Consider the following 57,671-nt stretch of genomic DNA (forward strand, 5'->3'; position numbering starts at 1 on the left):
CTACCGGATATGGAAAGACCAAAGAGGACCTGCTTTTTATCATCAGGAACTTAAATAAAGAAATAAAGTAAAACGAATAACCATAATAAAAAGAATAACATGAAAACCAATAAAATCAGGAGATACTCCATTCTTTTTTTCTTGCTACCAGCTCTGTGTATTTCATATGCAAGTGTCCCCGCATCTCAAAAAAACACATATGATATCCGTAAATATGGGGCAAAAGGCGACGGAAAAACAATTAATACAAAAGCTATAAATGCAGCTATCGAAGATTGTTCCAGTAAAGGAGGGGGTACTGTATTAATTCCAAAAGGAAAATTTTTAAGTGGAACCATCCGTTTAAAAAGTAATATTACCCTTTACCTTGACGATGAAGCAGTATTGAAAGGAACCGATGTAGTCAGTGAATACGAGTCTTATATACCGTCCAAAGACTTGAGTAAGTACGACAGCGGCGAAGGTGGTGACAATGCAAACAGCTCTAAAGACGCTAACTGGAATAAAGTATTAATATTGGCATCAGGAATAAGTAACTTCTCGATAGAAGGTAACGGAACAGTTGATGGTAGCCATGTGTATGATCCCAATGGTGAAGAGAAAATGAGAGGTCCTCATACTATTATCATAGGCGAATCGAAGAACTTTTCAATAAATAATATCACCGTTAACTGTGCTGCAAACTATGCCCTTATGGCATACGAAATACAAAATGCAGTATTCCACAACCTCGAGATGAATGAAGGTTGGGACGGTATCCATATACGGGGTGGCAAAAATATAATTATACGTAATTGTAAGTTTCAGACAGGAGATGATGCCATTGCCGGAGGATTTTGGGAGAATATGGTTATTACCGACTGTTATTTAAATACTTCCTGCAATGGAATTCGTATGATTATGCCAGCTACAGGCCTTACTATATCCAATTGTACATTTCAGGGACCCGGAAAATATCCACACCGCACATCAAAAGAGTTAAGGCGTACAAATATGCTTTCAGCTATTCTGCTACAACCCGGAGGATGGGGAAAAGCAAGCGGCAAAATAGAGGATGTACATATCCACGATATAACGATCGACAATGTAAACAATCCTTTTATGTTTATACTGAACGAAGGTAATGATGCAAACAATATCATTACTGAACGGGTAAAAGCGACCAGAATAAACAAATACGCTTCTTCTATCGAAAGCTGGAGAGGTGGAATCTTCGACAATGTGACCTTTCGCGATATATCGATAGACTATGTAGGCAGCGACAATCCGGCATTAAAAAACATTGAAATCCAACAGCCTGAAGTTGATGCACGGGCATTGCCTTGCTGGGGATGGTTTATTAATAATGTACGTAACATCACATTTGAGAATGTAAATTTAACGTATCAGGGAAATGAGATTCGTCCGGCTTTCTGGTTCGACAATGTGGCCAATCCAACATTCATAAATGTAACATATAAGGAAGAACCAAATAACAATTCTATCGTATCAATAAGGAGCGGAGCGATAACAAAGAAATAAAAATCCATACAGAGTCTATAATCTTATAACAGGGTAATAATGAAACAAAACAGCCTTGCATTTTTATTCTTAATGTTTACAGTCAATTTATTGGCTCAAACTTCTGATATAAAAATTAATATTGTTTTCATAGGAAACAGTATTACTTACGGAGCCAACCTGATAAACCCCGGATCAGAAGCTCCTCCAGTAAAGACTGTAAATAAATTGCAGATTGACGGCTACAAAGTCGGCTATGCAAATTGTGCCTGCAGTGGAAAAACAACCGTTGATTTTCTTCCTGAGTCAAAAACATTGTATCAAACGGTAATTCAGGCAGCCGATACATTATATAGAGAAGATAGAAATCTGCTTATATTCTCTATTATGCTCGGGACAAATGATAGTGCGATAAAAGGAACTAATGGCGCACCAGTCTCCCCAGAAAAATACAAGGAAAATCTGAGAGTAATCATAGATAGTCTACATAATCGTTACCCGGGAAGCTACTTCGTACTGCATCGTCCATTGTGGTATAGTCCCAATACGCATAATGCTGCAACTTATCTCGAAGAAGGCCTCAACCGTTTACAAACCTATACTCCGGTCCTCGATGCCCTGGCAAAAGAAAAAGCATATATACTGACAGGAGACCGCGATGGTTACAACCTTTTTAAAAGAAAGGCAACGAAGTATTTTGTTGCCGAGAATGGCAACTCCGGTACGTTCTATCTCCATCCAAATGCTGTAGGAGCTAAAATATTAGGAGAATTATGGGCTAAAAATATTAGTAGACATTTGAAGAAGGAGTTACCAAAGAAGATTAAACTCTAAATCAAACAGGAAAATTTATTATTCATACAAAAAATTAATACGAATATTAATATGAAAAAATTCGTTTTATTCAGTTTATTACTGGTTTTTCCCGCATCTTTTTGTCTGGCACAAAATTATTACGAAAACACTCGTAATCAATGGCTTCAAAAAGCAGAACAATATAAACCAAAACTTATAATCACAGAAAAAAGGCCTTTGAAAGTAGTTAATATCATTCCCGACAATCATTCGTTTCAGAAATGGAAAGTATTGAATGTTAATCCGATCGACTCCTTATACAACACACCTTTCAGAGAAAAGAAAGAAGTTATTATTGATTTCGGAGAACACATGACCGGAAACTTCAGCTTCTCCGTCAGGTCCACAGGACTGGCTGCCGACGGGCCTCTGAAATTTAAATTAACATTCGGAGAGGTTCCGGCAGAAGTATCCGTCCCTTTCGATCCTTATCCCGGAATATTGAGCAGGGGATGGCTTCAGGATGAAATCGTTCCGGTAATGTACGTTCCTGAAACGGTAAATATTTCACGCCGGCTTTCTTTCCGGTATGTAAAAATAGAATTATTAGGCAGTTCTCCTTACTATGATTTCAATATTTACGATATAAAATGTCTTGCCCGGACTTCAGCAAAGAACAAACCGGAAAGCCTACCTCTCTCTGTAGATCCAATGATAAGAAAAATAGATGAAGTTAGTTTAAATACACTAAAAGAATGTATGCAAACGGTTTATGAAGATGGTCCCAAAAGAGATCAACGCCTTTGGATCGGCGATTTATATCTGGAGGCGTTGGGAAATAACTATTCGTTCAAACAACATGATTTGACCAAACGGTGTCTATATCTATTAGCCGGATTAAGTGATATGAATGGATACCTATTAGCTACAATAATCGAAAATCCTGTACCACGGGCACAGGACAAACAGTTTCTTTACGAATATGCCTTACTCTATAATGCAAGCTTAAAAGACTATCTGGAAGCAACAAATGATAAAGAAACAGCCGAGGATTTATGGCCAGTGGCCAAAAGACAATTAGATATTGTCCGCACATATGTCAAATCAGATGGTTTAATGGACTTTGAAAAGCTAAATGAAGAGTGGTGGGTATTCTTCGACTGGAAAGAAGATTTATACAAGGAAGTGGCAACACAAGGCATAGCTGTATTTGCACTCAGAGAGTCTTACAAACTGGCACAATTACTCGGCAAGGAAAAAGAAGTAGCAGATATTCCGGCTTTAGCCGATAAAATGACAAAAGCTGCACGTAAAAACCTGTACGACAAAAAGGCAGGAGTGTTTGTGGGTCTTGGAGACAAACAGATTTCTTATGCCTCACAGATATGGATGATATTAAGCGGAATTGCCACAAAAGCAGAAGGTAAAAAAGCACTTGCAGCCCTGAATACCATACCTGGAGTTTGTTATCCGGGAACTCCTTATATGTATCATTATTACATTCAATCACTAATCAATTGCGGCATGAACAATGAAGCAAAAGACGCTTTGATCAAATACTGGGGAGGAATGATAAACAAAGGTGCAGACACATTCTGGGAAGCATACGATCCGGATAATGATTTTATTTCACCTTACGATTTTTACCCTCTTAATAGCTATTGCCATGCATGGAGTTGTACTCCGGTTTATTTTATAAGAAAGTACCCGGAAATATTTCAGAAATAAGATACCGCTTTAATGAATTATTGATAATAGGCTATAAAGTACCACTTTGTGAGTAATTCTAAAGCTTTATCATTTTCCAGGAAAAAGCCATCCTCAAATATGGGAATGGCTTTTTTAGTGAATTACTGAAAAAACAATCAAAAATATTCTTTTTAGCTTTCTCGTATAAACTTCCATTCATTAGGAATATTCAGTAAATAACCCTCTTTTGATAAATAGAATCTTCGTATACTCCTCTACTAAAATCAACTATTTATAAAGAATATATATCTAATAAAGATTCCATTTCCGACTTCATTTTCTATTTTCATAACATTTGATAATTGTTTCCGTTTATCATATTGATACCAATTGTTGTATTTTATAAATATTCAGTTTATTCCTCGGTGAGAAACGCCTCGTTTCTCGTAGAGTTTCGACCCAATCTCCGTAGAGAAACGAAGCGATTCTCGTAGAGGAAAAAACAACTCGTATAACATCTTGATTTACAGCAAATTAAAAATCTGCAAAAATGTTATATATTTTCAATACCCAAACAATCTGTTTATCTGTTTATTTAGTATTTATATGTATCCGAAATCACAACACACCTCAGGTCTTTTTGTATATACTCCCTGTCATAAAGTTATTGTTTGTGAATCAAACAGTAACTCAAACGCAATAATTCAATATAATTTTCGCCCGAACGTGCACACATGAAAAACAGTGTTTTCAAATAATGGTAAGGTTTACAGTAGTATTTATTAAGAATATTATGTATAAACTACAGATACTATTCATACCAAAGATCCATACGCCCTAAGCTGGAAGCCCTAATGTATATAATAACTCCCATAAGAAGTATAATCGCGATAACTCCACTTACAGCTAAAACGATTTTTCTTAGATCTACTTCCTTTAAATTCATATTTCTCTCCGCAACCTTTGTTCCAGTGATACGATCACCTATGCGTAGTCCCGAAGAAGTAAACAGTACAAAAAAGACTTCTAACAAATGTAGTGCATAAAAGTAATTACGTAAAACACATTTAACAGGGCTGGCTACTTTCATTGTTTTACTATCAAATACCTGAATATTAGCAATTCTTCTACCTATACTAAGACCATTATAGCAGTCTTTACATAATATTAAAACATATACTATAGATGATACAATGTAAGAAGTAATCCGAACATTACATAATCTTAAATCCCATAAATTAGATAAGTATTCAAATTTTATATAGAACTCACATTATTCAAAAGTTTTGGTCAAACTAAAACACAAACTTATTGAGTTAATTATTAATCATCTCTTTTCTAAACATTGATTTTATCTTTCCGACTTTATCAAACACAAATAAATATATATAACTTGTACTAAATGCTGCTATACGCATGTATTCATTTTCATTATTTTTATTTAGGTTACTTCTATATTCAAACAGTTCTGCGCATAAAATTGAATCATTTATAATTGGAGAAAAAAACAATATATTCTTTGAACATTTTACACTTTTATCGTTTAAAAATGTCAATTTAGAACAGAAATCAACATTTTGATATATTCCATATAACCGGGTCATTAAAGAGCGCTCATCTTCATCTTTTAGTTTTAGTTCCTTAAAAAACACAGCAACATTTATCCTAACAAGTGAATCTGAAATTATCAAACCTTTCCCCTTTATTTATAGAATCATTTATAATGTAATTGTAAGCTATTAAAAATTTAGTAGAATCCCGATCACAACTTGATTGCCCATTAATTACAGTACAAAAATAAAAACAACATAATATAAAAAAGAATATATTTTCATAGTGAACCTTTTATTTAAATCTTATGCATTTATCGCTAAATATCGTTCCAAATCTTGCATTCATCAAGCCTTGAGCTCCTCTAAATTTATGGAAGATAGTTTATATACCTACCCTTGAAAATCCACTTCTTTCACGATTCCAATATATCATTTTACTCTGCTCATCATATGATAGCTTTTTTAGTACAAGTACAATATCACTATTGAATTTTTTAGGAGGATCAATCACCAAATCAGAATAAATTACCAATGAGTCTCCTTGCGGTTTATAAAATAACTCTTCGGTAGTAAATTTATAATCCATGTCAGAATTGTACTTCCAACCTTTCTCTTGAGGATTATTTGTAGTTATCACTATAGCAGAATGTTGCCCTAATAAGCCCCATGTTTCGACAATAAAATATAATCTCATATTTAATGAAGAAAAATATATTTCAGAATATTTATACTTAGGATCTAATGAAGTAGACATGTCTTCAATTTTAGACCAATAATACCCACTATAAAAAACAATAATGGCTAATATTACACTTGCACAAATCTTTATAATTTTTGTTTTCATATTCATTTTATTGATTTTGCTCTTTCCCAACCAATTCTACTCATTCTGAAGTGATAATATTGCTCACCATAAATCGAAAATTTCCACCCCATAGAACAAACACAGCTTGAACACCAATCAATCATCATATATATAAACAGATATACTATTTGATTTTTCATTTTGTAAAATAACTGTGTTTTGTATATTTTTCACCTTTAATCCAACAATCTTTTTTACTCCATCTGAAGTTGATACAATCTTGTTATTATGTATATATACTATACTTGATTTGTCTATATCTAAATTCAAAGCATCAACTTTATCCATAATCATCTTATTTACAAAAAGATATCCGTTTTGTGCTTTCTTAGTATAGACATGTATTATTCTCTTTTGATGAACAGTATCAATAATCTGTGTATCTATATAAAACTCCGATTCTTTAATTTTAGCATAATATATACTATTAAAAATCTCAGGAACAAGTTTTTGATCTAAACAATCTATGTAAATATGTTGCTCATAACAATTGTATTTTTCATATTCCGTGAAACAATTTTGAGCATCAATATTACAAAAAAGTTTCAAAAAAAACAATATTAAGTAAATGCGTATTTTCATTAAATAATAGTTTTTGTTTTCATATCTAATTACTCAGTTTCCAAGTATCACCATTCCATTTATAAACTCCCTGTTCTAAATTTCGAAAGTCATTCAAAAAGAAATCTATTTGTTGTTTTTGAACATTTTGATAATCATTCCACCATTCTGTCATAACATCAATCTTACTATTTTTTCTCATAACTGTATATCCTAAATTATATTTACTATTCATCAACGATGAACTTTACTCCATTTACATTATAAATTTAAACTATTCTGTATAAAACGGATTAAAATTAGTCCATACCCCAAACTTAGACTGAGTACGAAAAGGAGTCATTTTGCTAAATACACCTGGAAAAACTTCTATTATCGAATTATACTCTACCAAAGCTTCTTCCCCCATACCTAATGTGTCTGCCCTAAAAAATTCAATATGGACGTATTGATTAGGAAAAAGAAAAACTTTATTTTCCTGATCAATATCCGCTTTTTTAGATGATATATTAATTTTATGAAACCCATATCTTAATTTCTCATTGAGCATAGTAGGGAAAAAAGGAGAACTATGCAAAGAATCATCGAGAACTAATTTATCATCAATTTTCAGTTGAACATCAATAACCATAGGAGAATAAGAATAATCTCCTACATAAATATTGGTACTAACTTTTATAGAAAAGAAAGATATGACTAAAAGAATCCCAAACAATATTATTACAATATTTTTCTTCATAAAAATTACCTCCTTCCATAAATATCTACCACCCTTCATGAACTATAGTTTAGAATAAAGAGTTATCTTTCTTCCTACACCTTATTCATATTGCAGAGCAAAATAAGTTATTGAGTATAAAATGGGTTAAATTTACTTTCTATTAAAAACTCAGGCTGACGATAACCTGGCATTTTCTTTATAAGTAATTTTTGTGAAACATCTACTGAATCATTCCCTTCTTTGAAAACTTTCTTTTTCAAGGTTAATATATCGGTTCCAGAAAATCCAACAAAAATGTACTGGTTAGGAAAAAGTAAAATTTTACTTTTTTGATTAATATCTGCTTTCTTAGACAACACATCAATTTTATGTACCCCATATCTTAACTTCTTACAGATTATGGTAGGGAAAAATGAAGAGCTACGCAAAGAGTCCTTAAAAATTAGCTTATCATCAATTTTTAGTTGAATATCAATGGGTGTGGAAGAACCAGAGTAGTTCCAAACATAAATATTGGTATTAACTCTCATAAAAAGGAGAACAAAAAAAGACACAATGAAAAGCCCCCCAAATAGTTTTATTACAATATTTTTCTTCATAAAATTACCTCTTCCTATATTTTGTATTCCAATTCAGTAAACTTGTTATAGTATATACAACACCTGTTTCAGAATCATGTACATAAGGATATGGCTCCTTCGCATATCTCTTCAAATAGTTTGGTCCACTATTTATTTTACTTCGCATATTCATCATTGTAGACCTTTGCCCTAATGTTACATTCATTCCACTTCTAATTGGTACCATTAAATTATTTAAACCTGTAGCGGTACCATGAGTTAGTCCTGCAGCATGTCCAAATTCATGTAGGGCAGTCTGAATATTATTTGAAAAAACGTATTAGAGAACCAATTATCATTTGTATAGTCGCTTGATGCTAAGTTTATAACTTTTCCCCCTAGCATGTTAACTGCTCTCTTGCACTCTGTCCATCAGCATCACGGAGAACAAATAAATGATCTGAATCCATAACATCATCCATTGAACTAACTGCATCTAATTGGACATCTGTTTGCAAAGTATAAGTTTGTCCTTCAAATTTAAATACTCCACTAAATACATCTGAAATACCAGAAGCAATATCCGAAGCAGCTCGATTTACGTTAATACCATCACTTGAACTATCAATAATCTTGCCTGTCACATACATTATAACTACATCTTTATCAATAGTATAAGATGCTATCTCCATTTAAATCAATCGCATTTATCGGATTATTCGCACAATACGCATAGGGAGAAATTGAATAAATGCGTATTTTCATCTGTAGTTAGTTCTTCTTTCATGTAAAATTTCCCTTTTCTTCTTTTATGTATATGTATTGCAAAACACTATTTTATTAAGCGATAAAAAGCATTGGAGATTTGTGAACACCTATATAAAAGTACTTTCTATATTTATCAGTGCTATCCAAGATATCTCCATAATACTCTACAGACACAAAAGTAACTAAAAATGTATTTAACTTTATCTCTTCAATAAACTCCCCATCTATTTTAACAGTTATTACATGATTACCTAATGTTGTTTTAACAGAATACTGTTTTACCAACTGAAATACACTTCTTATTTTATCATCTACAACTTTTATTCCATCTATAAAAATCTCTAATCGGGCAGGATCTGCCGGAGATTCATTAGTTATATAAAATACTAAATTTCCTTCATATTTAACTCTATAATACAATTGCTGTAAAATGCCACACACAAGTAATACTGAAAAAATAATCAAAAATATTCTCTTTAGCTTTCTCATATAAATTTAAATTATTCTGTATAAAACGGATTAAAATTAGTCCATACCCCAAAACTGGACCGAGTACGAGAAGGAATTCTTTTGCTAAATACACCCGGAAAAGTTTCTATTATCGAATTATACTCTGCCAAAGCTTCTTCCCCCATACCTAATGTGTCTGCCCTAAAAAATTCAATATGGACGTATTGATTAGGAAAAAGAAAAACTTTATTTTCCTGATCAATATCCGCTTTTTTAGATGATATATTAATTTTATGAAACCCATATCTTAATTTCTCATTGAGTATAGTAGGGAAAAAAGGAGAACTATGCAAAGAATCATCGAGAACTAATTTATCATCAATTTTCAGTTGAACATCAATAACCATAGGAGAATAAGAATAATCTCCTACATAAATATTGGTACTAACTTTTATAGAAAAGAAAAATATGACTAAAAGAACCCCAAACAATATTATTACAATATTTTTCTTCATAAAATTATCTCTTCCTATATTTTGTATTCCAATTCAGTAAACTTTTTACAGTATATACAACCCCTGTTTCAGAATCATGTACATAAGGATATGGCTCCTTCGCATATCTCTTCAAATAGTTTGGTCCATTATTTATTTTACTTCGCATATATATCATTGTAGACCTTTGCCCTGATGTTATGTTTCTTCCACTACCTTGTTTCATTAAATTATTTAAACCTGTAGCAGTATCATGAGTTAGTCCTGCAGCATGTCCAAATTCATGTAGGGCAGTCTGAATATTATTTGAAAAAAACGTATTAGAGAACCAATTATCATTTGTATAGTCGCTTGATGCTAAGTTTATAACTTTTCCCCCTATCATGTTAACTGCTCCTCTTGCACTCTGTCCATCAGCATCACGGAGAACAAATAAATGATCTGAATCCATAACATCATCCATTGAGCTAACTGCATCCAACTGGACATCTGTTTGCAAAGTATAAGTTTGTCCTTCAAATTTAAATACTCCACTAAATACATCTGAAATACCAGAAGCAATATCCGAAGCAGCTCGATTTACGTTAATACCATCACTTGAACTATCAATAATCTTGCCTGTCACATGCATTGTAACTATATCTTTATCAATAGTATACCAGATACTATCTCCATTTAAATCAATCGCATTTATCGGATTATTCGCACAATACGCATAGGGAGAAATTGAATAATACTTTTCACAAAGCGGATCAACACTCACAAAACTTAACCTATAATTGGGATCATAAAACCGTTTCCCATAATCATACCAACCCAAACTATGCATCGTTTCTTCTTTTTTTCCAGTATATGTATACGGATCTTTGAAGGGAACAACCCACGATATCCAATTATTCATTGCCTTTCCAAAAGGATAATAACTAAGCGCCTTCCGACATCCTTCAGAAGGTCTATTATCTAAATATTCCTCAGCGATATTTATTCTGGCACTTCCCTGGTGATCTTTTATGGTGTAATAATAATCATAGAAAGCAACCAAACGTCCCCTTATCGTTCTATATGTAACCTGCACATACCCATCCGGAAGGAGAATCTTATCTAACTTCCCATTGACATAAATACTATTATCACAATAGACAGTGCTATCTGAATAAATAATATCATTATCTACATTTGTATTTAATACACCAATCGGAGATAAAATATTATTAGTACCCGTTGCGTAAAGAGTCTTTAACTTCGTACCATCAGTAGCATATGTATAAGAGATCACTTTTCCGACATCTTGTTTACCATAATAAATTTGTTGAGGCAAATTTAAATAATTATAATCTATATTTTGCAAATTACGGTTATTATCTCTAACCAAATTCCCATTTAAATCATAAAAGCATTCTTCCGCATCATGTACTTCATCTTCGAAATTATTTATATACTGTGCATTCTCTGTCGCTTCTATCGACATCAATTGATTTCCATTATATTGGTATGTCAAGTCATCCAAAGAACGTACGTTATACTCACGAGTATATCCCAAACGTTGTAGATGAGTTATATTACCATGTTTGTCATATTCATATTGCACATCATACAGAGGTTTTCCATCATACTTTTGATAATCAACTATCTGACTTGCTATTTCATCATTCGCGGTATGTTTTGCGCTCACAAGTCGGTCTAACTTGTCATAGGTATATGTATAAGTATGACGAAAATCAATATTGTCACAATACCAATCAGTACGCTCAATATTACCTCCATTAGTCAAAACGTAAGTTTGATTATATAAATCATCAAACTGAATGTTTGTCAACTGATTACGCATATTATAATCATACGTCGTTTTACATTTTTCCGTATACGATTTTTCTATTACTCTGCCATATTCATCATAAGAATTACGACATAATAAACGTTCTTGCTCTGACCTCAACTTGTGTTTACACTCAATTAAACGTTTGGCCGCATCATAACTATATGTATACAATTCTTCATAACCAAATACTGTATTAGTAGGATCATTATGGCTATGTATTTTACGCAACACATTGCCTACATAATCATATTGATAATAATAACAATCATATCCGCCCATGTAATTATTCGTACGACTTTGAACAAGACGCTTCTTATTATCATAATACAATGCGCTTACAAACAACTTGTCATCATCATCAATAACTTTCTTTAAGTGTCCTGTTTGCAGACCGTTGGAAGACAAATGCACCGCTTCCCCGTTGACATACTTCACGCCATAGCCTTCTTTTGGTTTATAAGACAGGGAATCGATACGGTCTCCAAACAGGTTCAGAAAGCTGTAATCATCATAATAATAGACTTCATGTATATTTTCCGGCTTTATATTCAAACCCGTGCTGTTTGAATATCCATAACAACGGGTATTACCGGTATAGCTCTCGCAGGTACCGTGGTAGCGGGTGGACACCCAAACAGAACCCGAGGAGGGGATCACTCCCCTCATGACAATTCGGTCATATTTATCATATCGGTAAAACTCCATCAACCTTTTTTTCCGTAATTCCCCGTTATCTGTAAAGATCAAATTCCCACGGACATCATAAGCCATATTAATCCCTGCGCATCCCGGAAACTTTTTATAATTACACCTATTCCTTGAATCATACTTATAAACATAAGCATATTTCCCCAATACATTGTCGTTTTCCACCTCGAAAAGGCCATCTGCTGTTGAGGCCAATGCATCTGCCGCCAGAGGGGGAAGTACAAAACGAAGGTTGCCGCGTTCGTCATATACATAATAAGTATCCACATACTCACTTCCGTCAACCCGTCTCTCCAGGATCAGATTTCCGGACTTGTCTTTAAAGACATATATTTCACGTTCGTCCTCGTCATTGGTATATTCAACATATAATTCATTATTTTTGTATTTCCCCTTTTTCTTCAGTCTGTCATTCTCGACTTCAAAACAGACGGCAGACAACAAATCGGAATTGTCATTAACCAGATATTTATTCTCAATACCTTTACGCCGGTGCCATTCCGCACCGACTCCCCAAGTATTCAATACACGGCCCAGGGAAGAAGGCTCATAAATGATCTTTGTATAAGGTTCGTCCGCACCTCTATCCGTCCATGTGTTGCTTTGTATAAAATCACCGTTATTATTGGAAAACGGCAGAGGCATCCATTCCCTGCAAACACGCCCCATTGCATCGTAATCCTTGCAACTGACCAAATCACCTTGGGTACATGTTACATTTTTCTGAACAGTCTGCGTCTCTCTTCCAAGTCCGTCATAATAGCTTACAATATCTAATTTCCGGGTACCTGTCTCATCCAAGAAAGTGGTAGACACTATATGGTTCTGCGAGTCATTTTGTGAAAGTACCTCCCGGGTAAATACACTGAATATGCAAAATATAATAAGTTCATACTTTTTCATAAGTCCATAGTCATTAATCGGTTATTCTTCTATGATGGTATTCATAAGCATTCACTTTGTTCCGGTTTTCATCAGACGTCGAGATTAAACGTCCTAACGTATCATACTCATAATATATAGTATGACCGGCTGCATCCGTCTCTGTTAAAACCCCGACACAAGGTTTATATGTGTAACTCGTTATTCGGGAATTCTTCAGTTCCTTACGCAACAATGCGATCTTCGATAGATCCGGTGAGGATTGGACCGCATAATTTTCAAATGTTTCCCCGAGGACTGTTTCCACTTCTTCCAATGTTGCATTTTCTATTATTGCAACCAGATATTTATAATTATACCCCCATAAATATACAGTCTGAAGGCCATTGGCCAATATCGAACAAAGAGTATTTCCTCTTGAATCGCACTTCGTATTACATACGTCCGCTTGAAAATTATCAGAAACAGGATCATAACTTTTTACCGATGAATATAGATAGGGGACTTCATTGTCAAAACGATACTCCGACCGGGTTTTCTCAACCAGTGAAGAGTTTCGGTTTTTTGTCTCCTCTATCACGGGAGCAATAATATGTTTATCAAACATTTTTATACAGATATCGTTTTTATCAGACGAATTTACATCGATATAATCATGCGGATATGTATACCGGGTTATCAAATGATTTCCATCGCTACTTTCCACATCCTTCTCTATCATTTGATTGTACTTATTGTATTTATATTGTATACATTGATCAACAGATTTCATAGTTGGCGTAAGCGCATAATCTGACCTTTGTTCCTTCACCAATAAATTGGATACCGAATATTTGTTACAAACAAAAAAAGAACCGAACAAGTTTGTGACAATGTTGTTTTTCACAGCGGGAACTTCTGTCGTTTTTAAGGCTATTACAGTATCGGCATTCATGCATTTATAATAATAGTCCACACTTTGGGCCAGTCTGTCGTCATTGGCATGGATCTCTTTACGTATCAGCTTCCCCCTTTTATGTGCCTGGCTATCACGTGTCCCCGTATCTCCGGCTACATTTGTAAAGCCGAACATCGGCCTGAGATCCGGATAATCATCAAAATTCGAATAAAAATAAGTGGTATACCCCTGTTGTATTCCTTGCCCATCCGAAATGATCTCTGTTACTTCCGAATACCCTACCGGACTGCCGTCTGTCAATTGGGCTGTAGTAACAGGGATCGACCATAAAGTCTTACCCCCTTCTTTGGCAAACGCATACTCAAAGATGGGTTTGCAGCCCAATACCCCGCTTGACTGTTCTGTAGCCACATCAGCCCCGTTCCTATATCCTATGGTATATACATAGTCGGCTCTTTTTACAATTTTATCTTCATTTTCCTTATAGACGACACTTTTTATGCGCAATCCCCCGCACTTTTCATTCATTGAATCGCTTAAACCTTTGTAGGAAATATAAAACCGGTATGACTCCATAACATCAGACGGAAGCTGAAGTCCGACCTTTTCAAAGAAAAACCTTTTGTTATATTTACCTTTAGTTAATATTGTGGAATAGGAATAATCCTGTGTCAACCCTTCATCCACGAAGTATACATCCGCTTCAACAGTTCCTATAACTTCAAAGATCTCACCGTTTTCTAACTGTGTGGTTTTTAGTTCGTCAGCATCTCCGTATGCCTTGTCTACCATAAAAAAACTGTTTATAGATGATGTGATATAATGGTATTTGGAATAGTCATTCAGTTCATATTCAAATTCGACTATTCCCCCTGATGGATATTCAATAGCTTTCAGTATACCGGTTTTAGTAGAACTCGAAGAGGGCTGTTTGTTTAATGTAAAATACCGGTACCCTCTATCATCGACCAGACTTTCCGGAAAATGGCTATTACAATCCTCCTTATAATATCCCCAAACATCCCTTTTAGGTCCAAAAACAAACTCATTTACATTAAAACTAATTTGATTATTGTAACTGAACCGATAGGGAGGTATTACAATCGATGAATCGGAACCGGACTCTTGCAACGTCATCAAGTAATCATCAAGATAATTAAAATTGAAACGTTTTACTGTCCGATTCTGTAATTTATCGTGTATTGTTATTTCATCCAGTTTTTTCCAGTTTTCATTTTCCAAGTTATTTAAGAAGTTCGAAATGTTAAAATTAATCTTGATATTATCACTTTCAATACTTTTCAAATAACAATGACGCATAATATTCTTGGAAGAAAATGTCGACAGATCAAAAGCCCCCACATAACCTATCTGAGAGGAATACACATGGGACACTGAAAAGGAATTATCAATATACTGTTCTGTATATTCAAACACCACCTCTCTTCCATTGGGGAATGTGATTTTATTCAAATGCCATGCATTTGCGTACGGTAGTGTTTCTCCATCGACAAAAAACGCTTGAGAACTTTCTATAATATCCTCACGACCGCCATAATGGTATACAGTACCGTCATCCGTTATAATCCTTATTCTATAAAATGTGTCAGTATAATAGAGAGTTCCCATTCTATCATTAAAATCTATTTCAACTTTTATATTGGGTTGTCCTACAACGTGTATCTCTCTATTTTTCCCTATAAAAAAATGCCCACTGATCCCATTCGCTTCGAAATAAAAATCATCTGGTGCCTCGTCCGGGTGCTCACCCATATCAATAAAATAGTCACAATACTTTTCAATAACTTCATCTGTATAGGCTTTAACCCAATCCAGATCATTTAATTTATCCGCATGATATAAATACCCGTAATTTATATCTTCGTCAGGTTTCCCATTTATAATCCTGGTAATAACCCCTCCCACTCTTAGGTTCCAATACCGTCCGACCCAGCCTGCCCTCAGATCGGGTCTCGCACCGGACATGGAGTAACTCATATTTGCACATAAATGGAATCCGTTTTCTGTATAATCGAATAAATCAATCGTTGGTTTAATCGCTCCCGTATGCAGGCTGACCGGAATATTGGTAACACATCCTAAATTAGCGGCATCAGGACTGGGATTGGCCATTGACACAGTCTGCGCATGTAACTGTAACACACTGAAAACAGTTATTAATAAATAAAGTATGGACGGTTTCATAGCACTATCATTTTACAAATATCTTTTTACTATATATTTTTTCATTCACAGCGAGTCTCACGACGAACTCCGTTTGTGTATACCGTGAGATATCAATGCACAGATTATATTTTCCTGAATACTGTTCTCTAAAATTATCATGAAACAACAAACGTCCCTGGATATCAAAAAGCATCACATCAACAGTAGCGCCTTCAACGCTGTTATATTCCAATAATACATTCTGCTTTCCCGCATCTAAAGAAGGATTGAAATTAAAGATTTCGTCACTCTGAGTATTTGTTTGAGGGTCTTTTTCCGTTTTTTTGCCCGATCGTGTTCTTATGTCATTAAGATTATCCGATTCTTCTACCGGACGATAAAAGGCCGTACTAAAATATTTATATGGGTTCCCTGATTGGTACGACGTGTTTTTTATCATCTCGAAAACAGGTTTGCAGTATCCCTCCATATACCATTCAAAAACATCCGTCTTTATCAGATTATGACCACTGCATAAATGATCAATGATGGAATCGGTCGGAGGAATTAAAAGAGAATCGGATTCTAAAAATATTTCGGAGCCGAATTGATATTGCATGATCTTTTCCGAATGCACCCGGATAACATTCGGTATTGTATCACCGGAAGGGAGAACAAGTGTCCCCAAGGCATCCGCACGGATCTCTTTTTTTCCATAAACTTTTAAACCGACACGGCTGCTATAATTTCCTACCCCATAAAAGTAACTCGAAATACTATCGCCATATCCTAACGGGTATATTAAAGAAACTTCCGGAAGAGGATAAGAGACATGGGCAGTAGAATTTTTATATCCGCATAAAAATAAGGTATCGTCTTCCAACTGATAATCATAAAAAGTACGATGTTCGTATTTAGAAACGGAGTTTAAACCCGTATTAAAAGACTTAATGGTATAATTTTCATTTATCGTCTTCCAGGTACTAAAATCCCATAGTACATTCAGGCCTTTCAAACCGTCACTCCCGTCGATATAACCTACCTGCTTTTTTACCTGTATTTCATTTCCCAAAATACAACCATTATCCTGTTTCAATAAAGTTTGGGAAGATAAAAAACTGACAGGAAACAATAAGAAGAAAAAAATAAATATTACACTTATCCAATAAGAAAGCGTACAATTAACATTCTCAAAAAGTCTATTCATAATACTATATATAAGGTTAATAAACATTTAGTTATTGCAAAGTAATGTCATCTATTACATCGCATAAGCCAACACGCAACTTCTCATATAGAACTTTTATTTCAATAATTCTATTTTTTCAGTCAACTATTTTCATAGTCGATTACGCTATATCCGTTACATTTACTCCGGAACTGTTATAAAAACAGATTTTTTTACCAACGTTTTACACCGGAGTTAATATACGCTTCGGGAACAATTAGACTTGCGTTTTATTTTGCAAAAGTATAAACAAGAATTTCGCTTAATACACATTTTCTATTCAGCAATACTCCAATATTGTACAATTCTATCTTTTACACACATTAAGAGCTAAAGCATCTCCTAATTATCCATGTTATCAACGACTGAGCAACCAACAGTTCATTGACATTACTATTTCAGGTAAAAATAGAAGATAGGAAACTGCCAATCTTGAGTATTGACTTTCATAAGGATAAGCGTTCAGCCTTTTACAGTTAAAAATATATGCTTAAAAACTTTTTCAATTGGAGCGTGGTCATATAAACCAAAAGAGTGTTTATTATTTCGTTATAAAGGAAATTAGAATATTACAAACAGTTGTTACAAAGAAAGAATAACCTTGATAATGAATATAGTAAAAAAATCGTTTTGTACAAAAGTACGCTTGTTTTGAATAATAATGAACCATAGATAGTTTATATATTTCTATTTTTGCGATCATAACGAGTTTTAATTAACATATAAAACATCTCACAATCGCTAAATGATATCATAGCTTCTTGTCAACGAATATAAAAACAAGAAGATTCATCTACTTTCAAACGGTGGATATTTGATGAAAATAAAGAGAATAATGTGGTGCAATCTTCAATTTATGAAACCAGCACTAATAATGATTACTAAGAATATAAAAAGTCGACACAACGATGAATTTAAAATTATTATGAAAAAACACTATTCTATTTTGAGCCTATTATTACTCTTCAGTTTACCAGGATATTCGCAAATTATAGATTTGTCGGGAACATGGCGCTTTGCCGTCGATCGAGAGGAAAAAGGTGAGACTGATCAATGGTATTTAAAAACACTGAATGATCAAGTGGAATTACCCGGTTCAATGCAAACTAACAAAAAAGGAGATCCTGTCGGTTTGAAAACTCCATGGGTAGGTAGTATTAATGACGATTCCTTTTTTAAAAAAGAACGCTATGCCCGTTATCGTACATCTGATAATTTCAAAGTTCCTTTCTGGTTACAACCCGACACATATTACACCGGGGTAGCATGGTACCAACGAGATATCACAATCCCTAAAACATGGAAAAGAAGAAGTATTCATCTTTTTTTCGAACGTTGTCATTGGGAAAGCCGTGTATGGATTGATGGAAAAGAAGCAGGTGTGCGGAATGTATTGAGTACTCCGCATGAATATGACTTGACAGAATTACTACCCCCCGGCAAACATACCATCTCTGTCCGTATAGATAATGCCGTGAGAAACATAGACCCGGGTGAAAACTCCCATTCCATTTCCGATCACACACAAGGAAATTGGAACGGAATTGTAGGTAATATGTATCTGAAAGCCAAAGGACTCTCTTATTATAAACAATTGGAGATATATCCGAATCCGGAGGAAGGCAAACTGATTATAAAAGCAAATGTCTTTAATAGTACTGGCAAATGTAAAAAAGCTGATTTCGAGTTTTATCTAGAAGGAAAAAAGACGGTGGAAAAACGGCCTATACAACCAGGAGAAAATAATCTGGAATTGTCACTACCGTTACCGAATAATATAAAAAGTTGGGATGAGTTCTCCCCGAATTTGTATGAACTAAGTAGTGTATTGCGCATAGGAAAAGAAGAACAGGACAGTAGAACCATCACTTTTGGTTGCCGTACATGGAGCATAAAAAATGGTGATTTACAGTTGAACGGGCATCCAGTTTTTATGCGGGGAACCTTACATTGTGCCTCCTTTCCACTAACCGGTTATCCCGCTACCGATAAAGAGGAATGGATGCGTGAATTACGTATATGTAAACAATATGGCATCAATCACATCCGTTTTCATTCATGGTGTCCCCCTGAAGCTGCTTTTCAGGCTGCTGATGAATTAGGACTCTACCTCATGATCGAATGTTCCTCATGGGCCAACCAATCATCGGTAATAGGTGATGGTGACCCTATCGATGAGTTCATCAAAGAGGAGGCGGAATGTATTGTGAGGAATTATGGTAACCATCCATCTTTTTGTATGATGGCTTATGGAAATGAACCTGCCGGAAAAAAAATGAATGATTATCTGACCGAATTTGTCACCTATTGGAAAACTCGTGACAATCGTCGTCTTTATACATCAGCTGCAGGATGGCCCAATTTACCGGTCAATGACTTTCTAAGTGATGCGAATCCGCGCATACAACGCTGGGGCGAAGGTATACGTAGTATTATCAATGCCCAAGAGCCCTCTACTACTTACGATTGGCAAGATTACACCAATAAGTTCACTCAGCCCATCATCAGCCATGAAATAGGACAATGGTGCGCATATCCCAATTTTAAAGAGATGAGAAAGTATACGGGTATCTACAAACCCAAAAATTACGAAATATTTAAAGAAAACCTTGCTGAAAACAGCTTATCAGAATTGGCTGACAGTTTTCTACTAGCTTCCGGTAAGTTACAAACATTGTGTTATAAAGCCGATATTGAGGCTGCGCTACGTACACCGAAATTCGGTGGTTTCCAACTATTGGGTCTAAACGACTTTCCTGGACAAGGAACAGCACTCGTAGGGGTACTTGATGTGTTTTGGGAAGAAAAGGGATATATTGATTCTGAAGGGTATAGCCGTTTCTGTAATAGCCTTGTTCCCTTGGCACGTATTCCCAAGCTTATTTTTGAGAATGACGAAACATTCACGGCACAAGTGGAAGTTGCCAATTATTACCAGAAATTGAAACGCCCAAACATATCCTGGAGCATTAAAGACAGTGACGGTCGTAATATGGCTCAAGGACGATTCTACGTTGAAAAATTAGAAATCGGTAATTGCCTGCCATTAAGTAACATTTCATTCAACTTAAACTCCATTAAAGAAGCCAGCCGGCTGAATCTGGAAGTAACCATCAATGAATATACCAACGATTGGGATTTCTGGGTATATCCGGCACAAAAGCAAATATGGGATAAAACACTCCTGCTCATTGATTCATTGGATCTTAAAACCATTGAATACCTTAAAGCCGGAGGTAAGGCACTGTTGTCGTTGAAACAAGGTTCATTGAACAAAAATTTCGGTGGTGATGTATCAGTCGGGTTCTCCAGTATATTCTGGAACACAGCTTGGACTAAAGGACAAGCTCCTCATACGTTAGGTATTTTATGTAACCCCCACCATCCGGCCCTGGCCGATTTTCCAACCGATTATTATAGTAATTATCAATGGTGGGATGCAATGAGCCATTCAGGAGCCATTCATATAGAAAAACTGTCAAAAGAAATATCTCCTATTATACGTGTTATCGACGACTGGACAACTAATCGTTCATTAGCATTACTATTTGAAGTGAAAGTAGGAGCCGGCAAATTGTTAATTTCGGGTATTGACTTTCACAAAGATATGAATAAACGCCCGGTAGCCCGTCAACTTTTATACAGCTTAAAAAAATATATGCTAAGTAGTTCTTTCAATCCGAACACAACCATACAAGCCGAAACCATCAATTTGTTGACAGGTGATCCATCCAAACCAATTGAGAAATAATAATTTTCAAATACAAACTAATAATGATTTATGTATGAAAAAAGTTAATCGTATGCTCTTTGCAAGCATTTTGGCACTGATTTGCACTTCGTGTAACAATGGAAAAGAAGTGGCCAACTATCAAGTAATTCCTTTACCACAAGAAGTTAATTTGGTATCGAACGAAAAGCCGTTCATTTTGAATACAGGGACTCTTATTACCTATCCCCAAAATAATCTTCTGTTGAAAAAGAACGCCGAATTCCTTTCCGAATACCTTCAGGAGGCCCTAGGATATACTCTTGAAGTAAAAACTGTTACTTCTGGTACAAAAGTGAATAATGCTATAGCACTTGGGCTTAATCCTAATATTGAAAACAAAGAAGGATATATACTGAATATTACCTCAGATGGTGTTAAAATTGACGGAAAAACAGAGCAAGGAGTATTCTATGGCATCCAGACTTTAAGAAAGTCTATTCCTGCTAAAACCAGAGTAACAACGGTTCTGTTACCGTCAGGTTGTATTAAAGACGAACCGCGATTCTCCTACCGAGGTATGCATCTGGATGTTTGTCGTCATTTCTTTCCTATAGAGTTTGTCAAGAAGTATATTGACTTACTGGCTTTACATAATATGAATACTTTTCACTGGCATCTGACTGATGATCAGGGCTGGCGCATTGAAATCAAAAAATATCCCAAACTAACAGAAATAGGTTCCATACGTAAGCGTACTGTGATAGGTAAAAACACAAATCAATATGATGATACACCTTATGGAGGTTTCTATACGCAGGAACAGGCGCGGGAAATCGTAAGATATGCACAGGAACGGTATATTACAGTGATTCCAGAAGTAGACTTACCCGGTCATATGCTTGCCGCATTGGCATCTTATCCGGAATTTGGTTGTACGGGGGGACCTTATGACGTGTGTCAGCGATGGGGTATCTTTCCAGATGTACTATGTATAGGAAATGAACAGGCCATGCTATTTCTTGAAGATGTAATGACAGAAATTATAGATATATTCCCTTCTTCATATATTCATATCGGCGGAGATGAGGCGCGGCGTGTACATTGGAAAAACTGTTCTAAATGCCAAGCACGTATTAAGACAGAAAGATTGAGAGCTGACGAAGAACATAGTGCTGAAGACCGCTTACAAAGTTATTGTATGGCCCGTATCGAGAAATTCATCAATGAACGAGGACGGCGAATTATCGGCTGGGATGAAATATTAGATGGAGATGTAGCTCCCAATGCCACGGTTATGTCATGGCGTGGAACATCAGGTGGCATCAAGGCAGCACAGATGGGGCACGATGTCATCATGACACCCAATACGCACTGTTATCTGGATTATTACCAGACTGTTGATATAAATGAAGAGCCACTTGCTATTGGAGGATATGTTCCTGTGAAAAAAGTATATAGCCTCGAACCGACAGCTTCACTTACGGAAGAACAAGCGAAACATGTCTTGGGGGTACAAGCCAATTTGTGGACAGAGTATATTGCTACTACAGATCACGTAGAGTATATGGTGCTTCCTCGTATGGCAGCATTGTCCGAAGTACAGTGGTTGTATCCCACCAAAAAAGACTACAAAGATTTTACAAAACGTTTGATACCACTTATACAGCTCTATAAAAGAGACAGTTTAAATTATGCCAAACATATATTTAACGTACAAGGAGATTTTACGTTGAATGCAGAAAAAAAGACAATCACGGCTACTCTAAATACAATTGATGAAGTACCGATTTATTATACCTTAGACGGTACGGAACCGACGATAAACTCTCAGAAATACATAGAGCCAATCATCGTCAACCATACTACGGAAATTCGTGCCGTTACTTTCAGGTCAGAAGGTAAAAGCCGGATTATGAGTCAAAAACTAGCACTTGGAAAATCAACAGGCTGTCCTATTGAATTAGAGATGATAAAACCAACGAAGAGATTCTTTTATGGAGGTGCACCAACTTTGGTGGATGGAATGAAAGGAGGTGAAAGTTGTACGTCGGGTGAATGGATCGGTTTTATTGATGGAGATGTAACAGCAATAATAGATCTTGGCAAAATGGAGGATGTAAGTCGTGTTATAACAAGCGCTTATATAGATGTGGATTCTTGGATTATGGGAAGTCTTGGATTGGTTGTTTCCGTTTCTGATGACAAGGTGGCATTTCGCGAAGTGGCAAATAAGAACTATCCATCCGAAACAAATTTAAAGAAAAAAGGTATTGAGGAATACGAAGTAGAATTTGAACCGGTAAAAGCACGATATGTAAAAATAGTTATCAAACGTACTCCCGTTCTTCCTAAAGGGCATGTTGCAGCCGGAAGGAAACCGTATATGCTTATTGATGAAATTGAAGTGAACTGATTTAACAAAAACAAACGTAACTATATACTTTATTGTACCATGCGTTGTATAGCTTGTTCGAAAGTATATAGTTGCGATTTAAAGAGGCATAAAAAGTATGTTATATGGTAACTGTTTAGATATTTATTCCATTATATTTCCTCTAATTAAAAACGTTCTTCTAAGTTTAGATGAAAAAATAAAAAAGCAGTTTATATATGACAGATAGATTAAAATTATTATAAATAATTAGAGAGTTAAAAAGACTAAAGAACAAGCATTAATAAAACAATTTATATCATTAAAGATGAGAAAGGCATTTATATTTATTGGGTTGAGTATATATTTTCTCTCGTGGAGCAATGAAGTTGCTTCGCAAGAACGTATAAGCTTGAATAGAGACTGGCGATATCAGGAGAATGATCCGGACGGAACTGACAGCACCTTGCACTATTCACGTCTGAAACCCTATCTATTACCTTGTGCCAATGATTTTATCAAATCGGGACAGAAACATGTCCGTCCGGCAGGAAATCCGGGAAATGAAGTGGCTTATGTGGAACCGGATTTTGATGATAGTAGTTGGAGGCAACTGAATCTTCCGCATGACTGGGCTATTGAAGGGCCTTTCAATATAAACTATGTAGGAGCTACCGGAAAATTACCTTATTGGGGAATACGTTGGTACCGTAAATCCTTTGAATTAAACTCCAAAGATGCCGGAAAACAAATTTATCTGGATATAGATGGAGCAATGTCTTTCTCTTCTGTCTGGTGTAATGGGCAGTTTGTTGGTGGGTGGCCGTATGGTTACGCTTCTTACCGCCTTGATCTGACTCCTTACGTGAAAGCCGGAAAGAAGAATACGCTGGCTATCCGTCTGGATAATCCGGATGATGCTTCCCGCTGGTATCCGGGATCGGGAATTTACCGGAATGTATGGTTGGTGAAAACGTCTCCTGTACATGTAGCACAATGGGGAACCTTTATACGTAACAAAAAAATATCCCTCGATAAAGCGGTTATGGATATGACTCTTCAATTGGAAAATAATACAAGTAAGAGTGTACTGGCAAGCGTAAAGACCGATATTTATGAACAGGACGGAGCAGGAAATCCCAAAGGTACCAAGGTGGCTTCCTGTCCTACTTTAAAAGTGAAGATGGAGCAACAATCGACCACCGAGTTACAATCCGGTTTTGCTGTATCCAATCCTAAATTGTGGGAAATTGAATCTCCCGCTTGTTATGTGGCAGTGACCCGTATTGAAGTAGACGGTCGGGAGGTAGAGCGTTACCAGACTTCTTTCGGTATACGTGAAATTGAGTTTACTCACGATCAGGGATTTATGTTGAATGGTCGTAAAGTGCCTATAAAAGGAGTTTGTATGCATCATGATCTCGGAGCATTGGGGGCAGCTTTCAATGAAGTGGCAGCCGAACGTCAGTTACGTATTATGAAAGAGATGGGAGCCAATGCAATTCGCACTTCACACAATCCGCCTGCACCTGAGTTGGTGGCACTTTGTGACCGCATGGGACTGATGATGCAATTGGAACTTGTGGATAGTTGGCATAAAGGGAAAACAAAAAACGATTACAGTATCCTGTTTGATGACTGGAATGAAGCGGATATGCGCTCTTTGGTTCGTCATTACCGGAATCATCCGTCGGTGATCATGTGGAGTATCGGTAATGAGGTGCACGATCAGGTAACCGATCTGGGTATTGAGATAGCCCGCAATCTTACTGCCTACAGCCATGATGAAGATTCCACGCGCCCTACTTCATTGGGATGTAATAAAAGAGATGCAATTTATCGTGATATTGTCAACCAAGTTGATGTTTTCGGATTGAATTATTTTCATAAGACATATCCTTTGTTTAAAGAGCAGAATCCTACACGCCGCTATCACGCCAGCGAGACTTCTTCGGCTACCAGTTCCCGAGGAGAGTATTTCTTTCCGGTGACGAAAGATATCGATGACAGTCGTTCCGATTTTCAACTTTCTTCTTATGATATGACTACCATCAGATGGGGATGTCTACCGGAAGAACAGTTCAAAATGAATGAGGCATATCCGTTTATGAGTGGAGAATTTGTGTGGACAGGATTTGATTATTTGGGGGAACCTACCCCTTATAGCGAAGATCGGACCAATCTATTGAATTTCTCTGATCCTGCAGAATTGGAAGCGGCCAGAAAAGAGTTGGAAGAGTTGGGTAAAATAAAAACTCCGTCCCGTAGCTCTTATTTTGGAATTGTGGATTTATGCGGATTCCCTAAAGACCGTTACTATAATTATCAGAGTTATTGGCGTAAAGAACTCCCGTTAGTTCACATCCTTCCGCATTGGAACTGGCCGGAGCGGATAGGAGAGGTTACACCGGTTCATATTTATACTTCGGGTGACGAAGTGGAACTTTTTTTAAACGGAAAGTCACAAGGGAGGCGCAAGAAGGAACATTCTTATGACCGTCTTACCTGGGATGACATTCGGTATGAACCGGGAGAACTGAAAGCGATAGCTTATAAAGAGGGAAAACAGTGGGCGGAACAACAGGTAAAGACAACAGGTCAACCTGCTGGATTATCTGTAAGTCCGGAGAAAAAGATTCTTTTGAACAATGGAACAGATCTGTCTTTTGTGCGTGTTGATATTGTAGATAAAGAAGGGTTGACCGTTCCCCGTACAAAGAACCTGTTAAAGTTCTCGGTTAGTGGTCCGGTTGAGATTGTAGCTACTGATAATGGCGATGCTACCAGTCTAGTCTCTTTCCAGTCTCATGAACGTAAAGCATACAATGGGCTGTGCCTGGTTATTCTTCGTTCTGTATCCGGTAAGACCGGCGAGGCTGTTCTGACTGTGGAATCTGAAGGCCTTCCGGCAAAAAAGATTAATCTACAAGTAGTAGATAAACCAAATAAAAGCATCCAATAAAAATTCCGCTTTCGTATAAGAGGTTGTCCGCTATAGACAACCCCTTTCTTTTTTCTATTTCTCCCCTTCACGAACAGTCCTTCAGACAGAAAATGAAATAAACAATACTTAAAAAAACAAGAATAAGATAAAATATCCATACTTACAAATTAATGTTTTTTATCATAATTAAAAGTTTTTCAAATTACACTAACATTTCTTTTGGCTTACATTTCATTTCATAAAAATATACCGATAGGATTGAAATAAACAGATTTAATACAAAGAGGCTATTTCATTTCCATTTTGAAATAACCTCCTGAAGATATTCAAATTTATTAAAATAAAAACATTTACTTATTTGAAAACTTGTTTCATCGGTCGCCCTATCCATACTTGCGGTTGTTTTAATTTAAAAATATAGGCAATAGTAGAAGCCACATCAAACTGCATCATACTTTCTGTAAAATTATATCCTTTCTTGATACCTTTACCGGAAATAATGAAAGGAGTTTGCATTTCCTGCATTGTTTTGCCTCCATGCCCTTTATTAATACCACCATGATCCGCTGTTATTATAAAAATCGTATCATCCCACATTCCCGCTTCTTTTACAGCATTTACTATTTCTGCAATATACCCGTCTAACTCTTCCAACTTCTGATAATAGGTTTCAGTATCATGTCCGCTTTGATGACCGACATGATCGGGTTCATCAAAGAAAATGCCAACAAATGCCGGCCTCTTTTCTTTAATATAAATGCAAGACTGAGCTGCTACCGCTTTGTCAGCTTTCCCAGAAGGATCATCTTCAGCCTTTACATTCATCTCTTTACTCATAGCTTTCATCTCTGCCAGATATTCCAGTCCATTCCACTGACAAAAAAAACCAACCTCCGCTGCCGGATTCGCATCTCTGAATAATCCCCAAATACTTGGAAAAATACCATAGTGACTGAGTTCCCGCGAGGGAAGCTCCGGAGTCTTTGACCCCCATTCAGTGTACCCATGTAACTCCGGTCCTGCACCCATAAACATAGAAGCCCAGTTTACAGCGCTCGAAGAAGGTAATACCGACCGTTTCTCCAATGTATATGACCCGTCATTCATTAATTGTTTTACAGTAGGCATATTTGCTTTTTCCACACTATAAGCTCCCCATCCATCTAATCCGATAAATACAACATGTTTAGCTTTCCATTTAGCTCCAAATGAAGGAGTACATAAAAACAATAAAGTGAAGCAAATAATTAATTTAAGAATTCTGTTATTCATGATTATTAAAATTTAAATTAAGTATTGTTATATTCACAAAGATAGTCTATCTTCATTGCAGTCTTCTACCTATAATCAAGCTATTTATTACAATATAATACTGATTATGGCCCATTGCGATTCTTGAAAATTAAAATCTATTCAAATTCTTCGTTTTACTTTTCTTGTATCCTAACGCTTCCCTTTAGTCCGACCTGGGTATTAACTGAACCACTAAATAAGATTCGAAGATCACATTTATTTTTTGTTGGCAAAAACTCTACTTTCAAATCTTGGTCATTCACTGTAGCTTTAGTACCTATTAATTGACCATTCAGCCAAACTTCTGCTTTCCCTACTACATTTTTTAAGTAAATGATCCCCCCATTTTCCTGTAATTTCTGATATGGAGTAAATTCGGTACGAAATATGATATAATTAGCATTTTCCAACACTATACTTTTACCTGTAGTTATAGCCACTGGCTGCCAACTGTTCATATCATTGTCTGCTATCTGACAAGTCACATCAGGTTTTTCAAAAGAACCCGGAGAAACCATCCATTTATCCAATAACATCGGAGAATTCTCTACAGCTACAAATGGAACCAAATCAACTTTATTCACAAGAATTGTAAGATCGGCCGATCTCATTCCAGCACTAGTTGCAGTAAGAGTTACTTTCCCTGAACCTTCTGTAGTCTGTATAATAATTTGTGCCAATCCATTAAACAGGCTGCGCTTGTTTCCTTTTTCCAATTCATGACAATTTGGATCACCATTACCCAAACCGATAATTTTTGCAGGTCCTGATATAGTAAATTCAATCATATTATCAGCTATCGGCACATGACGTCCTTTGGAATCCAAAGCCTCAACAGTAACAGGCATGGCATCTTTACCATCACCAGCCAACATATGACGGTATGGAATCAATCGTAAACGAACCGGTTCGCCTGTCGTTTCCACTTTCATTCGTGAAACAACCTTCCCGTTTTGATAACCGATCGCTTCCAATTTACCCGGTTTATAAGGGACAAACCAAGTATTCATTTCATACGGATCTACTTTTTGCTCAGATATTTCCTTACCATTCAATAATAACTTTACTTTATCGGCATTACTCAAAGCCATTACTTTAATCGGTTTCCCAATAGAGTCGGAAGGCCAGTTCCAGTGTGGAACCAATTGTAAAACAGGCTCATCTTTTATCCATTGCGCCTGATGCAGATAATAAGCCATCTTGGGAAATCCGCATAAATCCATGATGCCGAAAAACGAACTTGTCGAGGGCCAACGGAACGGAGTGGGTTCTCCATGGTAATCAAACCCTGTCCAATAAAAACAACCTGCCATCCAAGGTCGCTCGGCCACAGCTTTCCATGCATTACGATGAGTGGCTCCCCAATTTGCACATTGCGTATCATACGAATCCATCAGATTCTTCGATCTGTCTGTTACATATTCGCCCCTTGTCATAAACGCCGAACCATCTTCCGAACTAATCAAAGGTAATTCCGGGTTCTCTTCATGAAAACGGTCATAACTTTTAATCTGATAATTAAATCCGGCAACATCTACCGCCTGAGAAACATTATACTTAGAAAAGAATCCGCCATTCATAGCAGCTGTCACAGGGCGTGTCGAATCCATTTTCTTAACCACATCATACATACGACGAACCATTTCATAACCGTTTTCCGTTCCTTGCATCGGTTCTTCGTTAAATACCGACCAAAGAATAACGCTCGGACAATTACGATCACGACGTACCAACCATTCCAACTGACGAACATATTCAGGTGATGTGTTAAACAATCTGTTTTCGTCCAAAACCATAATTCCTATACTATCACAAGCAGCCATAAACTCTTTTGACATTGGATTATGGGCAGCCCGGTAGGCATTAACTCCCATTTCTTTCAACTTGCGAAGGCGGAATTCCCAAAGAGCATCGGGAACAGCAACGCCAACCCCAGCATGATCTTGGTGATTACAAACACCTTTTATTTTAATATTTTCTCCATTTAACCAAAAACCTGTATTCTTATCAAAACGAATTGTACGAAAACCACATTTAGTCTCAACTTCATCAATTACCATTCCATTCCGTTTAACAGTTGTTTTTACCCTGTAAAGAACAGGACTATCCGGTGACCAAAGTTGTGGGTCGGATACGGTCAATGACAAATTGACAATCTTGTCTCTTAGTGCAGTGACGGAGACCGTACTTGACTGCCTCCCCACTTGTTCACCATCAGGAGATATTAATGTTACTTCCACTTCTCCTTCAGCAGAAAGTTTCCCTGCGTTATATAAGGAAACCTCTACCGGAATTTCCCATTGTTTCCCCATTTTCTTCACAGGATTTGCAAACACACCGTCTGTAATAATATGTAATGGTGAACGTTTGACCAACCATGTATGACGGTAAATACCGGCTCCTTCATACCACCAGCCCTCCTGCGCCTCTGCATCCACTCTCACTGCAATTGTATTGACATTGTCTCCATAAGTGGCATATGGAGTGATATCAATATACATAGAAGTGTAACCACACCAGTTACGATGCAGGACAGTTCCATTTACCCAAATTGTTGCATGAGTCGAAATTCCATCAAATTGTATTTCGAGATGCTTGCCTTTGTCTTCAGGAGCAAGTCTGAATTTACGCCGATACCAACCAAAACCACGGTCACGATACCCTTGAGACAAATTGGCATTCGGATTTACGCTTCCCTCAATCGCCCAATCATGTGGCAAATCAACCATACACCAGGAAGAATCATCGTAATCCGGTGATGCCGCTCCACTTACATATCCGGCTTTGGCATTTCGGTATGTCATATTATGCCCTTTAATTACCGGATAAGGAATATCTCCTTGATAGAAACTCCAACCTTTATCAAGTGATAGAACTTCCCGAGTATTTACTTTCTCCTGCGTATACGCCTGTAAATGCCCCAAAAAAGTTATACACAAAAACAGTAGAAAGCTTTTGAATGTTGTCATCGTATTTTGTTATAAAATTATTCAAATATTGATTCTATTACCTCGCCTGTCCAGGATAAAGGTTGTTTAACTTTAAATAGATGCAGGATAATTGCCGCTGTATTTACGGTATTATTGGCGTCTGTAATTTTGAATCCTTTCTTTATTCCGGGACCAGTAATTCCCCATGGAACAATCATCTCGTCTGTACTGACTCCGCCATGTCCTTTATTGATACCACCATGGTCTGTGAGGAACATGAAATAGGTATCCTTATACATTCCCTCCTCTTTCATTTTATTAATGAACTTACCGATTTCGACATCCGCTTCTTCAATGGATTGTATATATTCCGGAGACATCCATCTGTATTTATGTCCGGCATGATCAGTATGTACAGAATAGAGAAAAACCAAAGTCGGATTTGTCCGGTTCGCTATCAGGAAAGATAATGCTTTATTATAGTTAGGCACATAGGCATCCTGTTCGAGATAGCTTACTTCGTCTAAGTACTGTTTGTTATATGGATAAAACAGATTGATCCAATTATAATAGAATGCCGTTTTCATCGAAGGAATAGCATCCTTCAAGACCTTAAATAATGAAGGATAATATCCTTCATTATCAGTTTCGATAGCTGGCAACGTAAAATTGGTTATCTCCCAGTTGTTGTCCACAACGCCATGTTGTTCAGGTCCACTTCCTGTCAAATGACTGGTCCAATTGGGCAGAGTAACCGAAGGCATAACCACACGTGTATCAAGCGAGAGTGCACCTTCTCCCATTAATGCGTCTAAATTAGGAGTTCTTGCTTTCAAATAGCCATTTACACAAATACCGTCAAGGGAGATTAAAACAACGCGCTTAGCACGGGGTGTATTAACCTGCGTAGATAGTGCTACTAAGGATTTGGGGAGAGAAGCAATACCTAATGTCAATGCTCCGGTCAATCCTTTTTTTAAAAAAGTTCTTCTTGAGTTTTCCATTTTTATGATTTTAATTATAAGACCTGTTAGCACTTTAGATTCTATTTAGAGTTTATTCTAATAAATTTCTCAATTAGCCAATTACAAAAAGTAAATAACCTGTTTCCAGAAAACAGAATCGAAAAGAAATATATACCACTAATAACCGATCTTAGCTAAAAAGCGAAGGGGGGCTCTTGCCCCCCTCTTTTTAATAAACTATAACTAAAAAGTTTTACTTAACCATCAATTTGACAGTCTCCTTAGCAGCTCTCAAAATATAACATCCGGCTTCCTCTACCGTAAACTTGATATTACCATCAGATTCAAGAGTTTTGACAATCCTTCCAGTCAAATCGTACAGATTTATTGTACCTGTTACATTCAGTACGTATACGTCTTTTCCGACTGTGTATACTTTCAAACCGTTATTTAATGTTTCCATTTCCACACCAGTCGCATTCTTGTCGATAAGTCTCAGATACAAGGGCATACCTTGAGCAAGAGTGAAATCGATTCGGGTCGTACCGTCACCCGGCAAGGTCACAGTAGCACCTTCCATCTCGTCTGCCAATTTCCACTCACCGGTTACCACTAAACTTGTAGCCGTTTCCGTCTCGCTCCATCCCCAAACCGGATCACTCTTCGGACGCAAGTTCGGGTTACATACAGAAAGATACAGAATCTTCTCGTCAGCTTTATACTGTTCCATCAGCAACATCTCGGAACCGGCAGCTTTCACATAACCGTAATTCAAATCGGCAGCGGCTTTGAACAGCGTATAAGCCATCACGTTTCTCGGTTTGTAGTTCAGCACATGCATATCGGCATTTTTTGCTTTCACCTCATACAGTTCACCGCTATTTACTTTACTTTCGATAGCAGCCAAGCCGGCATCATCAACAGCCGGAACCACTACAAATTCATACGATCTATCAGCAGTTTTAATTCCATGATTGATATAAGCTTTGGCAGCCGTTACTACAGCAGGATTATCAAGGTTCTCACCAGTTTCTTCCGGAGAACTCTGTTCACCGTGCTTGATAACAAGTTCATCATGTCCTTTCGGAAGGATATAACCGGTTCCTACCGGATTTATGATACGTACGCTTTCCGTAGAGGCCAATGACTTCGGTTCACTACCCGCGGGCATTTCAGCGCCATTAACCAATAACTGCTTCTGCACTGGACTATCCAGTGTCTGGAACAAGTTGGTAGCTGTAATCATATCATTTCCATATTCTCCGTTGGCAGAGATATCACTTCCTAAACTGATCAATAAACCGTCGAATGCATAAACAGACTTTTTGAACTTCAGGTTAGTAGGTACAAACCGCTGACTTCCCCAAGAATCACCCTGATCAAATTCTGCACCGAACATACCACAGTCTTTCCACGGCAAAGCACCGGCGAAATTGGTAGTTAGAGAATACTGGTCAAAACGGGAAGAAAGATCTTTATTAGGCATCATTTCTTTCCAAGAAGTATAATGAACAGTTGTCGCACCCGGAACTACATTCCAGTCCCATCCACCGTTCTTACCGTTAGTCGGTACACCGGACAGCCCTCTTTCGCCATCATACATCACCTCCAAAGTACCATGTGACTGATAACGTCCGTAACGGTTGGTCTTATCATAAATTTCACCGCCCCAGAACTTCGTGGTCGGACAGCGCATGGTAGCTACCCAATTGTCTTGGCGATAAACACCTATCGGACTATAGTTGAACTGATAAAAGCCTTCACCATTAAATGCAGGTACACCTTCATATTTATCGGTCATCGTGAAATAATTGTATTGAGAAGCCAACTCCGTATCGATACCGGTACCCTTTAGTTCACCGCCGATTTCAATAAGTTGATCTAACACACCGTGTGCAGTCGGTACACCTAAACCGCCCAATAAAGGATGACGCCCTGCCAAACTGTTGGCACACAAATGATCAGAACCTTTCGTTGCCATGAAGTACATGGAAACCACAGCCTTCTTCAGATGCTCGTATGATTCCAAGTCCACTTGATAACAAGTACCCTTCAGCGTATACAAAGCATTTACCCAAGTAGTATAAGCATACATATAACCGTTATAGTGTGTACTGTGGTGGAACCCAGTTCCGTCAGGTTTCAATACATCACGCCCACCAGGTATATAAGAACAGAAATTCTCAAGTAAGGCCTTGGTAGCCTTCGCACCTTTCACTGCCACAGCATCATTCGGAATTTGTACAAAAGAAGTGATAATATTATTAATACAATTGTATACATAGTCTGAACTCTGTCCCGGAACCACCGTCTCATATGGTGCATAAGCCTGATTAGCTTCCAGTATCCAAAGAATAGCCTTGCATATTTCTGTCTTTTGATCCTCGGTATAAGCATTCATGGCATCCAAGAAACCGGCCGGTACATCGCGAACATCTCCGTATCTGCTCCAAGTAAATCCCTGAAAATGACAGAAAATACCCTGATCAATGATCAAATCAATCCACATCGGGAAAGCATCAATCACCCATGCAGGACTACCGGCAATATAAGCAGCAGCCAATGCTTCTACTTTCTTTGACAAGTCAGTCAAGAAAGTCGCATCCACATCCTTGGGAGCTACAATTTGTTTACCTTTTACTGTACCATCAGCATTACGAGTCATTTGCAGATCATCAATTTCTTTCTTGATTTGACGAACTAATCCGGCATTTGCAGTAGGAGTACGTTTGGTCGCATTACGGAGTTTTTCAACCCCTTCCAATTCTTCCGGAGTAGGTTCAACAGTCTCTACTTCTTCACAGTAAGCATATTTGCCCAAAAGAGAAGCGTTGGCCTTATTTAAGAATTGTACATCTTTGGCAAGCATTTCCGGATATTGCCTGTTACCATCTACCGTACTGTTCAAGTTCATATTATCCAGATATACCTTTGCACCAGCAGCATTACCTTCCTTTATACTATAAGTAAAACGAACACGAACTGCCGTCTCATCACCGGTATTTTCATACTCATTGTATCCACGACTGAATTCACGCCATCCCTTAAAATTCTGTAACAAAGTGGCTTTTTTCACACTTTCACCCTTGGCATTCAGAAAATCTACATATATCACATTACCAGTAACTGCCGGAGCATAAATATTAAAGAAAGCCGCATTACGTGAAGTCAATTTCATGCCATCACTTCCGAGCGGGAATTCTATCGTAGCATTGTTTTCATTAACAGTCCATTCCAAACATTGTACACCACTTGTATAATGATCAGTAGAAAGAGCTAATTCACTACCTTTAGCTTCCCATCCTGTAGGAACAGATTGCTCCTCAAAATCATATTTTACAATAACCGGAATATCTTCAACATCACTAACCTTTATCAACTGTACATCGTCAATCAATATCTCAGAATCAGCTTTGTCATTGTAAAAACAAATAGCCATATTGGTACGTTCAGATTCAGTAGCAGCAAACACATTCTTATTAAAGGTCATATCATACTGTGTATCAGAAACCTGTGTCATATCATATTCTACTTGATATGTAGCCCAAGTCTCAGTCACCGAAAATCTTTCATATACACCGCGCCATGCCTTATCCGGATCTGATGGTGCCCCATTGGCCTTCACAAAATAATGATTGATAAATTCTTCATTCGCTTCATCCGTACAACGGGTATAAAGTCTTACCACACCTGCATTTGCACTTTTTGCCTTAAAAGACAACCGATAAATAGCTTTATCCAAAGTACCACCAATACGCTGCGCCACTACAGTAGTATACCATGAAGCCGCATTACCTTCATAAGAAAGAACTTTACCTTGGGTAGCGTCATCCTTGATTGAAACTTTGATATTCTGATTCGTTTCATATTCGTCGCGGCAAGCCGACCATATACCGGTCTCCGTCTTCCAAACCTTATCGGTAGGAGTAACATCTTCGGTAGTAGTCACATCAAAGCCCGGATCTGTCACCAGATTTTCACCTACCGGTTCGTCCGGTTCGTCCGGATCAGACAAATCGTTAATTAACGTCAGTTCCACGTCATCAATCAAAATAGTCGTTTCTGCTTTATTTCCTTGGAACATGAGTATAAAGTTCGTCAAATCAGTAGCCGTAACTTCTTCTGTATCGTTCATAGTAAACTGATACATACTTGTGGTCACTTTGGTAAAATCAAAATCCACAAAATATTGTTTCCATTCAGTAGTCAAAGACTGAGTCTGATAGCTACCATAAAATTTACTATCCGGACTTGATGGCTTACCAGTTTCTTTTACAAAGAATCTATTTACTCCTTTATTACTATTATCAGTCAACCGAAAGAAAGTTTTAACCTGACCTCCATCAGCAGATTTTCCCCAAAAGCTCAATCGATAGATACCTTTCTTTGCTTGTGTTTCTATTCGTTGAGCAAAGAAAGTACTATACCATGTATATGGCTTTCCTGTATATGATGCCACTTTTCCACGATCGGCGTCCTCTGCAACAGCAAAAGAAACCGTTGCATCTTTCACTTCATCTTTACCCGTTACCCATTTATTGAGGACATAAGGTTCAGTCTCAAGAGAAAGAGAAAAATCTGCATCATCGAAACCCGACATCTTAATCAGATTCTCATCGGATGGTTCCGGCTCGTCCGGATCAGACAGATCTTTGATAAGTTCCAACGTAAGGTCATCTAGCAAATAAGTCTTCAAAGAGGTTCCTCCCTGCAATTTCAATACAACATTGACCAAATCATCGGCAGTCGATTCTTCTGTATCTGTCCAAGGAATGTTATAAAGTGATTTGGCAACTTGAGTAAAATTGAACTCCACTGAATACTGTTTCCATTCTGGTGTCAAAGCCTGATCATAAAAACCATAATAAGCTTTGGTTGTTTCTTCTGCCGGTGCTTCTTTAGCTACCATATATCGGCCCAGATCCGCATTACCAGCATCAGTAGTATTAAAGAAAATTTTAATTTTGGCACCATCATCGGATTTGGCCCAAAAAGTCAATCGGTAAATACCTTTCTTCATTTTACCTTCAATACGCTGAGCTGCAAATGAAGTGTAATAAGATGTAGGACGTCCATAGAAAGAAAGTACTTGGCCACGTGTCTCATCATTCACCAATTCAATCTTCACATCATTATTATCCTTATCTTTATTTGCATCATGGTACATCAACCATTCATTAAACACCAACGGTTCCTGTTTATAATCTCCTAAAGAAGAAATTTCTGTGAAATCCGATTTTGGAATCAAATTTTCACTGGTAGTATCTACCGACCGCACAGAAGCCCAGACAGCTTGCATCCCCCATAAGGCTGCGGCACATAACACTACACCTAAAAAAGTCTTTTTCATGTTTATTATTTATTAAAGTTATAAAATAGAAATGTGCAAAATTTAGTTTTACGATCTTCCTTTTGCACATTCCTTTCATTAAGTTACCCTGTTCAAACCTTTACCTTATGAATTACCAAGCGCGGTCGTTTTGTTCAAAGCCACATTCTTGTGTTTCACGTGCCGGTAGAACAAAATGATAAAGCTTACGATTATCCGGTGTAATGCGGGCAGCATCCATTGCTTCTTTAACCCGATCATTAGCCGGACGTTCTACACCGAAAGCATCAGTATAACCATGATTCACTTCATATACCTTCTCATTACGTACCAGATAGAACCAACGTTTGAACTCAGCAAAGAATTCATATCCGTATTCATCAAATACTTTTTGCAAGAACTGTTCCGGAGTAAAACCATCATCCTCCAAAGTATAAGCATGATGAGTAGCTTTGTTTTTCGCTGCACGATAACGTACCCTATCCAAACATTTATAAGCCAATTGATTTGGAGTCCCGGTAGATTTACATTGTGCTTCAGCATACATCAACAATACTTCGGCAAAACGATAAATCGGTGTAATACCGGCACTCTGAGCAGATCCCACACCACCGTAATCACGATATTTATTAATAGCCGGAGCCTTCATGATAGTACGCGTATAAGGTACATTCCGATTATTAATTCTGAAAGTAGCAACAAAATTGAAATCCTTACGTGCATCATCCGGATGATTTTCATAGAATACCGGGTCGGCTGTATAATCAGCCCAGCCGCTTTCTTCCTGAATGAAGTACGACTTCCCATAATTGCTGGCCAATTGTTCCTTGGAATGGTTCAAAGCAAACATATGCTCTGTACGGTCACTTTTATTACCTTCCGTCCACAAATCCCCATAATTTTCCATCAAGTCATATCCACTGTTCTGGATGATATCCTCACAAATTCTGGCAGCATCAGCATATTTACCGATCTGTTTTAACGGCCAACCAGCCATGGTCATATATACATCAGCCAAACAAGCCTTGGCAGCCCAAGCACCTACCCGTGAATTATTGTCTGCACGAGAATAAGCAGGTAGATTAGTAGCTGCGTATTCCAAATCAGGAATAATTATCTTCGTATAAATCTCTTCCGTCTTGTTACGCGTAATCGTAGTAGAACCGTTCAGGTCGGTCGCACACTTAGAATCAATAAAACAAGGTACATCACCAAACCAACGCACCAGATTGAAATAAGCAAACGCCCGCATAAAACGGCATTCGGCTATATACTGAGCCTTAGTCGTTTCACCTATGGTAGTACTGCCTTCAAAAGTCTCCATCCACAAATTGGCAGCCTGAGCCAATCCATACATATTACTCCACATAGTCTGAGAATCACCATCTTGATTGCCGACAGTAATGTCCAGCTGATCAAAATTAGTATGGCGCTTGGCTATATTACCCGTACCTATGTCATCTGCACCTAGTCCCATAATAACAGTACGGCAGTTATACTCATAATTACCTCCCCACAACTCTCTATACAAGCCATCGAGCATGCCTAAACTGTTCTTTTCATTCGTCTCTATATTCTCAGGTGACATAAAACTTAAAGGCTCCTGCACCAACTCCACACACGATGTACCCAACACGCTACACAGAGCTAATGTGATCACTATATTTTTTTTCATAACTACAAATCTCCTTTTCTGTTAGAACGCTAAATTCAAACCCAATAAATAATTACGCCCATTAGGATAATACCCATAATCGATACCCGGTGTCAACGGACTCTTCAAAGCAACCTCCGGATCCAATCCCGAATAACCACTGATTAAGAATGGATTCTGCAGGGAGGCATAAACTCTTAAGTTACTGATACGCATCTTTTGAGTGAGATTCTTAGGTAAAGTATAGCCTAATGTGATGTTTTTAATTTTCACATAACTTCCTTTTTCTATAAATTCGCTAGATGGAGTCAAACCATTAGTCTGGGGTATAAAACCCGGTATACCTGTATTCACGTCATTTTCCGGAGTCCAACGATTCAACAACTCCGGATTCGGACTAAGTATAATATTTTCACCACCTATTAAACGCATTTCACGGGTTTTATTATAAATATCAAAGCCGTGTACACCCGAAATTAAGAAACTCAAATCAAAATCCTTGTATCTGAACGAGTTATTCCATCCCCATTGGAAACGCGGTTGTCCATTTCCTATCACAGTCTGATCTGCTTCCGTAATAGCATCATCACCGGTTAAATCCTTAAAACGATAAGTACCTGGTTTTGCATTCATGGTTGCGGGTGCTTTGGCAGCCTCTTCGGTAGTCCATACTCCTTCGCACACATATCCATAAAGAACACCGACCCTACGACCTTCATAGTAACGATAGTGCCCAGCTTCATATCCTGACAAAGTAATATAATCATTCTCACTAGCCAACTCTTTTATAATAGCCTGGTTCTGAGAAAGCGTTAGAGTAGTATTCCAACTGAATTCATTTCCAACTACCGGATCAGCACCGATAGCGATTTCATATCCTTTGTTCAGCATCGAACCTGCATTTCTCAAACGGCTGGAAAAATTAGTATAGAGCGGTGCATTTACATCCAACAACATATCATGAGTTTTTTTATGATATAAATCCAATGTAGCTGTCAAGCGATTGTTAAAAAAGCCCATATCAAATCCCAAATTCCATTGTTCGGTACGTTCCCATTTCAAATCGGGCTGTCCTAAACGAGACACAGCGAAGGAAACGCTTCCATCGGGCAAAAAGCTAGGATCAACTTGCGTATATTCAGAGTATGCAGCTACACCACTGTTACCAACCTGCCCGTATCCAAGACGCAGTTTCAACTGACTTAAAAAGTCTACATTCTGCAAAAAATTCTCCTGTTTAACGTTCCAAGCCAATGCCAGTGACGGGAATTGCTCCCACTTGTTACCGGAAGCCAATACAGACGATGCGTCATAACGCCAGGAAGCTGTAAGCATGTAGCGATCCATAAATACATAGTTCACACGAGCCAAGGCAGCCATAGATGAAGTTTTCACATGATCTCCCGGTACACTGGTAATCGCTTTAGCAAAACCTGTGTTATTATGACCGATATTAACAGAATACAAGTCACTCACATTGACTTTCTGCTGCATATTATTACTGTGACTCTGCTCAAACACCAATGTGGCATTGATACGATGATTCTTATTGAATTCTTTTATATAAGTAAGAATATTCTGATTATTCCAACTGTAAGTAGGTTGGAAGTTAGTAGAAGCAGATGTCTTACCATTACCGGCCCATACAGCATATGATTTTTCATTATTGGTACTTCCACTCCATTTACTTCCGAAAATAACGCTCTGATTCATACGGAAAGACAAACCATCCCACAATTTCACATCTACATAACCCTGCAAACGGGATGTATAACTATATCCATCGGAAATGACTTCATTAACCATACCCATAGGATTGTAACGCGCTTGACCGGTAATATCAAAATTATTATAGTTTCCTTCTTCATCAGTCGGCAGAATAGTATTCGCCATCGTCATTCCTTCTGCCAATACACCCCGGTATTGGGAGAAACGTCCGCCATTACTCTTGGAATAATTACCCCAAAAATTGAATCCGGCTTTCAACCACGAACGAATTTCCGAATCCACTTTCAAACGATAGTTAAAATTCTGGGCATCCGTTTTGTTAGCAATACCATCGTTATAATTAAAACGGGTAGAGAACAAGAACTTGGTTTTTTCACTACCACCGGAAACAGAGAGTGCATGATTATGCTCTATAGCCACGTCACGAAAAATATGCTTCATATAATCAAAACCTCCGCCATTATAGAAACCGGCCACTTCTTCCGGAGTATAAAACTGTCTGGGTTCTGCATAAAATTCTTTCCCATAGTCATTAGCAAGGTCAGCAAATTCTCCGGGAGACAACATGTCTGGCAAATCATAAGGGGTCTTAAAATTGACATATCCGTTATATTCCACCCGAACTTTACCAGCCTCCGGATTTCTAGTCGTAACCAAAATCACACCGTTGGCAGCCGAAGCACCATAAATAGCTGTCGCAGAAGCATCTTTCAACACCTCAATGCTGGCAATATCCGATGCATTCAAAGATGCTAAACTACCACCGATCATACCATCGATAACCACTACCGGACCACCATCGGCCTTAAGGGAGTTCATACCACGAATACGCATAGTAGCTCCCGAACCCGGCGCTCCACTTCCCGATACGACACTCATACCAGCGATACGTCCCTCCAATGCATGAGAAATATCCGATACCGGCATACTCTTCAATAAATCATCGGTCTTGATAGAGGTTACTGCACCGGTCAAATCGGATTTACGTTGCACACCATAACCCACCACGACAACTTCTTCCAATGCTTGTGTATCTTCTTTTAAAGTAACCGTAAGTGAAGTTTGCCCGTTCACTTTTACCTGCAACGTTTTATAACCAATGTACGACACTTCTAAAGAAGCCTTCGGATCTACATTAGATAAAAGGAAATTACCGTCCAAGTCTGTTATAGTACCAATGGTAGTACCCGTAACCAGTACTGACGCTCCGATAACACTCTCACCGGCAGTATCCACTACCCTACCTTTTACTGTTATCGAGGATTGTGCCCAGCTCGAAAGAGCAAAACAGAGTAATCCTACGAAAAACAAACAAGAAAATTTGAAATTTTTCATATATTAAATATAAAATTAAATTAAAGATAGAGAAAGGAAACACAAATTAACACCACTGGCTCCTTTCTCTATTATCTCTTTACTCAATATCACTCGTTAATCAATACCTTGGCTGTTTCCACACCCGATGCAGTAACAATCTGTACGACATACAAACCATTCTGCAAAGCAATTTCATTATTGCCTTCCTGCAAAACAGCGTTAGCCACAACAGTACCGGCAACTGTATAAACGGTCAAATCAGCGCTTTCAGCAGCGACATTTACAGTTAGCGTATTACCATAAACCCATACTTGACAAGAAGTCTCAGCGTCAATTCTACCGAATCCGGTACCCAAATCACCTTGATAAGCCCCCATATTCACCTTACCGGCTTCTTTCACAAAATCGTTACCAGCCAAATCTGTCTGCAAGTTAGCTTCAATCCAATCCGGTAATACAGCCATTGACTCAAAGTCATGTTGTCCGGCACCGATACAAACAGAACCAGCTTGCAAACTGAAGTCGGCAGCTGCAAGCTCTGCACGTTGCGCGTCATCAGTAGCTACGCCAACAAAAGAAGTCGGTTTCTTAAATGTTTCAGCAGCCGTAGTCGTAATACAATCTCCGCTCACATCATCATTATCTCCATCCACGGCCGTAAATTCCACATAATTTACATAATCTGCCGCATCTACACAGAAAATATCCTTACCTTGATGAGTAGCCGTATTGCCCAACACAATGCTATTTCCCAACTCAGCATAGCTTCCCTCAGCTATATAGATAGAACCTACATTATTGGCAAAAGTCGAGTTTCCAACCCATGTTGACATACCTTGATACATTAACAAAGCAGTAGAAGAGTTATTCACAAGTAAACAGTTTGCCATGCGGAAGTTATTACTCAAAGACAGAACAGCCGTTCTCCAGTTAGAACCGGTAGCCGCATCACATGTTACCGAGTTATTACGGATAACATTTCTTACAAAATCAGCACTTGTATATGCCTGACAAGAAATAACATTCACTTCAGACACATTATTTTCAAACAGATTATCGGAAACAACTACTTTTCTATCAGCGGTATAAGTACCTTCCGTACTTGCAGGCCATTGAGAATTGACACTCAAACAAGAATAAGTATTATCACGGAACACACATCCGGCTACCTTTGTAGTCTGTGCTGCATAAGTATCACCAGCAGCAGTTGCTGTATTATAAATACTAAGGCACTGAATACTATTCTTTTCGAATACACAATTGAGGATCGTATTAGCTACAGCCGAAGCCTTTCCACACTCACGTCCTTGCAATACACTAGCACCCGTTTGCTTGCTTTCATTAAAAGCCGAGTTTCCAGCAAAATAACAATCACGTACAATCGAGTTCTCCTCTACATAAAGAGCCTTTCCACCTATTTTATTATTAATATAACGACAATTTTGGATAACAAAGTTATTATTAAAGTAACAGATCTTATCATTAGTCGTACCATGACCGCTTACCGTCAAACCATCAATGTAAGTCGTTTCAGTTCTATCAAATCCTTTATTTACATCCGTCAAACGATAATCACCACCATTTCCAGTCAAAACCGTTTCATTAACAAATGACCAAGGTTTTGAGGCATCTTCAAGTACACGTTGGTTTATAGCCGTTTCTGTACCAGCAAAACCTCCATATATATCTACATAATCAGCCAAAACCAATGTTTCATTAATTACATAGGTACCTTTAGCCATCCAAATCTCATCTCCTGCAACAACCTTTGTCATAGCCGTAGTCAAATTATCCACAGCTTTATCCCATGAGCTACCGTCATTGCCAGCATTACCGGTAGAAGCTACATATACAACCTTCGCATTTATACTCAAAACAAACGCTAAACAAAATACTAGTAATAGATTTCTTTTCATAACAAATTAGTTTTCGTTAATAATAAATTTATTTCCAAAGATACAACAGACAAACATAACCAACACCTATTTCTGTCCAACAAATGTACAAATTCGTACGCATACTCATTTTTCTCATAAAAGGACTTATTTGTACATAATAGATACAATTCAAGCATTTGTACCACAGATGATATTGTACTTTTGTAATCAAAACAAAGATAGGTAAGTAATCTCCAACTGGATGCCATCCGGGAACTATTGACTTTTTTTTCTATCTTGAAAAACATTTTTCTACCTTAATTACTCTATAAATTCCCCCACGAGATGGTATGTTTCTAAAAAGAATACCTCTCCGTAAAAAAAGAGAGTGTCCACACAGGACACCCTCTTTTTATTATTGATTCTAAAATCCGGTAAAAGTATAGAGAGATGTTCTTCTCAGATCCTTCTTCTCATTTTAGAAAACCAAATTTATTATTCCTTGTACCTTATCACCTTTATGAAGCGTTTTATATCCTTTCTCCGCATGCGACATCAAGAAATTTTCTCTGCCGGCATTATTATAATCAGCCACTAACAGATGAACAAAATCTTGACCAACCCATGTACGAACATGCTGTGTTCCGTCTGATATAATACCAAGAACTCCTCCATCCACACTTCTCAGAGCAGCTTCATAGATATTTTCTTTTGTAGATCGAAATAAATTTGATCCGGCTGCCGTCTGATCAAACGACCAAGGAACAGAAGGTAATTTGGAAGGACCAGCCAATCCGGATATTGGTAAACTGGAATCGAAAGCCTTTACACTCCCTTCTAATGCACCTATATGGTCTTTGGGATAAACACTCCAATAACCTTTCCGTTTCCAGCTTAACTCCGTAAAGGAGACAGGCAATGTAAATACCAAACCAACCTGCCGGGGATGAAGTTCCTGAAGTGCTGTAAAATCATAGACAATCGCCACTTCTCCATCAGCACAAATCTGATATTCCAATGTTCCTTGAGCTTCCTTATAAGTCCCCGTAATTCTTACCTTAATCTCCTTGTCTGAAGAAGCATAAGATATAGATTGTGCTATCCAGTTTTCACAAACAGGATTGAAAGGAGTAAATTTCTGATTCTTTCCTGTCATTTGTATACCTTCTCCCTCTCCATTCAATGGAAGTAACATTAATGTTGGCGCCTGACATAAAACTTCCTTTCCATCAGACCAAACCGATAACATTCCATCACGACGGTTCACAGAAAACAAACAGCGACCTGTTTGAATGTCAATAGTCTCTTCTCTTTCTTCACAAATCAATTTTCCTCCGATCGGCTTTCTTACAGGATCGATTTTCTCTGGTAAAATACGAAAACAGTATTGATCAATTACAAAACCACGGGTACCAACCACTGACAACTCCAATATTTCGGTACACCGCAAAGATTCCGGTAACTGTATCTCAATTGTGCCAACAGAACGAGGGGGAATGTCTGTAATCACCTTCCCTTTTTCCTTTCCTACCTTCCACTCCAATTTGCATTCAGACAAACTACTAAAATTATGTCTGTTCTCAACACGAAAACGTACTTTTCCATCTGAAGACATATTACTCTCTTGGATAATTTTAACCGGACTAAAAGCCTTTTTCATCCCCCAATATTCAGGTTTCTCACGGCGCCAACCATCGACAGGCCCCCATGTACCGTAACCAACAGCTCTCTCTCCTGGTAAGAAAAAGGTATCATCAATACCAGCCCAAACAGCTCCCCCCAATACTCCTTGACTATGATACATACGATTCCACATCTCATCCAGTAAAACTCCCCACATATTGCGTAATCCCGGATCAGCAGCCAACTCCAAACGATTATACGCATTTAAATGACAAAATTCATCAAACACAACAGGACGTTTATCATTACGATACAAATCCGGACCATCCGGTCCCGGATAGTGATGGTTGGTCACTTCCAGCATCCCTCCATCAGCATCCGGCTTCCATTGACTAAATATACGTGGACGCGTCGGATCAATCTGCCTGATCACATCAGAAGCACGTTGAAAATATTCGGCAAACAATTTCGATTCATTCCCCATTGACCACATAATAACAGAAGGATGACTTCGATTCAGATTCACCATCTCAACATGCTGGTTTACCAAAACAACTTCATGTTTTTCCTCAGGTACTTTTGTTTCATGCGCCCAACAAAATGGCGCTTCTACCTCAACAAACATTCCCAATTCATCACATGCTTCCAACAAAGCTTCATCGGGAGGATAATGAGAAGTTCGAATATAATTTACATTAGCACGGCGGAACAATTCCACATCTTTTTTCCAGATACCTCCGTTCACTGAACGCCCTCGAAGCGGCATCACTTCATGCCGACAAACTCCCCGTAGTTTCACCGGCATATTATTGATAAACATCTGGTTCCCACGAATTTCTATTTGCCGAAACCCTATACGACGAATAGTAGTATATAATATATCCCGATTTTCTTTCAACCGACATGTCAATGTATAGAGATAAGGGTGTTCAGAATCCCATTTAACAGGATGAGATATATCAAAATTTATAATTTGCTTATCGATCAGCCCAGCTCGTAAATTACGAAGTGAATACACCGCTGATTTCAAAGGAAGCTCATTTCCTTCAGCATCCGTTAATGTAAAATGTAAAGAAAGATTTTTTGCTTCTGATTTTGATTCGTTAGCTATAGCAACCTCGGCTGTCAAAGTAGCATTAGTATAAAGTGTATCAAATGACGTAGAAGTATGAAACATTGATAAATTGACTTCTGGTAAAGCAAACAAATACAAATCTCTGATGATACCTCCTAAAGGATGAACCGCATAACGAGATGCATTAGATGTAGCATCTGCCAAACTTTCCGAAGCTACGGACACAGCTATCCGATTCTCTTTTCCACAATAAACCAATGCAGTTACATCTAATTCAAATGCCGTGAATCCTCCCAAATGACTTCCAGCCTCTTTACCATTAATATAAATACGGCTATCACTGTAAATCCCATTGCAACGCAGTTTAATTCGTTTATCTTTCCACGCTTCAGGAATTATAAAAGTCCGATGATATCCTGCCGCCTTCCCTTTTTCTACATCAAAACCTTGCATCACCCATTCACCAGGAACTTCAATAGTCTCCCATCCAGATATTGTTTTTTTTCTCCAGAATTCATCTTCCGGTGAAGTATGAAACAACCATGTCCCATTTAAAGAAATTTGTTGCTTTTCAATATTGTCAGGTAAAGGCGACAAACGAGGAACAGATATTTCCTGTGCCTGTCCTCGTGAATACAACATAAACAATGTTATGTAAACCAGATAGAAATACTTTCTCATTCTTTAATAATTTTATTTACAAAAATAATATACTCATATAATATTAAGGAAAACTTTTCATCAAGTAAGATAACCAAAGTTTTATCATCTTTCCATTCTTTCATTTTACTATTACTTTAAGAATTTATTTCAGTCACTTAAAATAAAAGCAAAGATAGCGTATAGTAAAAAAAGAAAGAAAGATTCATCTGAATGGAACGTATGCAGAAAGGGTCGGATATAAGGAATAAATGTACAAAACGGACATCCTACTTTGTTACTTCACGAGGAGAAATGCCCATCTGCTGTTTAAAGATACGCGAAAAGTACTGCGGTGACCGAAATCCGCACAAATAACAGATCTCCTTCACAGACATTTCTGTATTTCTCAACAGTTCGATAGCTCTATTGATACGCATTTGATTGAGGTAATCCAAAGGTGACAAATTGAGATATTGAGAAAACAATCTCCGGAGATAACGCTCACTAATACCAGCATATTCCGCAACATCATTCATTGTAATCTCCGACTGATAATTGAGACGAATATAGGCTATTGCCTTTTTTAATGAATCATTTGTACAGATAGGTAAATAACTCTCGTCCATATAACGATATATTAAAATAAGCAACTCTGCATAGTACATCACAACCAGATATTGATAATATTGGCTCTTAAGTTCCAATTCATTTACAATACGTTGTACCACACGCATAATACGCACATTATTCACAATCTTAATTAATCTGTTTTCTTCAGAAAAAAGAGTCACAGACATAAAGGTAGCAGTCTCACCTTCCGCCTTAAAATTAAAATGAGAAAAAACTTCCGGCAAAAATTCAAGTTGCATCAATGTTGTTCCTTCAGAACCGGCTTCAAACAGATGACTTATACCGGAAGTAATAATCATAATCTCCCCTTCACGAAAAGTGACACTTTCATCGTCCAAATGAAGGATACAATTTCCTTTTTTAACATAATTAATCTCAATACGCAAATGTTTGTGCGGTCCATAAGTTTCAGACGGGTAAAAAGAAATAAAACGAAAAACATCAGCCAATCGTTTGCCTTTAAGGTTTTCTGTTATATTTTCCAATAATCCCCAAAGAGTTTGTTCGGTTGACTTATTCATAATTTTGTGATACTTAAAAAGGTTATTTTTCAGTAGACAAACTTACTATTTCTACCCCAAAGTCCACGTAATTTTCGCTTTTTTTATTTTTTTATAAAGGAGTAAAGTAAGATTGAAACAGAATAATAATCCCAATAGAACATTTTTTTCATATCTATACTCTATTTATTACATATTATAGTTGAAGGTTTCCCTCCAAGTTCGCCCTGAGGGACAGGAACGTTAATAACACGCCCATTAAAATACAAAGTAATTTCATTCAGAGAAGTATTCATACAAGCATCAGTCACCGTAATAATAAAGTTCTCCGATTCTTCCTTTATCAGTACTGCACAAGGCTCAGAAGCAGTCAAAGATATATTACCAACTTCCAATCCCCGATGTCCTGGATAAAAAACACTTTCTATAATTTTCCCATCTATAGAACATGCCGCCTGTACCAATGTATCGTTACGCAATATCCGGAAAGGGAGTTCGTCTTTTGGCTGCCCTCCACCGGCATAGACAACATATCCATAAGTATCATTAACCGGAGTCCGTCCATGATCAGCCCACATGTGCAATATATTTATCTGTTTCGGAAGCCCTTTCTTTTTCTCATTATTATTATTCATCTGCCCCCATCTGGCCTTTATACTTTCACTAGTGGCAAATGCCTTACGCGTAAACTCGGGTAAAATACGGTAAGCGAACTGCCCCTTCTGTACAACCCACATATCTCCTTTCAATGAATTAGCTCCTTTACCTAGTTGCCTCTTTCTTCCTCCCTTCTCAAGTATATATATATCTGACGAATGATTAGTTTGATCAATGGTGGTCCGTATATTTCCTTCCAATTCCGGTTTATCGTTAGTAACTCCCGCTCCAAGAGCTACAAAATAGTCTCCAAACATAAAATATCCTTTATAAGCTTTGAAGTCGTACAATATAGCATTTTGGATTTCCCTGTTTCCCCGATCATTCACCCCATCTTTATCCGATGCATTCATCTTCTCAAAAATATATCCACCCACTGCATAATCTCCACCATCTGTAGCTCCAACTGCGAAATTATGTTTGCTGCAGTATCCCCGCCAGTTTTCAGCAGGATTCAATTTTTCCATTCCTTCACGAGCTGTTACTCCAGGGTAAGCTGTCACATCCCAACCGCCCATAATTCTGAAATATTCATCACCAGAACGTTGAAACAGCGTCAATCCGTCTGTCGTATAAAAATTATAACAGTCGGCAAAAGAAGGAGCACTCTCCAAACCGTCACAACGAACAGAAGCCATATTAACCATAATATGATAATCCGGTGTTTTCTTTATCAAATCGTCATTATTAAAGAACCATCTTGTTCCCTGGTACATGCCGGAACAATAATTTTCCATCCTGATATCATTCCGATCCACTTCCTGCTTCAATTGCAATAGCTCCTGCTGTTCTTCAAGAGAAAATGAATCTTTCCAATAGGTTATGACATTATTCAACAGTCCGGAATAAGGTATAGACGTTCTTTCCGGATTATAGACCGCCGAATATCGATCCAAACAAGGCAAACGATGTCCTTTATAATAATACCAGTTTCCTCCCCGGAAAAAATTCATAAGTGCGGCCGTATTTTCTGGCTTCATTTTTTTTTCCCACGGAGTTCCTCTCAAAGTATTCAAAATGCCTAATGCACTGGCTGTTCCATGAATGGGATACCCCCAAATAAGGCACTGGTTACCATGCCCCCAGCCTGCACCGTCAGCAGTAAACCCTTCCCTCCAAAAAGCTTCGTAATAAGTATTTTGTGAAGTAACGCTGATAGCACCTAAACAAACCTCAGCCACAACATCAACCATCGGTATAGAACTGAACATCGCTGCTACCGGCAAGAGTGCACGGTATCCTAATCCATTACCTCCAACCCACCAGACATGATTACGGAAGCGCTCCACCGAAACCACATTCTTGTCTGTTTCATCATTCCTATAAGGTTGTGTCCAAGCCTGCAGACCTACCGTTTTCAACATTTCACAAGCTTCGGTCACCAACCGTCCAGCTCCTCCGGCTTCCGCCTTGTCCATTTCACTAAGATAACAAAAATAAATATTAGTAGCCATAGTAGGAGTTCCAAAACAAGAGTCCAGAAAACGGGTTGATTCATTTGGACGCCCTGATTCCAGACTAGTATAATGAATAATTGATTTCCACACTTTATCCGAAGTAGACTTTTCGACAGACAATTCTCCTCTACGATAAGCATCCCCTACTATCCAAAGACGAGCCAGAGCTATACTTACCACATCAGCAACAATATTTTGTGTTTCCCTTAGATGCCTTTGGATTTCGCTTTTCTGCAGATATTCTTGTTCTTTTTTCTTCAAGTCCACGAAAACTCCCTCTATATCAATCATATCCAGACACTGTTCGGCTGTAAGAGATTTTCCCAGTTGGTGATAACGATAAGGTCGTGCCGCAAAATCTGAACGAAGTTTCTTTATAGCTTCTCTCTTCCCACTATTGTTTACTCTCAAGCCTTCATTATAGTAACGGCGGCAATTATCAATAGCACTTTGCCTTTCTGCTCTTTGTCCATAGCTTATCAAACTAAGTAATAAAAACAAAATCAAAAATCCTTTATTTTTCATTTCTGTATTTTTATAAAGATATATTACTACAAAGTTCTATTTAATTAAGAATAAATAATGTAAATCAGCAGTTGAATATTGTTTTTCATTTATCAAAAATACTATCATTCAGTAAATCATATCATCAATTCTATCCTCAACCTCATTAAAAAAATCAATATATTAGCAAGGTAATACCACTCATTTTTCTAATTATGATTCCTAATTGGGGCAAAATTAAAACTGATTATATATCTACAGTATTTACGAATCTTCATTCAATATATACTTTTACCAATGAATAACGATGCAAATAACAGAAAAAAAAGACAACTTCTATGTACTCTGCATACAGAGTAATTATATTATTGTTCAAAAGCAAAAAGAAATAGAATATGAAATCTAATATCTTTCTTGTTTTATTTCATTAAAAAAACACTTTCAACAAAAGTGAAGAAAACATACATTAACTAGTTATAATAAGCCATATATAAAATTTTATGCGAATTATATTTGTTATCCTCTCTTGCATATTCTATATTTTCTTCATAAACTTGCAACACGTTTCATAAAAGACTCGGAAAACTAAACACGCTCAAAGAAATTATGAAAACATGTCTCCTTACAATTTTCTTGATTTTATTTATTCCTTTACAAATACAAGCTATACATTTCAACAAATTGAATACCAAAGACGGGTTGGCACATCCATCTGTATTTGCCATTACTCAAGATTCATTAGGTAGAATATGGTTTGGTACAGCAGAAGGTATCAGCGTCTACGATGGTAATACTATTACATCCTACAAACCAAGTTTTAATACAAACGATATATCTTCATTCGAAGGAAGTATTGTAAGCAATATTGTATGTAGCACGAATGGTGATGTATTTTTCCAAACGTCCGAAGCACTCGTTAAATACAACATACGTAAAAGGACTTTCCAATCAATCCAGAACAAAGGAAATTTACCCCTATACAGCCAGCAAGGTGCCATATGGGTAGTTATTGACCATACACTATATCGGTGGAATGAAGATAAAGAAGAACTGGTTCCTCAAATAGAAAAGCTCCCAACTGCTAATACTCGCGCTCTTGTAATTGACAAGAAAGGCCGAAAGTGGTTTTCCTACTATGGTGGAATCTTCTACACAGATGACGACAAACACTTTAATCAGATTATTAATAAAATAAGCATGACAAGCATGTTTCTTTCAAGTAATGGTGATATTTGGGTAGGAAGTTCCAATGACGGATTATTCCGTATACAACCAGACGGTACTATATTAACATACAACACCTCTAACTCATTATCCAAAGGATTACATGACAATAAAATCCGGAAAATCACTGAAGATAAATATGGAAACATCTGGTTTGGAACATTCACTGGACTCTATCGATATAATTTACAAAATGACAAATTCACCTCCTATACGAGAGAGAATAAATCTGGAAGCATTACAGACTCTTCAATTCATACGGTGTTCGTTGACAAGAGTGGCATTCTATGGATAGGTTCCTACTTCGGTGGCGTTAACTATGCATCTATCAATCAAAATTCATTCAACTATTACAATACATCAGATCACCCCAATACACTCTCCCACCCTGTAGTCGGCTGTATGGCAGAAGATAGCCAAGGAAATATATGGATATGTACAGAAGGCGGTGGACTCAACATGCTTAATCCAAAGAAAGAAGCAATCACCCGCTTTAACTCTACTGAACCTCCTTTCTTTCAGCCTCACCCAAATCTAAAATCAGTTCTGCATGATCCAAAGTCAAAATTGCTATACATCGGGACTTATGGCAAAGGATTATACACATATAATCCATTCACAAATACGTTTAAGGCAGAAATCGGACAAGATAAAACTTCCGACCTCAATATCATTAACACCATAATCCAAAATGGAGATAACCTTTTCCTCTCCGCTGCTAAAGGTATTTACATCTATTCTTTAAAAAGAAAAGAAGCTCAATTATTTTATAAAACAAACAAGTCCTCACACGTTCTTCTGGATACAGATACTTGCCTGTGGGTTGCAGTCAACGAACAGCTTTGTAAATTTGACATAAAAACGAGAAAACAACTTTCCGTATATAATCTGCGTAAACAAGGATTTGCCTGTACAATCAGACAAATCTTTGAATCATCTCAAAAAGAGATTTACATCACTACATCACAGTACGGCGTAATGAAACTGAACCGAAAGACTCAACTTTTTGAACCCTTTCCTCAAACCCCTTCTTCACTACTTAACCAATATTGTTACCGGATAGCTGAAACATCAGAGCACAATCTAATTGTCACAGGTGATAATGGAATCGCATTTATGAGTGAAAAAGGAGTTATACAGCAGGTGCTTTCCGTTGGAAGTCCGTCTCTCCCATTAGATGCCTTCACTTCAGATTGTGGACTGAAAGTTGATCGAGAAGGGCAAATCTATATCGGTGGAACTAACGGACTTGTTATTATGAAAGAAAAAAAAGAAAATCTCTCTATAAACGACCAGTTATATTTTACTGAGCTTTATGTTCACAATAACCTAATCACTCCCAACGATCCAACCGGAATTTTATCCAACGAGTTGCCTTTTACTCAAGCAATTTGGTTAAATCACGACCAAAATAAGATTGAAATCCAGTTTTCTTCCACAGCTCCGGTCAATGAAAGTCAAAATTTGTATAAATACCGTTTAATAGGTATCGACAAGACCTGGTATCACACAAATCAAAAATCCGTCTCCTATACAAATTTACCCCCAGGAAAATATACGCTTGAAGTACAGAGAGCTAACCTATATCAAACGTTTCCTACGGCACGTCTAAAAATCACCGTACGTTCTCCTTGGTATACCAGTTGGTGGGGTTGGACATTGTGGACAACCATACTCCTATCCTGTACCGGACTTACCTATCGTACGTTGTATGCACGTAAAAAGCTGAAAAACACTATTAGGAAAGAACAGATGGAAAAGCAACACATCAAAGAACTTAATGAGGCTAAGTTCAAATTCTTTACAAGTGTAAGTCATGAATTTAGGACTCCCCTCACACTAATTATCGGACAGTTAGAAATAATACAACAAGAAAACGAACTGACACAGGTCACCCGTAATAGATTCGGTAAGGTAATACACCAATGCAGGCTACTCAACGACCTAATTACCGAACTCATTGAATTCAGAAAATACGAACAAGGGCATTATATGTTACATGTGTCTCCGTATCCCATTAACCAGTATATTGCAGATATTTGCAACAGTTTTCAAGAACTCGCCTCTCAACGTAATATACAAATCAAGATGATTCCATGTAAAGAAGAGCTTGAGGTATGGTTTGATGGAAAGCAAATAAAAAAAGTAATCTACAACTTACTTTCTAATGCATTTAAATATACTCCCGAAAACGGTACTGTCAGTATAACCTTAACATCCGACAGAGCCACAAACCAACTGCACATATCTATAACTGACAATGGGGTAGGCATAGAAGAAAAAGATCTACCTCACATCTTTGAACGTTTTTATCAAGCAGACAATGAAATACAAGACCAGAAACAGTTCTTCCGAGCAGGCATAGGTTTGGCGTTAGTAAAAAGTATAGTGGAAAAACACAAAGGAAATATACATGTTAAAAGCCAACCCAAACAAGGTTCTATTTTTACGCTCAGCCTACAGTTGGGTAAAGAACATTTAACCAACCATCCTCACGTCCGTTTCACAAAAGAGCAGGACAATACTCTTCCCCTACTACCGGATATACCTCTGCCTCCAAATGAAAAAAATGACACTGAAATGGAATTATTGATAAAACAAGAAAAACCTATTATTGTCCTAATCGAGGACAATACGGAACTTTTAGAGGTTCTGGTAAATATCTTCACCCCACTCTATACTGTTAAAACGGCTATCAACGGTCAAGAAGGACTGGACATAATCCGCAAAGTTAGCCCTAATCTGATAGTAAGCGACATTATGATGCCTGTCATGACGGGTACAGAATTGTGTAATATAATAAAAAACAATATCGAATTCTGCCACATCCCTATCATATTGCTCACTGCATTAAATATGCCAGAACAACATTTGAAAGGATTATTGTATGGAGCAGACGATTATATATGCAAACCTTTTAGACCACAAATTCTGTTAGCCAGATGCAATAACATCATCCGTTCACGTAAAATTCTGTACAACCAATTTGCCCAGAAAACAGAAATTGACCTTTCCTTATTAGCAACCAATAAACTGGACAAGGAATTTCTAGACAAAGTAACAGTAATCATTGACGAAAATATATCTAATCCGGAGTTTAACATTGATCAACTGGCCCAAAATATGTACATGGGGCGTACCTCGTTCTATACCAAATTCAAGTCTCTGACAGGTATGTCACCCAGAGATTTTATGATCAAGCACAAACTGAAACAAGCCATGATACTACTCAAACAGAATAGAGAATTGTCTATCAAAGAAATATCAAATACAGTAGGTTTCAGTACCCCAAACTATTTTTGTCGTCTTTTTAAAGAACAATTTAATATATCTCCCAATCAATTCAGATTAAAAGTTCAAGAAAAAAAGGATAACAATCCAACAGTTGAATGCGAATCGGAGTAAGTATAGTAAAATTCAATTTATATCTGAGACAAGAAATGAACTAAACTCACTACAAACTCACACAAAGTAATCCGATCTGATGAAACGCAGATTAACGCAAATAGACACAAATAAAAGTCAGCTATTTTCTCCTCCTATATATCTCTAAGCCTCATTCTTCCCCCAAAACAAAGAATGAGGCTTTTTCATTTTATAGTTGACAATGAGAAATATTACCCTTACTTTTGCTTCCTAAAAAATATTGTATGCCAGAAACACTTCCAATTCATTTTGCCCCGTTACAAGGATATACCGACGCGATCTATCGTAATGCGCATTCCGCAATCTTTGGTGGAATAGATACTTATTATACCCCCTTTATCCGACTCGACAAAGGAGCGTTCCGGAATAAAGATGTTCGGGATATAGAACCAGGAAATAACGAAGTCCCCCATCTGATACCCCAACTTATCGGACATGAGGAAGAAAAAATTGAGACCATTTTATCCCTTTTCATCGAAAGGGGATATAAGGAAGTAGATATAAATATGGGGTGTCCGTTTCCTATGTTAGCCAAACGTCACAACGGCTCCGGCATCCTTCCTTTTCCCAAAGAAGTAGAGAAACTATTAGAAATCACCCAAAGACATCCGGAAATAAATTTCTCTGTGAAAATGCGTCTGGGATGGGAAAATGCTGAAGAGTGTCTGAAGTTAGCCCCTATATTGAATGTATATCCATTGAAACATATCACTATGCATCCGCGATTGGGAAAACAGCAATATAAAGGAGATACCGATCCGAAAGGATTTGCCGCCTTTGCAGAAGTCTGTCGCCACCCTTTGATTTATAATGGAGATATTAGTAATATTGAGGATATAAAACGTATTCACGACAGTTTCCCCACTCTATCCGGAATCATGATTGGAAGAGGGTTACTGATGAATCCTGCTTTGGCCATCGAATATAAAGAGAAAAAGTCCCTTTCCACCGAGGATATGAAAGAGAGACTGTACAAAATGCACAAGATTGTATTTACCCGTTATGAAGAACGACTTGAAGGCGGCGAAGATCAATTACTCAACAAAATGAAAACTTTCTGGGAGTATCTTGAACCACAAATCGGTCGTAAAGCATGGAAAGCAATACACAAAAGCACAAGCCTGGCAAAATATAATGCAGCAATAGGGCTGCTCTAAACCAGAATGAATAGGACTTTAACCGACTAATAAAGTAATATGCTGATTTTTAATAAAGAATCATACAATTGTTACTCAGTTTTTTAGCATTCTAAAGGAGAATCCCGATATAAACAATATGATTATATTGGTGGACAGAATTGTTTTTCCTATTTTTGCCAAAAAGCGAAGATAAGCTGTACCTTGGCATAAAAAATGAACAAGCTCATTTTATTCTATTCTCGGTTTGCATTATCTTTGTAGCTAATGAAAAAGAATCAAGCATCACCTTTATGACAAATGTAATAAACAAGATAAATTCTTTGTATCCACTCTCTGATGATACCCTACAAACTTTAAAGGAAAATGTAACAATCTGTCATTTCCCCAAGAAGTATAAATTGATAGAGGCAAATAAATTTTGTAAATCGGCTTATTTCATTGAAAAAGGAATGACTCGCTCTTTCTGGCTGGTAAACGGAGAAGAAATAACAACTTCCTTTGCATACGAAGGAAGTATTGTTTTCAGTATGGATGAGCTGTATTATAATAAGATAAGCGAGGAATTTGTGGAAACGCTTGAAGAAGTTGTTGCGTATAAGATATCACTCACCGACTTGCTCCGGCTATTTCAAAACAATATCGAACTGGCCAATTGGGGAAGAATCATTCATCAAAACGAATACAGACGTTTGCACCGTTCACACAAAGATCGATTGACACTCTCTGCAAAAGAGAGGTACGAAGAGTTTAAGCAACAGTTTCCTCAAGTATGTCAGCGGGTGAAACTGGGATATATTGCATCTTATCTGGGAGTAACACTTCCAACACTCAGTCGTCTTAGAGCACATAAATAGTTTTCATATCCGGCAAGATTTTGTCGCAGGACAATTTTTTAGATGTATAAGTTCCGTAACTTTGGCGCGTCGTCAATGACACTACTACTAATAATAATTTGAATTATAGATTTAACATGAAAAACATCTCTGCTTCTGCATTTGCAGACTCTAAACCTCACTA

The 57,671-nt window shown here is 37.4% G+C and carries 33 protein-coding genes (2 of these 33 cut by a window edge); 11 read left to right on the forward strand and 22 right to left on the reverse strand.

From position 1 onward, the window contains the following. The 4 genes in view from VCM39_RS21425 to VCM39_RS21440 are tightly spaced (at most 51 nt apart) and all read left to right on the forward strand, a layout consistent with a single transcriptional unit that may run on beyond the window. Positions 1 to 71, forward strand: partial view of a DUF4380 domain-containing protein gene (locus tag VCM39_RS21425; RefSeq protein WP_322933391.1) — the 3' portion only. It extends 835 nt beyond the left edge of the window; only the last 71 of its 906 coding nucleotides appear in the window; the start codon falls outside the window, past its left edge; the stop codon is at positions 69 to 71. A 28-nt stretch (positions 72 to 99) separates the two neighbouring features. Beyond that, on the forward strand, positions 100 to 1,521 hold the full coding sequence (locus tag VCM39_RS21430) for a glycoside hydrolase family 28 protein (protein WP_221648497.1): 1,422 nt from the start codon (positions 100 to 102) through the stop codon (positions 1,519 to 1,521). 39 nt (positions 1,522 to 1,560) lie between these two features. Continuing rightward, positions 1,561 to 2,334, forward strand: a complete 774-nt coding sequence (locus tag VCM39_RS21435; protein ID WP_322933392.1) for a GDSL-type esterase/lipase family protein — start codon at positions 1,561 to 1,563, stop codon at positions 2,332 to 2,334. 51 nt (positions 2,335 to 2,385) lie between these two features. Then, a complete protein-coding gene (locus VCM39_RS21440; RefSeq protein ID WP_322933393.1) occupies positions 2,386 to 4,023 on the forward strand; it encodes a hypothetical protein in 1,638 nt (545 codons plus the stop codon). Between the two features lie 772 nt (positions 4,024 to 4,795). Here VCM39_RS21440 and VCM39_RS21445 read toward each other — a convergent pair. From VCM39_RS21445 to VCM39_RS21500, 12 genes are all read right to left on the reverse strand, one after another. After that, complete coding sequence (locus tag VCM39_RS21445) at positions 4,796 to 5,074, reverse strand: hypothetical protein (RefSeq protein WP_322933394.1); 279 nt, start codon at positions 5,072 to 5,074, stop codon at positions 4,796 to 4,798. An 845-nt stretch (positions 5,075 to 5,919) separates the two neighbouring features. Beyond that, positions 5,920 to 6,381: a hypothetical protein gene (locus VCM39_RS21450; RefSeq protein ID WP_322933395.1), complete on the reverse strand. Its 462-nt coding sequence runs from the start codon at positions 6,379 to 6,381 to the stop codon at positions 5,920 to 5,922. A 117-nt stretch (positions 6,382 to 6,498) separates the two neighbouring features. Beyond that, a complete protein-coding gene (locus VCM39_RS21455; protein WP_322933396.1) occupies positions 6,499 to 6,984 on the reverse strand; it encodes a hypothetical protein in 486 nt (161 codons plus the stop codon). 25 nt (positions 6,985 to 7,009) lie between these two features. Next, positions 7,010 to 7,198 carry a hypothetical protein gene (locus VCM39_RS21460; protein ID WP_413544815.1) on the reverse strand — a complete coding sequence of 63 codons (189 nt, stop codon included), beginning with the start codon at positions 7,196 to 7,198 and terminating at the stop codon, positions 7,010 to 7,012. 39 nt (positions 7,199 to 7,237) lie between these two features. Next, a complete protein-coding gene (locus VCM39_RS21465; RefSeq protein ID WP_322933398.1) occupies positions 7,238 to 7,702 on the reverse strand; it encodes a hypothetical protein in 465 nt (154 codons plus the stop codon). A 107-nt stretch (positions 7,703 to 7,809) separates the two neighbouring features. Beyond that, a complete protein-coding gene (locus VCM39_RS21470) occupies positions 7,810 to 8,283 on the reverse strand; it encodes a hypothetical protein (RefSeq protein ID WP_025866563.1) in 474 nt (157 codons plus the stop codon). A 359-nt stretch (positions 8,284 to 8,642) separates the two neighbouring features. Next, positions 8,643 to 8,936, reverse strand: a complete 294-nt coding sequence (locus VCM39_RS21475; protein ID WP_322934260.1) for a hypothetical protein — start codon at positions 8,934 to 8,936, stop codon at positions 8,643 to 8,645. Positions 8,937 to 9,084: 148 nt separating this feature from the next. Further along, positions 9,085 to 9,501, reverse strand: coding sequence for a hypothetical protein (locus tag VCM39_RS21480; RefSeq protein WP_322934261.1), 417 nt, complete (start codon positions 9,499 to 9,501; stop codon positions 9,085 to 9,087). Between the two features lie 11 nt (positions 9,502 to 9,512). Then, a complete protein-coding gene (locus VCM39_RS21485) occupies positions 9,513 to 9,977 on the reverse strand; it encodes a hypothetical protein (protein ID WP_413544816.1) in 465 nt (154 codons plus the stop codon). 4 nt (positions 9,978 to 9,981) lie between these two features. Beyond that, a complete protein-coding gene (locus VCM39_RS21490; RefSeq protein WP_322933608.1) occupies positions 9,982 to 13,386 on the reverse strand; it encodes a DUF6443 domain-containing protein in 3,405 nt (1,134 codons plus the stop codon). Positions 13,387 to 13,399: 13 nt separating this feature from the next. Then, on the reverse strand, positions 13,400 to 16,468 hold the full coding sequence (locus tag VCM39_RS21495) for a hypothetical protein (protein ID WP_322933607.1): 3,069 nt from the start codon (positions 16,466 to 16,468) through the stop codon (positions 13,400 to 13,402). Between the two features lie 7 nt (positions 16,469 to 16,475). Continuing rightward, positions 16,476 to 17,636: a hypothetical protein gene (locus VCM39_RS21500; protein ID WP_322933606.1), complete on the reverse strand. Its 1,161-nt coding sequence runs from the start codon at positions 17,634 to 17,636 to the stop codon at positions 16,476 to 16,478. A 946-nt stretch (positions 17,637 to 18,582) separates the two neighbouring features. On the opposite strand from VCM39_RS21500, the gene VCM39_RS21505 reads away from it, so the two are divergent. The 3 genes from VCM39_RS21505 to galB all read left to right on the forward strand — a co-directional run bounded on the left by VCM39_RS21505 (position 18,583) and on the right by galB (position 26,702). Next, the gene (locus tag VCM39_RS21505; RefSeq protein WP_322933605.1) at positions 18,583 to 21,408 is read left to right on the forward strand and encodes a sugar-binding domain-containing protein; all 2,826 of its coding nucleotides are present in this window, start codon (positions 18,583 to 18,585) and stop codon (positions 21,406 to 21,408) included. A gap of 34 nt (positions 21,409 to 21,442) precedes the next feature. Continuing rightward, on the forward strand, positions 21,443 to 23,782 hold the full coding sequence (locus tag VCM39_RS21510) for a family 20 glycosylhydrolase (RefSeq protein ID WP_221648489.1): 2,340 nt from the start codon (positions 21,443 to 21,445) through the stop codon (positions 23,780 to 23,782). A gap of 286 nt (positions 23,783 to 24,068) precedes the next feature. After that, a complete protein-coding gene (gene galB / locus VCM39_RS21515; RefSeq protein WP_322933604.1) occupies positions 24,069 to 26,702 on the forward strand; it encodes a beta-galactosidase GalB in 2,634 nt (877 codons plus the stop codon). A 336-nt stretch (positions 26,703 to 27,038) separates the two neighbouring features. On the opposite strand, the gene VCM39_RS21520 is transcribed toward galB, so the two are convergent. From VCM39_RS21520 to VCM39_RS21565, 10 genes are all read right to left on the reverse strand, one after another. Continuing rightward, a complete protein-coding gene (locus VCM39_RS21520) occupies positions 27,039 to 27,956 on the reverse strand; it encodes an alkaline phosphatase (protein ID WP_221648487.1) in 918 nt (305 codons plus the stop codon). A gap of 155 nt (positions 27,957 to 28,111) precedes the next feature. Then, on the reverse strand, positions 28,112 to 30,946 hold the full coding sequence (galA, locus tag VCM39_RS21525; protein ID WP_322933603.1) for a beta-galactosidase GalA: 2,835 nt from the start codon (positions 30,944 to 30,946) through the stop codon (positions 28,112 to 28,114). A 17-nt stretch (positions 30,947 to 30,963) separates the two neighbouring features. Beyond that, positions 30,964 to 31,911, reverse strand: coding sequence for an alkaline phosphatase family protein (locus VCM39_RS21530; RefSeq protein ID WP_221648485.1), 948 nt, complete (start codon positions 31,909 to 31,911; stop codon positions 30,964 to 30,966). A 214-nt stretch (positions 31,912 to 32,125) separates the two neighbouring features. Then, positions 32,126 to 37,222, reverse strand: a complete 5,097-nt coding sequence (locus VCM39_RS21535; RefSeq protein WP_322933602.1) for a DUF4627 domain-containing protein — start codon at positions 37,220 to 37,222, stop codon at positions 32,126 to 32,128. Positions 37,223 to 37,334: 112 nt separating this feature from the next. Next, a complete protein-coding gene (locus VCM39_RS21540) occupies positions 37,335 to 38,876 on the reverse strand; it encodes a RagB/SusD family nutrient uptake outer membrane protein (RefSeq protein ID WP_322933601.1) in 1,542 nt (513 codons plus the stop codon). 21 nt (positions 38,877 to 38,897) lie between these two features. Then, positions 38,898 to 41,918 carry a TonB-dependent receptor gene (locus VCM39_RS21545; protein WP_322933600.1) on the reverse strand — a complete coding sequence of 1,007 codons (3,021 nt, stop codon included), beginning with the start codon at positions 41,916 to 41,918 and terminating at the stop codon, positions 38,898 to 38,900. Between the two features lie 89 nt (positions 41,919 to 42,007). Next, positions 42,008 to 43,816: a T9SS type A sorting domain-containing protein gene (locus tag VCM39_RS21550; protein WP_322933599.1), complete on the reverse strand. Its 1,809-nt coding sequence runs from the start codon at positions 43,814 to 43,816 to the stop codon at positions 42,008 to 42,010. Between the two features lie 439 nt (positions 43,817 to 44,255). Continuing rightward, positions 44,256 to 47,156 (reverse strand): glycoside hydrolase family 2 TIM barrel-domain containing protein, encoded by a 2,901-nt coding sequence (locus tag VCM39_RS21555; protein ID WP_322933598.1) that lies wholly within the window; start codon positions 47,154 to 47,156, stop codon positions 44,256 to 44,258. Between the two features lie 248 nt (positions 47,157 to 47,404). Then, positions 47,405 to 48,268 (reverse strand): helix-turn-helix domain-containing protein, encoded by an 864-nt coding sequence (locus VCM39_RS21560; protein ID WP_221648479.1) that lies wholly within the window; start codon positions 48,266 to 48,268, stop codon positions 47,405 to 47,407. A gap of 161 nt (positions 48,269 to 48,429) precedes the next feature. Then, positions 48,430 to 50,886 (reverse strand): polysaccharide lyase family 8 super-sandwich domain-containing protein, encoded by a 2,457-nt coding sequence (locus VCM39_RS21565; protein WP_322933597.1) that lies wholly within the window; start codon positions 50,884 to 50,886, stop codon positions 48,430 to 48,432. Between the two features lie 585 nt (positions 50,887 to 51,471). Between VCM39_RS21565 and VCM39_RS21570 the strand changes: the two genes are divergently transcribed. The 4 genes from VCM39_RS21570 to VCM39_RS21585 all read left to right on the forward strand — a co-directional run. Then, positions 51,472 to 55,494 carry an ATP-binding protein gene (locus VCM39_RS21570; protein ID WP_289292656.1) on the forward strand — a complete coding sequence of 1,341 codons (4,023 nt, stop codon included), beginning with the start codon at positions 51,472 to 51,474 and terminating at the stop codon, positions 55,492 to 55,494. A 245-nt stretch (positions 55,495 to 55,739) separates the two neighbouring features. Then, positions 55,740 to 56,672 (forward strand): tRNA-dihydrouridine synthase family protein, encoded by a 933-nt coding sequence (locus tag VCM39_RS21575; RefSeq protein WP_221648476.1) that lies wholly within the window; start codon positions 55,740 to 55,742, stop codon positions 56,670 to 56,672. A gap of 272 nt (positions 56,673 to 56,944) precedes the next feature. After that, entirely contained in the window at positions 56,945 to 57,508 is a 564-nt protein-coding gene (locus VCM39_RS21580; protein ID WP_221648475.1) for a Crp/Fnr family transcriptional regulator, read from the forward strand. 116 nt (positions 57,509 to 57,624) lie between these two features. After that, positions 57,625 to 57,671, forward strand: partial view of an acyltransferase family protein gene (locus tag VCM39_RS21585; RefSeq protein ID WP_221648474.1) — the start only. 1,105 nt of this gene lie beyond the right edge of the window; the window shows 47 of its 1,152 coding nt (coding positions 1-47); the start codon lies at positions 57,625 to 57,627; its stop codon lies beyond the right edge, outside the window.

Origin of the sequence: Bacteroides mucinivorans, from assembly GCF_034654355.2 — a bacterium.
GTDB classification, from domain to species: domain Bacteria; phylum Bacteroidota; class Bacteroidia; order Bacteroidales; family Bacteroidaceae; genus Bacteroides; species Bacteroides nordii.

Coding starts and splice junctions, on each gene's coding strand:
- VCM39_RS21430 (WP_221648497.1), top strand. CDS start 100: ATGAAAACCAATAAAATCAGGAGATACTCCATTCTTTTTTTCTTGCTA.
- VCM39_RS21435 (WP_322933392.1), top strand. CDS start 1,561: ATGAAACAAAACAGCCTTGCATTTTTATTCTTAATGTTTACAGTCAAT.
- VCM39_RS21440 (WP_322933393.1), top strand. CDS start 2,386: ATGAAAAAATTCGTTTTATTCAGTTTATTACTGGTTTTTCCCGCATCT.
- VCM39_RS21445 (WP_322933394.1), bottom strand. CDS start 5,074: ATGAAAGTAGCCAGCCCTGTTAAATGTGTTTTACGTAATTACTTTTAT.
- VCM39_RS21450 (WP_322933395.1), bottom strand. CDS start 6,381: ATGAAAACAAAAATTATAAAGATTTGTGCAAGTGTAATATTAGCCATT.
- VCM39_RS21455 (WP_322933396.1), bottom strand. CDS start 6,984: ATGAAAATACGCATTTACTTAATATTGTTTTTTTTGAAACTTTTTTGT.
- VCM39_RS21460 (WP_413544815.1), bottom strand. CDS start 7,198: ATGAATAGTAAATATAATTTAGGATATACAGTTATGAGAAAAAATAGT.
- VCM39_RS21465 (WP_322933398.1), bottom strand. CDS start 7,702: ATGAAGAAAAATATTGTAATAATATTGTTTGGGATTCTTTTAGTCATA.
- VCM39_RS21470 (WP_025866563.1), bottom strand. CDS start 8,283: ATGAAGAAAAATATTGTAATAAAACTATTTGGGGGGCTTTTCATTGTG.
- VCM39_RS21475 (WP_322934260.1), bottom strand. CDS start 8,936: ATGGAGATAGCATCTTATACTATTGATAAAGATGTAGTTATAATGTAT.
- VCM39_RS21480 (WP_322934261.1), bottom strand. CDS start 9,501: ATGAGAAAGCTAAAGAGAATATTTTTGATTATTTTTTCAGTATTACTT.
- VCM39_RS21485 (WP_413544816.1), bottom strand. CDS start 9,977: ATGAAGAAAAATATTGTAATAATATTGTTTGGGGTTCTTTTAGTCATA.
- VCM39_RS21490 (WP_322933608.1), bottom strand. CDS start 13,386: ATGAAAAAGTATGAACTTATTATATTTTGCATATTCAGTGTATTTACC.
- VCM39_RS21495 (WP_322933607.1), bottom strand. CDS start 16,468: ATGAAACCGTCCATACTTTATTTATTAATAACTGTTTTCAGTGTGTTA.
- VCM39_RS21500 (WP_322933606.1), bottom strand. CDS start 17,636: ATGAATAGACTTTTTGAGAATGTTAATTGTACGCTTTCTTATTGGATA.
- VCM39_RS21505 (WP_322933605.1), top strand. CDS start 18,583: ATGAAAAAACACTATTCTATTTTGAGCCTATTATTACTCTTCAGTTTA.
- VCM39_RS21510 (WP_221648489.1), top strand. CDS start 21,443: ATGAAAAAAGTTAATCGTATGCTCTTTGCAAGCATTTTGGCACTGATT.
- galB (WP_322933604.1), top strand. CDS start 24,069: ATGAGAAAGGCATTTATATTTATTGGGTTGAGTATATATTTTCTCTCG.
- VCM39_RS21520 (WP_221648487.1), bottom strand. CDS start 27,956: ATGAATAACAGAATTCTTAAATTAATTATTTGCTTCACTTTATTGTTT.
- galA (WP_322933603.1), bottom strand. CDS start 30,946: ATGACAACATTCAAAAGCTTTCTACTGTTTTTGTGTATAACTTTTTTG.
- VCM39_RS21530 (WP_221648485.1), bottom strand. CDS start 31,911: ATGGAAAACTCAAGAAGAACTTTTTTAAAAAAAGGATTGACCGGAGCA.
- VCM39_RS21535 (WP_322933602.1), bottom strand. CDS start 37,222: ATGAAAAAGACTTTTTTAGGTGTAGTGTTATGTGCCGCAGCCTTATGG.
- VCM39_RS21540 (WP_322933601.1), bottom strand. CDS start 38,876: ATGAAAAAAAATATAGTGATCACATTAGCTCTGTGTAGCGTGTTGGGT.
- VCM39_RS21545 (WP_322933600.1), bottom strand. CDS start 41,918: ATGAAAAATTTCAAATTTTCTTGTTTGTTTTTCGTAGGATTACTCTGT.
- VCM39_RS21550 (WP_322933599.1), bottom strand. CDS start 43,816: ATGAAAAGAAATCTATTACTAGTATTTTGTTTAGCGTTTGTTTTGAGT.
- VCM39_RS21555 (WP_322933598.1), bottom strand. CDS start 47,156: ATGAGAAAGTATTTCTATCTGGTTTACATAACATTGTTTATGTTGTAT.
- VCM39_RS21560 (WP_221648479.1), bottom strand. CDS start 48,268: ATGAATAAGTCAACCGAACAAACTCTTTGGGGATTATTGGAAAATATA.
- VCM39_RS21565 (WP_322933597.1), bottom strand. CDS start 50,886: ATGAAAAATAAAGGATTTTTGATTTTGTTTTTATTACTTAGTTTGATA.
- VCM39_RS21570 (WP_289292656.1), top strand. CDS start 51,472: ATGAAAACATGTCTCCTTACAATTTTCTTGATTTTATTTATTCCTTTA.
- VCM39_RS21575 (WP_221648476.1), top strand. CDS start 55,740: ATGCCAGAAACACTTCCAATTCATTTTGCCCCGTTACAAGGATATACC.
- VCM39_RS21580 (WP_221648475.1), top strand. CDS start 56,945: ATGACAAATGTAATAAACAAGATAAATTCTTTGTATCCACTCTCTGAT.